Source organism: Actinomadura sp. HBU206391 (assembly GCF_014323665.1).
Taxonomy (GTDB): Bacteria; Actinomycetota; Actinomycetes; order Streptosporangiales; family Streptosporangiaceae; genus Actinomadura_C.
On the sequence record NZ_JABVEB010000030.1, the window covers coordinates 1 to 52,815 of the forward strand.

Annotated in this window: 51 protein-coding genes and 1 riboswitch; of the genes, 8 read left to right on the forward strand and 43 right to left on the reverse strand. The window is 69.9% G+C overall.

Annotated features, from left to right (window positions below):
• Window positions 1-870: 870 nt before the first annotated feature.
• Window positions 871-1,314 carry a hypothetical protein gene (locus HKK72_RS13070; RefSeq protein ID WP_187234599.1) on the forward strand — a complete coding sequence of 148 codons (444 nt, stop codon included), beginning with the start codon at window positions 871-873 and terminating at the stop codon, window positions 1,312-1,314.
• Window positions 1,315-1,350: 36 nt separating this feature from the next.
• On the opposite strand, the gene HKK72_RS13075 is transcribed toward HKK72_RS13070, so the two are convergent.
• The 3 genes from HKK72_RS13075 to HKK72_RS13085 form a co-directional block, all read right to left on the reverse strand.
• Window positions 1,351-1,827 carry a GNAT family N-acetyltransferase gene (locus HKK72_RS13075; RefSeq protein ID WP_187234600.1) on the reverse strand — a complete coding sequence of 159 codons (477 nt, stop codon included), beginning with the start codon at window positions 1,825-1,827 and terminating at the stop codon, window positions 1,351-1,353.
• 45 nt (window positions 1,828-1,872) lie between these two features.
• A complete protein-coding gene (locus HKK72_RS13080; RefSeq protein WP_187234601.1) occupies window positions 1,873-2,439 on the reverse strand; it encodes a DUF6939 family protein in 567 nt (188 codons plus the stop codon).
• 222 nt (window positions 2,440-2,661) lie between these two features.
• Complete coding sequence (locus HKK72_RS13085; RefSeq protein ID WP_187234602.1) at window positions 2,662-3,426, reverse strand: SDR family oxidoreductase; 765 nt, start codon at window positions 3,424-3,426, stop codon at window positions 2,662-2,664.
• Between the two features lie 99 nt (window positions 3,427-3,525).
• Here HKK72_RS13085 and HKK72_RS13090 point away from each other — a divergent pair, with 99 nt between their 5' ends.
• On the forward strand, window positions 3,526-4,485 hold the full coding sequence (locus HKK72_RS13090; protein ID WP_187234603.1) for a LysR family transcriptional regulator: 960 nt from the start codon (window positions 3,526-3,528) through the stop codon (window positions 4,483-4,485).
• A gap of 165 nt (window positions 4,486-4,650) precedes the next feature.
• Here HKK72_RS13090 and HKK72_RS13095 read toward each other — a convergent pair whose 3' ends face one another.
• The 4 genes from HKK72_RS13095 to HKK72_RS13110 all read right to left on the reverse strand — a co-directional run bounded on the left by HKK72_RS13095 (window position 4,651) and on the right by HKK72_RS13110 (window position 8,160).
• Window positions 4,651-5,547: a hypothetical protein gene (locus HKK72_RS13095; RefSeq protein ID WP_187234604.1), complete on the reverse strand. Its 897-nt coding sequence runs from the start codon at window positions 5,545-5,547 to the stop codon at window positions 4,651-4,653.
• 156 nt (window positions 5,548-5,703) lie between these two features.
• Window positions 5,704-6,174, reverse strand: a complete 471-nt coding sequence (locus HKK72_RS13100; RefSeq protein ID WP_187234605.1) for a HEPN domain-containing protein — start codon at window positions 6,172-6,174, stop codon at window positions 5,704-5,706.
• A gap of 22 nt (window positions 6,175-6,196) precedes the next feature.
• Window positions 6,197-6,778, reverse strand: coding sequence for an ArsR family transcriptional regulator (locus HKK72_RS13105; RefSeq protein WP_187234606.1), 582 nt, complete (start codon window positions 6,776-6,778; stop codon window positions 6,197-6,199).
• Between the two features lie 530 nt (window positions 6,779-7,308).
• Window positions 7,309-8,160 (reverse strand): helix-turn-helix transcriptional regulator, encoded by an 852-nt coding sequence (locus HKK72_RS13110; RefSeq protein ID WP_222720648.1) that lies wholly within the window; start codon window positions 8,158-8,160, stop codon window positions 7,309-7,311.
• 171 nt (window positions 8,161-8,331) lie between these two features.
• Between HKK72_RS13110 and HKK72_RS13115 the strand changes: the two genes are divergently transcribed.
• Window positions 8,332-8,724, forward strand: coding sequence for a nuclear transport factor 2 family protein (locus HKK72_RS13115; protein ID WP_187234636.1), 393 nt, complete (start codon window positions 8,332-8,334; stop codon window positions 8,722-8,724).
• A gap of 36 nt (window positions 8,725-8,760) precedes the next feature.
• On the opposite strand, the gene HKK72_RS13120 is transcribed toward HKK72_RS13115, so the two are convergent.
• The 6 genes from HKK72_RS13120 to HKK72_RS13145 all read right to left on the reverse strand — a co-directional run bounded on the left by HKK72_RS13120 (window position 8,761) and on the right by HKK72_RS13145 (window position 14,881).
• Window positions 8,761-9,342, reverse strand: coding sequence for a Uma2 family endonuclease (locus tag HKK72_RS13120; protein WP_187234607.1), 582 nt, complete (start codon window positions 9,340-9,342; stop codon window positions 8,761-8,763).
• Between the two features lie 137 nt (window positions 9,343-9,479).
• Entirely contained in the window at window positions 9,480-12,005 is a 2,526-nt protein-coding gene (locus HKK72_RS13125) for an ATP-dependent Clp protease ATP-binding subunit (protein WP_187234608.1), read from the reverse strand.
• A gap of 329 nt (window positions 12,006-12,334) precedes the next feature.
• A complete protein-coding gene (locus HKK72_RS13130; RefSeq protein ID WP_187234637.1) occupies window positions 12,335-12,655 on the reverse strand; it encodes a histone-like nucleoid-structuring protein Lsr2 in 321 nt (106 codons plus the stop codon).
• 495 nt (window positions 12,656-13,150) lie between these two features.
• On the reverse strand, window positions 13,151-13,648 hold the full coding sequence (locus HKK72_RS13135) for an RDD family protein (protein ID WP_315987217.1): 498 nt from the start codon (window positions 13,646-13,648) through the stop codon (window positions 13,151-13,153).
• Window positions 13,639-14,298, reverse strand: coding sequence for an RDD family protein (locus HKK72_RS13140; RefSeq protein WP_261986776.1), 660 nt, complete (start codon window positions 14,296-14,298; stop codon window positions 13,639-13,641). The genes HKK72_RS13135 and HKK72_RS13140 overlap by 10 nt, the downstream gene beginning before the upstream one ends.
• 64 nt (window positions 14,299-14,362) lie before the next feature.
• The gene (locus tag HKK72_RS13145) at window positions 14,363-14,881 is read right to left on the reverse strand and encodes an amino-acid N-acetyltransferase (RefSeq protein ID WP_410050299.1); all 519 of its coding nucleotides are present in this window, start codon (window positions 14,879-14,881) and stop codon (window positions 14,363-14,365) included.
• Between the two features lie 390 nt (window positions 14,882-15,271).
• Window positions 15,272-15,432, forward strand: a riboswitch (cyclic di-AMP (ydaO/yuaA leader).
• Between the two features lie 105 nt (window positions 15,433-15,537).
• Between HKK72_RS13145 and HKK72_RS13150 the strand changes: the two genes are divergently transcribed.
• Window positions 15,538-16,470 (forward strand): C40 family peptidase, encoded by a 933-nt coding sequence (locus tag HKK72_RS13150; protein WP_187234610.1) that lies wholly within the window; start codon window positions 15,538-15,540, stop codon window positions 16,468-16,470.
• A gap of 227 nt (window positions 16,471-16,697) precedes the next feature.
• Here the strand turns inward: HKK72_RS13150 and HKK72_RS13155 are convergent, their stop codons facing one another.
• Window positions 16,698-16,982, reverse strand: coding sequence for a LuxR family transcriptional regulator (locus HKK72_RS13155; RefSeq protein ID WP_222720650.1), 285 nt, complete (start codon window positions 16,980-16,982; stop codon window positions 16,698-16,700).
• A 474-nt stretch (window positions 16,983-17,456) separates the two neighbouring features.
• Between HKK72_RS13155 and HKK72_RS13160 the strand changes: the two genes are divergently transcribed.
• Window positions 17,457-18,461, forward strand: coding sequence for a LacI family DNA-binding transcriptional regulator (locus HKK72_RS13160; RefSeq protein WP_187234612.1), 1,005 nt, complete (start codon window positions 17,457-17,459; stop codon window positions 18,459-18,461).
• Between the two features lie 54 nt (window positions 18,462-18,515).
• Here the strand turns inward: HKK72_RS13160 and lysX are convergent, their stop codons facing one another.
• From lysX to HKK72_RS13220, 12 genes are all read right to left on the reverse strand, one after another.
• Window positions 18,516-20,042: a bifunctional lysylphosphatidylglycerol synthetase/lysine--tRNA ligase LysX gene (lysX, locus tag HKK72_RS13165; protein WP_187234613.1), complete on the reverse strand. Its 1,527-nt coding sequence runs from the start codon at window positions 20,040-20,042 to the stop codon at window positions 18,516-18,518.
• Window positions 20,043-20,114: 72 nt separating this feature from the next.
• Window positions 20,115-20,903 carry a type III pantothenate kinase gene (locus HKK72_RS13170; protein WP_187234614.1) on the reverse strand — a complete coding sequence of 263 codons (789 nt, stop codon included), beginning with the start codon at window positions 20,901-20,903 and terminating at the stop codon, window positions 20,115-20,117.
• A 132-nt stretch (window positions 20,904-21,035) separates the two neighbouring features.
• Window positions 21,036-22,025, reverse strand: a complete 990-nt coding sequence (nadC, locus tag HKK72_RS13175) for a carboxylating nicotinate-nucleotide diphosphorylase (RefSeq protein ID WP_222720651.1) — start codon at window positions 22,023-22,025, stop codon at window positions 21,036-21,038.
• Window positions 22,022-23,839 carry an L-aspartate oxidase gene (locus HKK72_RS13180; RefSeq protein WP_187234615.1) on the reverse strand — a complete coding sequence of 606 codons (1,818 nt, stop codon included), beginning with the start codon at window positions 23,837-23,839 and terminating at the stop codon, window positions 22,022-22,024. The genes nadC and HKK72_RS13180 overlap by 4 nt, the downstream gene beginning before the upstream one ends.
• Window positions 23,840-23,914: 75 nt before the next feature.
• Window positions 23,915-24,382: an aspartate 1-decarboxylase gene (gene panD, locus HKK72_RS13185; RefSeq protein WP_187234616.1), complete on the reverse strand. Its 468-nt coding sequence runs from the start codon at window positions 24,380-24,382 to the stop codon at window positions 23,915-23,917.
• Complete coding sequence (gene panC / locus HKK72_RS13190; protein WP_187234617.1) at window positions 24,382-25,299, reverse strand: pantoate--beta-alanine ligase; 918 nt, start codon at window positions 25,297-25,299, stop codon at window positions 24,382-24,384. The genes panD and panC overlap by 1 nt, the downstream gene beginning before the upstream one ends.
• 37 nt (window positions 25,300-25,336) lie before the next feature.
• Window positions 25,337-26,260 carry a Rossmann-like and DUF2520 domain-containing protein gene (locus HKK72_RS13195; protein WP_315987218.1) on the reverse strand — a complete coding sequence of 308 codons (924 nt, stop codon included), beginning with the start codon at window positions 26,258-26,260 and terminating at the stop codon, window positions 25,337-25,339.
• 143 nt (window positions 26,261-26,403) lie between these two features.
• The gene (locus tag HKK72_RS13200) at window positions 26,404-28,887 is read right to left on the reverse strand and encodes an ABC transporter permease (protein ID WP_187234618.1); all 2,484 of its coding nucleotides are present in this window, start codon (window positions 28,885-28,887) and stop codon (window positions 26,404-26,406) included.
• The gene (locus HKK72_RS13205) at window positions 28,887-29,585 is read right to left on the reverse strand and encodes an ABC transporter ATP-binding protein (protein ID WP_315987224.1); all 699 of its coding nucleotides are present in this window, start codon (window positions 29,583-29,585) and stop codon (window positions 28,887-28,889) included. Before HKK72_RS13205 ends, HKK72_RS13200 begins: the two co-directional genes overlap by 1 nt.
• A 405-nt stretch (window positions 29,586-29,990) precedes the next feature.
• Complete coding sequence (locus HKK72_RS13210; protein ID WP_187234620.1) at window positions 29,991-30,233, reverse strand: chaplin; 243 nt, start codon at window positions 30,231-30,233, stop codon at window positions 29,991-29,993.
• Window positions 30,234-30,427: 194 nt separating this feature from the next.
• Window positions 30,428-31,144: a response regulator transcription factor gene (locus tag HKK72_RS13215; RefSeq protein ID WP_187234621.1), complete on the reverse strand. Its 717-nt coding sequence runs from the start codon at window positions 31,142-31,144 to the stop codon at window positions 30,428-30,430.
• Window positions 31,141-32,322, reverse strand: a complete 1,182-nt coding sequence (locus HKK72_RS13220; protein ID WP_315987219.1) for a sensor histidine kinase — start codon at window positions 32,320-32,322, stop codon at window positions 31,141-31,143. Before HKK72_RS13220 ends, HKK72_RS13215 begins: the two co-directional genes overlap by 4 nt.
• A gap of 102 nt (window positions 32,323-32,424) precedes the next feature.
• Between HKK72_RS13220 and HKK72_RS13225 the strand changes: the two genes are divergently transcribed.
• Window positions 32,425-33,441 carry an SAM-dependent methyltransferase gene (locus HKK72_RS13225; protein ID WP_315987220.1) on the forward strand — a complete coding sequence of 339 codons (1,017 nt, stop codon included), beginning with the start codon at window positions 32,425-32,427 and terminating at the stop codon, window positions 33,439-33,441.
• A 78-nt stretch (window positions 33,442-33,519) separates the two neighbouring features.
• Here the strand turns inward: HKK72_RS13225 and HKK72_RS42130 are convergent, their stop codons facing one another.
• The 3 genes from HKK72_RS42130 to HKK72_RS13240 form a co-directional block, all read right to left on the reverse strand.
• Window positions 33,520-34,737 (reverse strand): cytochrome P450, encoded by a 1,218-nt coding sequence (locus tag HKK72_RS42130; RefSeq protein WP_315987221.1) that lies wholly within the window; start codon window positions 34,735-34,737, stop codon window positions 33,520-33,522.
• A 135-nt stretch (window positions 34,738-34,872) separates the two neighbouring features.
• The gene (locus tag HKK72_RS13235; RefSeq protein ID WP_315987222.1) at window positions 34,873-36,168 is read right to left on the reverse strand and encodes a PH domain-containing protein; all 1,296 of its coding nucleotides are present in this window, start codon (window positions 36,166-36,168) and stop codon (window positions 34,873-34,875) included.
• Between the two features lie 164 nt (window positions 36,169-36,332).
• The gene (locus HKK72_RS13240) at window positions 36,333-36,824 is read right to left on the reverse strand and encodes a PH domain-containing protein (protein ID WP_315987223.1); all 492 of its coding nucleotides are present in this window, start codon (window positions 36,822-36,824) and stop codon (window positions 36,333-36,335) included.
• Window positions 36,825-37,235: 411 nt separating this feature from the next.
• Between HKK72_RS13240 and HKK72_RS13245 the strand changes: the two genes are divergently transcribed.
• On the forward strand, window positions 37,236-38,324 hold the full coding sequence (locus HKK72_RS13245; protein ID WP_187234646.1) for an NADH-quinone oxidoreductase subunit D: 1,089 nt from the start codon (window positions 37,236-37,238) through the stop codon (window positions 38,322-38,324).
• Window positions 38,325-38,396: 72 nt separating this feature from the next.
• Here the strand turns inward: HKK72_RS13245 and HKK72_RS13250 are convergent, their stop codons facing one another.
• The 12 genes from HKK72_RS13250 to dacB all read right to left on the reverse strand — a co-directional run bounded on the left by HKK72_RS13250 (window position 38,397) and on the right by dacB (window position 50,632).
• Window positions 38,397-38,867 carry a DUF3180 domain-containing protein gene (locus tag HKK72_RS13250; RefSeq protein WP_187234623.1) on the reverse strand — a complete coding sequence of 157 codons (471 nt, stop codon included), beginning with the start codon at window positions 38,865-38,867 and terminating at the stop codon, window positions 38,397-38,399.
• Window positions 38,864-39,439 carry a 2-amino-4-hydroxy-6-hydroxymethyldihydropteridine diphosphokinase gene (gene folK / locus HKK72_RS13255; RefSeq protein WP_187234624.1) on the reverse strand — a complete coding sequence of 192 codons (576 nt, stop codon included), beginning with the start codon at window positions 39,437-39,439 and terminating at the stop codon, window positions 38,864-38,866. Before folK ends, HKK72_RS13250 begins: the two co-directional genes overlap by 4 nt.
• 13 nt (window positions 39,440-39,452) lie before the next feature.
• A complete protein-coding gene (gene folB, locus HKK72_RS13260; RefSeq protein WP_187234625.1) occupies window positions 39,453-39,821 on the reverse strand; it encodes a dihydroneopterin aldolase in 369 nt (122 codons plus the stop codon).
• Between the two features lie 117 nt (window positions 39,822-39,938).
• Window positions 39,939-40,364 carry a nuclear transport factor 2 family protein gene (locus HKK72_RS13265; protein WP_187234626.1) on the reverse strand — a complete coding sequence of 142 codons (426 nt, stop codon included), beginning with the start codon at window positions 40,362-40,364 and terminating at the stop codon, window positions 39,939-39,941.
• Window positions 40,361-41,230, reverse strand: a complete 870-nt coding sequence (gene folP / locus HKK72_RS13270; RefSeq protein ID WP_187234627.1) for a dihydropteroate synthase — start codon at window positions 41,228-41,230, stop codon at window positions 40,361-40,363. The genes HKK72_RS13265 and folP overlap by 4 nt, the downstream gene beginning before the upstream one ends.
• A 60-nt stretch (window positions 41,231-41,290) precedes the next feature.
• On the reverse strand, window positions 41,291-43,066 hold the full coding sequence (locus tag HKK72_RS13275; protein WP_187234628.1) for a phosphatidylglycerol lysyltransferase domain-containing protein: 1,776 nt from the start codon (window positions 43,064-43,066) through the stop codon (window positions 41,291-41,293).
• 134 nt (window positions 43,067-43,200) lie between these two features.
• Window positions 43,201-43,824 carry a GTP cyclohydrolase I FolE gene (folE, locus tag HKK72_RS13280; protein WP_187234629.1) on the reverse strand — a complete coding sequence of 208 codons (624 nt, stop codon included), beginning with the start codon at window positions 43,822-43,824 and terminating at the stop codon, window positions 43,201-43,203.
• A gap of 7 nt (window positions 43,825-43,831) precedes the next feature.
• Window positions 43,832-45,841 (reverse strand): ATP-dependent zinc metalloprotease FtsH, encoded by a 2,010-nt coding sequence (ftsH, locus tag HKK72_RS13285; RefSeq protein WP_187234630.1) that lies wholly within the window; start codon window positions 45,839-45,841, stop codon window positions 43,832-43,834.
• A gap of 182 nt (window positions 45,842-46,023) precedes the next feature.
• Entirely contained in the window at window positions 46,024-46,623 is a 600-nt protein-coding gene (gene hpt / locus HKK72_RS13290) for a hypoxanthine phosphoribosyltransferase (RefSeq protein WP_187234631.1), read from the reverse strand.
• 91 nt (window positions 46,624-46,714) lie between these two features.
• Complete coding sequence (gene tilS, locus HKK72_RS13295) at window positions 46,715-47,962, reverse strand: tRNA lysidine(34) synthetase TilS (RefSeq protein WP_187234632.1); 1,248 nt, start codon at window positions 47,960-47,962, stop codon at window positions 46,715-46,717.
• Window positions 47,940-49,103 carry a zinc-dependent metalloprotease gene (locus tag HKK72_RS13300; RefSeq protein ID WP_187234633.1) on the reverse strand — a complete coding sequence of 388 codons (1,164 nt, stop codon included), beginning with the start codon at window positions 49,101-49,103 and terminating at the stop codon, window positions 47,940-47,942. The genes tilS and HKK72_RS13300 overlap by 23 nt, the downstream gene beginning before the upstream one ends.
• A gap of 176 nt (window positions 49,104-49,279) precedes the next feature.
• Window positions 49,280-50,632: a D-alanyl-D-alanine carboxypeptidase/D-alanyl-D-alanine-endopeptidase gene (dacB, locus tag HKK72_RS13305; protein WP_187234634.1), complete on the reverse strand. Its 1,353-nt coding sequence runs from the start codon at window positions 50,630-50,632 to the stop codon at window positions 49,280-49,282.
• A 121-nt stretch (window positions 50,633-50,753) separates the two neighbouring features.
• Here dacB and HKK72_RS13310 point away from each other — a divergent pair, with 121 nt between their 5' ends.
• Window positions 50,754-51,242 carry an inorganic diphosphatase gene (locus HKK72_RS13310; RefSeq protein WP_187234647.1) on the forward strand — a complete coding sequence of 163 codons (489 nt, stop codon included), beginning with the start codon at window positions 50,754-50,756 and terminating at the stop codon, window positions 51,240-51,242.
• Window positions 51,243-51,389: 147 nt separating this feature from the next.
• Here HKK72_RS13310 and HKK72_RS13315 read toward each other — a convergent pair whose 3' ends face one another.
• Together HKK72_RS13315 and HKK72_RS39835 are read right to left on the reverse strand one after the other, a co-directional pair.
• Complete coding sequence (locus HKK72_RS13315; RefSeq protein WP_187234648.1) at window positions 51,390-52,508, reverse strand: NlpC/P60 family protein; 1,119 nt, start codon at window positions 52,506-52,508, stop codon at window positions 51,390-51,392.
• A 125-nt stretch (window positions 52,509-52,633) separates the two neighbouring features.
• A partial coding sequence (locus HKK72_RS39835) for a hypothetical protein (RefSeq protein WP_222720654.1) occupies window positions 52,634-52,815 on the reverse strand: 182 nt, incomplete at its 5' end.

The window sequence follows — 52,815 nt, forward strand, 5'->3', positions numbered from 1 at the left end:
GGGGCCGCCTTGCGAAGCCGTTCAGTTCAGGATCTTGAGCGCGTCGACGATCGCGACCGACGTCGTCCTGCTCACGATCCTGGTGGTGTGGGTGCCGGCGGCCAGCCCGGTCCTGCGGTAGACCACCTGCTGCGCCTGCCGGTGAACGTGTACTGGGCGACCGCGCCGTTGGTCGTCGTGTGGTGGGTGTCGTCGTTGTAGTCGCCGTATCCACGGTTGGTGGTGGAGTACCAGTTGGCGTCGTAGCTCACCGCGCAGGCCAGACATCGGATGATATGTCGTTCCACGCAAGAGCGCCGGGCGCCGTCCGACGTTCGAAATCCCTGTCGCACCGACCAGCCTCACGAGGGACCGTCGACCGAATCCGCAACCTCCTCGTCATCGTCTGCTCCGAGGACGATACGTCCACTGAGGGCCAGAGAAAAACTCATCCGATGTATTTTGCGACCATGGCCCTCGCTGGCCCGCTTCGCTCATCGTCGGCCGGTGGCTCCCCCTGGACGGATCCGCGATTCAGCGGGATCATGAGGACTCGCCAAAGGCGACCGCGCGGAGGCAGCCGTTAAGACGTCGCAGCGATCGGCGTACGTCGCTCGCTTCCAGCGCACCGCCGCCGTTCTGCAGATCGCCGCCGGGTTCGGTCTGGTCGCCGGCTGCTGGACTCTCGCCCAGGCCGGCCTGTTCCACGGCCACCGTGCGGTCGCGCTGGGCCTGTTCACGCTCGTCGTCGCCCCGGTCACCATCGGGATCGGCGCCACTCGGCTGATCCGCGGACTGACCAGCGACTGGGTCGCACTGGCAGTCGATGCCGACGGGATCTACTTCGGCGCGCAGGCCCGCGAGTCGCCGAGGTGGTTCTCATGGGATGAGGTGAGTGCGCTCGTCCTGTTCGCTCGGCGCGGTGAGTTCATCCGGGGCACGGTCAGATGCGTGGGAGTACGCCTGCACCCCAGCGCCCCCGACTCCCCGGAGCGTTACCTCAGTGACCTCGCCCTGACCCTGGACCGGTCTGACCTATCCGGCCGCCAGCGCGCCGAACTGAACGAGCTCCGCCGGTTCGATCTGGAGGCCGCGGTCAGCTTTCACACCGAGGCCCGGGGCTGGTGGCGTCGGCCGTCCCGGCTACGGGCGGCGATGCGCGCGCATGCCCCCGGAGTGCCCGTCATCAGGGCCCACTACGACGGTTACTACGACCTGGTCGGCTGGCGGGCCGGCCGCGAACGGCTGCGCGAGCTGGCGGCGAGCATGGACTCATCACCACCCTCGCGGAAACGACCGGAACCCGGTTCCGGCTCAGAGTCCGTGGAGCACTGACACAGGCCGTCCGTCGGCCACCAGGCCCGACCACCGTCACCGGGAATCGGAGGCGTCCCCGTCGAGACGACGGTGGAACAGCATCCGGTCAGCCGACGGGCCGTCGTAGCCGGCGATCGGTCCGGTGACGGTGAACCCCATGGCCTCGTGGAACGCTACCGAACCGTGGTTGCTCGGCGAGGTGATCGCCCGGACGACGGATCGTCCATCGGCCCTGGCCAGCTCGAAGAACCGGGTGTAGAGCCTGCGCGCCAACCCGCCGCCCCGGAACCGGGGGGCGATGCCCACGAAGTGGATGTAGGCGCCCGTGTCCGACGACGGCGACAGGATGCCGACCAGGAACCCGGCCAGTTCGTCTCCCTGTTCGGCGACGAGGCTGGTCCGGAAGAAGTGATCGAGGAACAACCGCGGCAGGGCGGCGTTGATCGGCCGTCCCCACCAGTCGTCCACGACCGGGGCGATGCGGTCATAGTCGGCCGGCCGGGCCTGGCGCAGTCGAACGGGCTGGTCCATGCCGCTCAGCATGCCCGGCCGGGTGAGCGGCGCCGCGCCCAGGGTTCAGGTTCCGCCTCGATCCGCCGGCCATCGGTCCTCCACATAGAGGCCGACGAGGGCCGCATGGGAGAGCGGACTGGAGGGGTCGGCGACGTCCCCGTTGGTCGTGTAGTCGAGCAGCACGACGTCGCCGCTGTGGCTCAGCTCCTTCAGGTCGGCGACGAGGTCGGCGGTCCGGTTCTCCAGCATCCACCGGTACGTCGGCAGATAGATCCGCCGCCGCGCCTCCTCGTACGACAAGAGCGTCTCCCCGCGCAGGCCGGCGCGGTGGCCGAGCACGCCGCCGTACTTACGCACGGTGCGCTTCAACCCCTTCATCGACGTGATCTTCAGCTTGGCCTCGTCGACGTCGGCCGTCGCGAAGACCTTGAGCGCCTGCCAGATGCCTTCGACCGACTGCCCGGTCACGCCGGGCGAGAACGGCACCGGGATGTCACCGTGCGGATAGAAGGGGCTGAGACGCACCCACGGGGGCTCGGCGCGCGAGGTGACATCAAGGATCACCGCCCCCGGATGAGCCGCCTCGATCGAGACTCTCGACCGGCGTCGACCGGCGATGTGGATCGGCATGGGCCGCCTGCCCTTCCGCTGTCATGGCTCTCTCGCGAGGGAGCATCTCAGCCGGGTCCGACATCGCCCACCGCCGAACGCCGTGCCCGCGGACGCGGCCGTCCGCCGCTGACCCTTCGTTGACTTGCGGCGTGTCGTTGGTCGGCGCACCCCGTCCACCAACGACACGCCGCAACTCAACGTGCCGTGGCGGGCTCGGCGGTTTGCTCGCCGCGCGTCAGGTCACCACGGCACGATCGCCTCGGCGACATGGCCGTCGTGGACGTACTCGGCACCGGCGAAGGAACCGGTCGGGCCGTCAGACCCCAGCAGCGCCAGCCTGACCGGAACGTCGGCGCCCTGCTCGACGGTCAGCGCACCCCTGTGGTCGTTCAGATCGGTGGCGACATAGCCCGGATTCACCGCGTTGACCAGGATCCCGTCATCGGCCAGCGCTTTCGCATAGACCAAGGTCAGCGCATTCAGCGCGCTCTTGGACGAGCTGTACGCGAGCAGGGCGTGATCGGCGATCATGGACGAGAAATCGCTCAGTAGCCGCAGCGAGCCGAGGGGGCTGGACATGTTGACCACCCGCGCGGCGGGCGACCTCCGGAGCAACGGGACGAAGGCGTGCGTCATCGCCACCACGCCGAACACGTTGACCTCGTACGTCCGGCGGACCTGCGCCGCGGTCACGTCCGGCACCGCGTCCCCCCACTCGACCGCGATCCCCGCGTTGTTGACGAGAGCGTCCAGCCGGCCGAACTCGTCGGCGACGCGCTCAACGGCGACCTCGATCTGCGCCTGATCGGTGACGTCCAGCCGCAGGTACCGGACGTCGCCACCGTCTCGGGACAGCTCCCGCGCGGCGTCCCGCCCGCGGTTCTCATCCCTCGCCCCCAGATAGACGACCATGCCCTCTGCGGCGAGCCGGCGGACGATCTCCCGTCCGATTCCCTTGTTGGCTCCGGTCACGAGGGCGATCTCGCCGGCGTGTGCGTTCACCATGCCTCACCTCTGCTCGTCGTTTCGGTGTCGGCTCCATCCGAGCAGCCGGACCCATGAGCGGGGAAAGACAGAATGGGTGGCCTCTTATACCGTCAAGGTATGGACGATTTCGAAGTGCGCGAACTGCGCTATTTCGTCGCCGTGGCAGAGGAGCTCAACTTCTCGCGCGCCGCCGAACGCCTGGGGATGGCGCAGCCACCACTGTCCAGGGCGATCCGCCAGATGGAGCGGCGGCTCGGGGCCGACCTCTTCGAGCGTGACACCCGCCGAGTCGCCCTCACCTCCACCGGAGCGACCTTGCTCGGAGAGGCGCGGCACGCACTCGATGTCATGGCCGGCCTGTCCCGCCGGACTCGCCGGGCCGCACTTCCCAGGCAGACCCTCGTCGCGACGGCCAAGCCGGGAATGGCGGCCGGGATGCTGCGGCGGATCGTGGACGCCTACACCGCGCTGCCCGGCGCGGCCCAGGTCGAGATCATCGTCAGCGCCTACCGGCAGCAGGCCGAGATGGTGCGCGACGGGCGCGCCGACGTGGCACTGCTGAGCGTGCCCTTCGACCGGCGCGGGCTCGATGCCGAACCACTGACCCTCGAACCGAGGGTGGCCGCACTGCCGAGAGACCATGAACTAGCTCTACGCCCCGAGCTGCACTGCCGTGACCTCACCGGCCTGCCCATGCCGCAGTGGCCGGAGGCGAGCCTGGCCGAACGCCTGCACGCCACTGGCCGGGACGCCCGCGTCGTGCTCGGCACGGTCGCCGGACCGGACGACGTCCCGGCCGGCCCCGTCGTCCTCGACAGCGCCCAGTTGCTCGAAGTGGTCAGCCTCGGGCAAGCGGTCGCCCTGATCCCCCGGTTCCTGGCCACGGACAACCCGCGCCCCGACATCGCCTACCGGCCGGTCATCGACGCCAGCCCGTACACCATCGCGATCGCGTGGCCGGAAGGCGCGAGCGCACCGGCGATCGCGCTCTTCGTCCGAACCGCGATGGACGTCGCGGAACGCGAACCCAGTGTGGGACGCCCCGCGACCGCCGAGGATGTGGTGTTCGCGTCCTGAGCGCCCTGCCGACGTCGCTCACGGAGAACTCCCGCCCGCGGTATCCCACCGAGCCCGATCGCATGCGACCGGTCGCCCGCAGACGCGGCCGACCGGCGCCGCCCCTTCGTTGACTTGCGGCGCGTCGTTGGTCGGCGCGCCCGTCCACCAACGACACGCCGCAACTCAACGGGTGCCGTGGTTGGCGCGGAGGATCGCTACCGCGCGTACGGTGGCCCACCCCCGCCAGTCGAGGGCCCCTGCCGGGGACTGGGAGATCCAGTCCACGATCCAGCCGCCGTCGCTCTGCTGCTCGGACGCGAGCCGGGCGAGCTCGGCGGCGATCACCTCGGGCGCGAACAGGTCACGCAGCGGCCCGACGGGGTGCGGCGAGAAGTCCAGCGGGCGGGTCGCCTCGCCCTCCGCGCCGCCTTCGACCGGCAGCACCCCGGCGGCGGGCAGGAACCGGCCGAGCCGCGCGAGTTCGGCGGCGGCGCCGGGCAGCAGCTCGTGCACCGCGTCGAGGAACCGCAGTACGAAGACGAACTCGATGGCATGGCGCGGTGCGTCCAGTTCGACGATCTTTCGCAGGCAGTAGTCGCTCGCACCCACCAGCCACAGGTGACGGCGGAGTTCCTCGTCGTGCCGGGCCATGCTGTGGGCGGTGGCGGCCAGCATGGCCGTCGCGTGCAGCGACGATTCCAGCGGATCGGCCCCGAGCCACCAGGGGGCGGTGCCGACGACCTCGTCCTCGGGGATCGGAAGGGCGAACGGCAGGCCGCCGTCGGCCAGGGTGATCGAGCCGAGCCAATCGAACAGCCGCCTCGCGTCGTCGGCGCCGGCCGGCCCGACCTCCTCCAGCACCTCGAACGCGTGCAGCGCCGCACCGGGCTGGCTGCCCCGAGCGCGTAGATCAGGTTCCAGTCCCCATCCGTAACCGCCGTCGGCGTTGCGGTAGGCGGCCAGCGCCGACAGCACGTCTTCGGGCCGGCACCGGTCCAGCTTGAGGTCGAACCGGCGACGGTCGAGGAGTCGTGCGTTGGTGGCCATGAAGGCCGACGCGACGGCCAGATAACTCTCCATGCCGCCAATGATGGTGGACCGGTCCCGGCCAGGGCTTGTAGGAATCAGTCATGTCGGCGACCGGCGATCAGAGGCCGCCCGATCAGATCACCCCGATCAGATGGCCCTCGATCGGATGACCACGACTCAGATGACCCCGACTCAGATGACCCCCGATCAGATGACAAAGGGCGACAGGATCGGCAGCGACTTGGCCGCCGCCTCGACCACCGCCTGCGCCTTAGGCAGGTCGTCCATGACCGTGTCCTCGTCGAACCAGGTGCCTTCGGTCGGGTACTCGGCGTCGTGCCGAGCCGTCCGGATCCGGTCCACGGGCCGGAGTATGGCCCCCATCGTGGCGCCGAACTGAGCCTTCACCGCACGCTGTACGGCGAGATGCCCGCCCGTGGTCGTCGCCCGCAGCCCCTGTGTCTGCAGCAGTGCCGCGAGCGCCTTGCGCACAGCGTCATGGAGCGCGGCATAGGCGAGATAGGGGTCGTCGGCGGCCAGGAGCTTCACGCTGCGGAGGTGCTGCCGTGCGGTGGCGAGCAGGCGTTCCGCCAGTTCCGCGTCCGCCACGACCTGCGTGAGCTCGCGCCGGTCGAGCATGCCGAGGATCTCCTCGCGGCCTCTCTCCCAGCTCCCCACCACTACGCCCTCGCCCTGTCCCCTACTCTGCTGCTTCGATCACCGGAACCCGCGGCCGATTCCGCAGTTCCACCAGGAACGCATCATCGTCGCCACGCCATCGCTCAGGGGAGACTACGACAATGTTGATCTCTCGGCCGAGGCGCTCTCTGGCTCGCTGCACCGCGTCGTGCAGATCGTCGCGGTCGGGCCGGCCGACGACGAGAAGGTCGATGTCCACCGGCGACGGCCCTGGCTCGCCGAGTGCGCGCGCCGCCCACGAGCCGAAGACGTCGGCCTGACCGATCCCTTCGACGGAGGCCAGCTCTTCGGCCAGCACGGCCGCCGGGCCCAGCGTGATGGTCACCAGATCCCGCAAGGGGGCGTAGAAGGGCGCGTTCTCGTTGGCCCGGACTAGCTTGGTGCGCCCGACCCTGCGGCTGGCGAGCACGGCGGCCCGCTCCAGCCTGCTGACCTCGCGGGCCATGTTCCCGCGGTTCACCCCCACGGCGGCCGCCAGGTCGACGACCGACTGTTCCCCGCCGCCGACATAGACCCGGACCAGGACCGCCGCGGTGAGCCTGGACCGGAAGAGCGGAAAGACCGCCGGCGCGTGCTGTCGCAAGCAGATCACTCCCCGGCTCGTGCCGTGTGGATGTCACCACCGACTCATGATGCCAATGACACATCTTATGATGCGTTGTTGGCAACACAAGGACGCTCGCACGGTCACGGTCACGGTCGCGGTAGCGGTCGCGGCAATCCTCCCGCGCTTGCGCGGCGTCCCCCGTGATCATGCACTTATTCACCACCACACCACCCCCGGACGGGTTGGCGAGCGCGACTCAACTGCATGATCACGGCTTAGGAAGGCGCAGAGAGCGACGAAGGACGGCAGAGGAAGACCGCGGACCTACCACCCGCGGTTGCGTGGTGTCCCCCGTGATCATGCAGTTAGTCGCTGCCGCAGCACCCCCGGGCGGGCGGGCCAGCGCGACTTAAGTGCATGATCACGGCGGAGGTGGGTGCGGAGAGCGGCCACTACCGCATCGCCTTCTCCACCGCGGCTCCGTGCTCTCCTCGGTGATGACGTCGCCCGGCGACGCGCTGCGGCAGGTCGGTGAACATGTTCAGGGGGGCTCCACGGTGCCTGCACTACGGCACCGGCGGCTTCGTCGCCGACTTCTGGTCCCGCGAATCCTCTCTCGACCGGAGGAGGTCCGCGGTGGCGGAATCGGCGGGGAAGTACGCCTCGATCGCGATCTCGGCGAGGGTGATGTCCAGCGCGGTGCCGAACGTGGTGATCGCGCTGAAGAAGCTCAGCTCCCGGCCGCCGTCACGGATCCGGATCGGCAGGGCCACCTCGTGCTCGCCGGGCGGCACCTGCTCTTCTGGCAGTACCTGCTCGGGCGACGCCGCCCCGGGGCCGTACGACAGGAGTTCGTCGAGCAGCGCGGCCATCCGGGCGTCTCCCGTCATCTGCACCTGTCGGGCCAGCCGGGTGAGCAGGAAGGCGCGCACCTCGGGCAGGTTGATCACGCGGGACGCGAAGCCGCGCGGATGCAGACCGAGCCGCATCATGTTGACCGGAGGCTCCAGCAGCCCGGGATCGACACCGTGCAGGAAGACCTCGGCCGCCGAGTTGGCGAGCACGAGATTCCAGTGGCGGTCCACCGCGAGCGCCGGATAGGGCTCGTGGCCCCGTACGATCCGTTCCACGGCCTGCCGGGCCGCCGCCATGTCGGGGCCGTCGAAGGGGCGCTCCTGGTAGACGGGGGCGTAGCCGGCGGCCACCAGCAGCCGGTTGCGCTCCCTCAAGGGCACTCCCAGGTGCTCGGCCAGGTGCAGCACCATACGGCGGCTGGGGACGGTCCGGCCGGTCTCCACGAAGCTCACGTGCCGCGACGAGACCCCCGCCTCGTTTGCGAGATCGAGCTGGCTCAGCCGCCGCCGGCGACGCCAGTCACGGAACAGCTCGCCGACGGGAGGCGACATGTTCTCGGTCATCCGCCCTCCCGCCACAGACGATCATCCCGCGACGATCACCGCACCGAGACGATCAACTCCCCCGAGACGCTAGCCGCCCGCCGCGCGGCGCCGCCATTACATCCCAGGTAATCGACGCCATGACCCGTGCCTGCGAACGTTGCCGCCATGACAAGCGATACGACGAACGATATGAGCCAGGAGCGGCCCGAGGCCGGGCGGGCCGAGCGGAACAGGCGGCTCGCGCTGCACGCCTTCGCGGAGTTCGCGAAGGGCAACGTGGACATCCTGCGGACGGCGCTGCACGAGGACTTCATCGAGCACAGCCCAGGAAACCCTTCCGGCCGCGACGCCTTCACCGAGTTCATGAAGAACGGCCCGGTGACCGGCGCCCGGCTGGAGCTGAAGCGGGTCATCGCCGACGACGATCACGTCGTGATGCACTACAACATGATCAAGCCTGGCGAGACGCTCGGCACCGCGGTGGTCGACATCTGGCGGATGCGGGACGGGCTCATCACGGAGCACTGGGACGTTCTGCAGCCCGTACCGGATCCGGCCGAGACGCCAAATGGCATGTTCTGAACCGGCGAATCGGCGGCCGGTTCACCCGCCCCGCGCTCAGGTGCGGCGTCGGCCGAGCAGCCCGGACGGGTCGATGTCGACGGGGAACGGTCGCGTGAGGTGGATCGTGCTGTGCGAGACGCCGATCTGGGCGTACGCGCCGTCCTCAAGCCGGAACGCGGTCAGTTTCGGAGCGGGGAGGAGTTCGAGAACCCAGTAGTCCTCGATCCCTACTTCGGCGTACGCCTCGAGCTTCTCCCCGAAGTCCCGGTTGCAACTCTGCCTGCTGCCGCTGATCTCCACGGCCAGGACGACGTCGGCCGCGTCGTACTCCTGTGGCTGGGCGTCGAACGCGTCTCCGGTCACCACGACGACATCGGGAACCTTGAGCCAGTCGGCCCGGCGGCCGGTGGCGGTGTCCACCTCCTGGACAACGCCGAGATCGAGGCCGACCTTCTCGATCGCCTCCTCCAGCAGGTTGGCGATCCGACGCGAGGCGACCTGATGCGCGGATGAAGGGCGGGGGCTCACGATCAGAACCCCATCGTCGATCTCATACCGGTGGAACTCGTCTTCCGGGAGCCTGCGGAGGTCGTCAACGGTCCACGGACCGTGACGTTCCGTCAACGATAGCGACACAGCGTGTCCTCCCTCGCCTGTTCGCGCACACCCAGCGTAGTTCGATTAGCGCCGCCGTAGGGCGGCAAGAGCAACGAGGCCCCGCACTCTCGTGCGGGGCCTCGCCGTCGTGCTCTTGAGCTCGTCGTGCTGCGGGCTCAGTCCTTGTTGAAGTTGATCGTGTCGTCGACCGACGCGCCCACGGTGGGCAGCGCGTCCGGGACGCCGGTCGGCTTGGGCTCACCCCGGAAGGTGAACTTGGCCGTCTCACCGGTGCCCTCGACACCGACGATCACGATCTGGCCGGCCTTGAGCTCGCTGTAGAGGATCTTCTCGGACAGGTTGTCCTCGATCTCCCGCTGGATCGTGCGACGCAGCGGCCGGGCGCCGAGCACCGGGTCGTAACCCCGCTCGGCGAGCAGGTCCTTGGCGTCCTGCTGCAGCTCGAGACCCATGTCGCGGTCCTTGAGCCGCTCGTCGACCTTGGCGATCATCAGATCCACGATCTGGATGATCTCCTTCGGCGTCAGCTGGTGGAACACGACCGTGTCGTCGACGCGGTTGAGGAACTCGGGCCGGAAGTGCTGCTTGAGCTCCTCTTCGACCTTGGACTTCATCCGGTCGTAGTCGCCCTGCTCATCGTTCTGCCGCGCGAACCCCATGGACTGGCCCTTGGAGATGTCCCGGGTGCCCAGGTTCGTCGTCATGATGATGACGGTGTTCTTGAAGTCCACGACCCGGCCCTGAGCGTCGGTCAGCCGACCGTCCTCGAGGATCTGCAGCAGCGAGTTGAAGATGTCCGGGTGGGCCTTCTCGATCTCGTCGAACAGCACGACCGAGAACGGCTTGCGCCGCACCTTCTCGGTGAGCTGGCCGCCCTCTTCGTACCCGACGTAGCCGGGCGGGGAGCCGAACAGCCGCGAGACGGTGTGCTTCTCCATGAACTCGGACATGTCGAGCTGGATGAGGGCGTCCTCGTCACCGAACAGGAACTCGGCCAGCGTCTTGGACAGCTCGGTCTTACCGACACCGGACGGACCGGCGAAGATGAACGAGCCACCCGGACGCTTGGGGTCCTTCAGGCCGGCGCGGGTACGGCGGATCGACTGCGACAGCGCCTTGATCGCATCGTTCTGGCCGATGACGCGCTTGTGCAGCTCCTCCTCCATCCGCAGCAGCCGGGCGGACTCCTCCTCGGTGAGCTTGAAGACGGGGATGCCGGTGGCCGTCGCCAGAACCTCGGCGATCAGCTCCTCACCCACCTCGGCGACGATGTCCATGTCGCCGGCCTTCCACTCCTTCTCCCGCTGCGCCTTCTGACCCAGCAGCTGCTTCTCCTTGTCCCGGAGCGCGGCCGCCTTCTCGAAGTCCTGGGCGTCGATCGCCGATTCCTTCTCCCGGCGAACGTCGGCGATCTTCTCGTCGTACTCACGCAGGTCCGGCGGCGCGGTCATCCGGCGGATGCGCATCCGCGAACCGGCCTCGTCGATGAGGTCGATCGCCTTGTCCGGCAGGAACCGGTCGCTGATGTAGCGGTCGGCGAGCTGCGCGGCCGCGACCAGCGCGCCATCGGTGATCGAGACGCGGTGGTGGGCCTCGTAGCGGTCCCGCAGACCCTTGAGGATCTCGATCGTGTGCGACAGCGACGGCTCGGCAACCTGGATCGGCTGGAAGCGCCGCTCGAGGGCGGCGTCCTTCTCCAGGTGCTTGCGGTACTCGTCGAGCGTCGTCGCACCGATCGTCTGCAGCTCGCCACGGGCCAGCATCGGCTTGAGGATGCTGGCGGCGTCGATCGCGCCCTCGGCGGCGCCCGCACCCACCAGGGTGTGGAGCTCGTCGATGAACAGGATGATGTCGCCGCGGGTGCGGATCTCCTTGAGGACCTTTTTCAGCCGCTCCTCGAAGTCACCCCGGTAGCGCGAACCGGCCACCAGAGCGCCCAGGTCGAGGGTGTAGAGCTGCTTGTCCTTGAGCGTCTCGGGCACCTCGCCCTTGACGATCTTCTGGGCAAGGCCTTCAACGACGGCGGTCTTGCCCACGCCGGGCTCGCCGACCAGCACCGGGTTGTTCTTGGTGCGGCGGCTGAGGACCTGCATGACCCGCTCGATCTCCTTGTCCCGGCCGATGACCGGGTCGAGCTTGCCCTCACGGGCCGCCTGAGTGAGGTTGCGGCCGAACTGGTCGAGAACCAAGGAGGTCGAGGGAGCGGACTCGGACGGGCCGCCAGAGGCAGCGGGCTCCTTGCCCTGGTACCCGTGCAGCAACTGGATCACCTGCTGGCGCACCCGGTTGAGGTCCGCGCCGAGCTTCACCAGCACTTGGGCGGCAACGCCCTCACCCTCTCGGATCAGACCCAAGAGGATGTGCTCAGTGCCGATGTAGTTATGACCAAGCTGCAACGCCTCGCGCAACGACAGCTCAAGAACCTTCTTGGCGCGTGGCGTGAAGGGGATGTGCCCCGACGGCGCCTGCTGCCCCTGACCAATGATCTCTTCGACCTGCTGACGCACGGCCTCAAGACTGATCCCCAGGCTCTCCAGGGCCTTGGCAGCAACACCCTCACCCTCATGGATCAGGCCCAGGAGGATGTGCTCGGTGCCAATGTAGTTGTGGTTGAGCATCCTGGCTTCTTCCTGAGCCAGGACGACAACCCGCCGCGCGCGGTCGGTGAACCTTTCGAACATGTCGTCGCTCCTCACAGAGCGGTCGGACCGGGTCCGGGATGTCCGGCCTTGTCCTTCCGCATGCTAGCCCGCCCCGAGGAGGTCCGCCCGGTGCACTCTCACCGAGAGACGTTCCCCAGCTAAGCTCTGTTCATCCTCATCCAACTACCGCATCGGTGCGTCATGTTCCCGCTACGCCCCAAGCGAACGTCGGTTCCGGCTTGGGGACGCGCCCGGGGGACGCCCCACGCGGCGCCGGCGAGAGACCGGCCATCCCTGACACTCCTCACCACGACCGAACGGCCCGCCTACCTGAACGAGGTGGCGGGCCGTTCGCGGCTGTCAAGCTCTCAGTGAGCGGCCTCGTACTGTTCCACGACGGATGCCGGGATACGACCACGCTCGTTGACCTTGATGCCACGCGACTTCGCCCATGCGCGTATATCCGCGCTGCGCTCACGACTGGACGCACCGCGGGTACGGCGACGCCGGGCGGCGCCAGCCTTCCGCGCATGGTCCACGAACGGCTGCAGTGAATCCCGCAGCCTCTTTGCGTTGGAACCACTGAGATCGATCTCATAGGTGGCGCCATCGAGCGAGAACGACACGGTCTCGTCCGCCTCGCCACCGTCGAGGTCGTCGACGAGAAGCACCTGAACCTTCTGTGCCATGGGGACAGACCTTTCCGCCGGAGCAAACTGCATTCGCATCTCAAAGATATACCGTTGTGCTTGCGGATGACAATTCAGGGTCCCGTACGGAGTTTCCATCCGAGTGCGCGGTAACGCAACGTAATCAGACCAACGAATCCCGTCTTACTCTCCAGGAGACCCGTTCTCACCATGGGACGGGTGATACGTGTTGCCGCTGAACTCGCCCGTAGCCGTCAGAACGCCGCCAGAAGACCAAGGTGCAGAAGAGGTGGTACGCGGTGGGTGCCTCGTAGGCAATTGTCCTGTGCCTCCGCACAAGCGCCGCGATGCCCTGTGAGATCACTCCGAAGCAAGCGATTTCCACCGCCTGCGCAGGAGCGTCACCGGACGGGCGCGGGCCACCGACGCAGTGATTCTCGGGCACCGCAGGCGCAGAAAATACCGGTTCCAACGTCCCCTTAACCGGTGCCCAACATGTCCGCTCGATCCCTATTAAGCCCTACGCGGCAAGGCTTAGCGGCCAGTCCTCACCCGTACGACGAACGTACGGGCGACCCGGTCGTGCAGCGCCTGTCGCCGGGGCCGCTCGAACAGCAGGGCCGCGTTGCCGACCCAGAAGAGCCCGGCCATCACGCCGAGGACCGGCACCGGGCGCGCGGCGATGGGCAGCGCGTAGACGGCCGATCTGAGGACGGCGCGCCCGACGCCCAGCCGGCCCTCCTCGGGCCCCTCGGGGCCGGCGGGGACCACGGCCACGCCGGCCAGCCGTTTGCCGAGCGTCCGGCCCCACCGTGCGAGCTGCACGGATTCGTAGACGAGTAAGAGCCCGGCCAGTCCTACCGAGGCCACGATCTCAGCGGTGACCTGCGGCAACGTGGCCCGCGCGATCAGTACCACCGGCAGGCCGACGACGAGCGTGTCGACGATCCGGGCGAGGAGGCGCTGCCCCGGGTCGGCCATCTCGCCGACCCCTGGGACAGGGCTTCCGGCGGCCGGTCCGGCTACTCCCACTCGACTCGATCGTCGATCACAACGGTCCCGGCGAAACGGTCGTGCACCGATTGGTGCAGCGGCCGGTCCCAGATCGCCCACAGATACGCCACCAGGGTTCCGAGCGACACCAGCAGCAGCCCGTAGGCCGCGAAGTCGAAGACCTTCACCGTCAGGATGAGGAAGAAGAAAAATCCCAATTGGTAGCCGACGTGGTTGATCGCCGGCCGCCAGACGGCGGTGAAGACGTCCAGCGGATCACCCGCCGGGTCCACCTTTACGACACGCAGACCGAACCACCGTTTGCCGAGGGTCTGTCCCCACACGGCGAGCTGGACCGCCTCATACAGGAAGGGCAGAACAGACAGGACCGTGAACAGGACGAAGATGATCGGCCAGGTCCAGACACCGCCCTCGTCCTTGGCCTTGCTGCCCGCACTGTCCAGGCCCAGGGCGCCGATCGCAATCGGGAGAATGAGCGCGAATCCGAAAACAGCGACGAGTGCGTTGTCCATGACCCGCGCGCCGGCGCGGCGGTGAATGGGCGCCAGCGGTAGATCCCCCGCGGGGGAGGGCTCAGCGGGATATGAACCGTACGAGTCGTACGACGCTTCGTGCCCGTAGTGATGCTGCCGCTGGGGCTCACCGTGCGAGGGAGGCTGACCGTACATCGAGGCTCCGTAAGGCGGCCGTCCCGACCGCTGGGGCGAGTGCGGGCGCCCGCCATAAGGGGGTTCACTCATCTTCATCCTCCAAGCGGAGCAACATCCGGGTATTCCCCAACGTATTAGGCTTCACCCGGTCAAGGTCGAGAAACTCCGCCACACCTTCGTCATAAGAACGGAGAAGCTCCTCGTAGACCTCAGGGGAAACCGGGGTCCCGTGGATCGGCTGGAAACCGTGTCGCACGAAGAACCCCACCTGGAACGTCAGGCAGAACACCCGGCGCACGCCTAGTTCACGAGCGGTCTCGAGGAGACGGTTCACGATACGGTGCCCGATCCCCCGACCGCCACAATCCGGATCCACCGCCACCGAACGGACCTCGGCAAGGTCTTTCCACATGACGTGGAGGGCGCCGCAGCCGACCACACCGCGCTCCGCGTCGTCGGCGACCCAGAACTCCTGGACGTCCTCGAAGAGCGTCACGACGCTCTTTCTCAGCATCCGCCGTCCCGAACCGGCATAAAGATCGACGAGCCGGCCGATGGCCGGGACGTCAGAGGTGCGCGCCCGCCGGATCGTGACTTCCACAAGCAGGTGAGGTTAGTGCCCCGGAGCGATCGGCCGGACACGAACCGTCCCGCACCCACGGCGCGGGCGATGCCGCGGGACGGCGGCCGTCCGACGGGCCGCACCCGGGCGACGTCGCCGGTCACCGCCCGTCGTCGCTCGTCAACGCTCTTTTACCGCCCGTCGGCAACTAATTACGTGCGGCGATCGATCGAAGTGACCCTGGTACAAACAGGTGCAGGCAACGCGGTTCAGTTTCACATAGGTGATGAACCTCACATCACAGATGAGCGACAAAGGCCAGAGAGTTCAGTCACCACTCCGCTACCACCTGCGATTTCGCATGTTCCGGTTGGCATTCGCTCCAGACTCCGTTAATCTCCAGCGCTGTCATCAGCAGCCACACGAGTGGCTGCAGACCCGCCGAGTCCACGGAGCGCATCCAGCGCTCCGGGAGCCGGGGACCCACCTCCCCTGGGGTGAATCCATGCATGCCCACACGCGTGCCACTGGTAGGGCTGCTCCGGCCCGAACCCGTCAGCTAACCCGGTAGGCGGCTGAGGAGAGGAGTTTTAGTGGAGCCAGCGCGCCCCAAACGCGTGCACGTCGGTCAGCGCGCATCCCGGTCGGAAGCTGCTGCCCTTGGCCGTACCCGGCCTGGGCCGTTCCGGAACCGGATGGTCGCGATCGCCGGCGCTTTTTTTGCGTTCACCCTCGTCCTCCCCAGCGGCGTCGGACATGCCGAGCCCGAGCCGACGGTCAAGGAGCTCAAGGCCCAGGCCACCAAGCTGGCCAACCAGCTCGAACAGCTCTCCGAGCAGTTCAACGGGCTCAAGGTCCGTTTCCAGCAGGCGCAACGCGCCGCCCAGGTCGCCGCGGAGAACGCGCGTCGCCAGGAAGTGGCGCTGCAGGCCGTACAGCAGAAGGTGGGACGCCTCGCGGCCGACAGCTACATGAAGGGCGGCGTGGACGACACCGTCGCCTTCGCCACCGCGCAGGACCCGCAGGCGATGCTCGACCAGGCCGCCACACTGCACTTCTTCGCCGCCCAGGACGGCACTGAGGTCCAGACCCTCGCCCAGGCCATGCAGGCCACCCAGCGGGCTCGTAAGGCCGCTCAGGACCGTGCCAACCAGGCGCAGAGCCTCAAGTCCGAGATCGAGAAAAAGAAGAAGAAGGTCGAGGCGCTCTACGACAAGGTCCGCGGCAAGCTGATCGACCGGGCGCCCGGGCAGCTCGCCAGCCTCCCGGTCACCGGCAACGGCAAGGCCGCCCAGGCACTGCGGCTCGCCATGAGCAAGATCGGCAGGCCGTACGTCTGGGGCGCCGCCGGGCCGAGCACGTTCGACTGCTCAGGCCTGATCATGTGGGCCTACCAGCAGGTGGGCATCAACCTGCCGCACTACACCGGCAGCCAGTGGACCGCCGGCACCCGCATCGGGCGGGACGAGCTCCAGCCGGGCGACCTGGTGTTCTTCTACGCCGACCTGCACCACGTGGGCATGTACGTGGGCGGCGGCAACATGCTCCACGCACCCCAGACCGGTGATGTGGTGAAGATCAGCCCCATGGGCGGCCGGCCCTTCGCCGGCGGCGTCCGGGTGGCCTGAGCCGCTCATCGGCGGACGAACGCACGCGCAGGCGCGCCGAAGCGCGCACGCAGAACGTCGGCGAAGCCCCGGTGGGGCCGGTCTCCCCAGAGACCGGCCCCACCGCACGCCGGTCGGGCTCCGCTTCCCCCGGAAGCGAATGCCCGCAATGCAAGCCGTTCAGCCCCGAAATCAGACCGTTCAGCAGGTGCAGGTCGTTCAGCAGGACCACCGCAGCGGTCCCACCGCTAGATCAGTTGTCTTCGCGCCGCCCACACAACGGCCTCGATAGGGGTGTTGACCTCGAGACGGTCACAGATCGTCCGCAGCCGTCGCCGCAGAGTCCTCGCGCTCAACTCGAGCTTGCGTGCCGCCACATCCGCCGTGACCCCACTGGCGATCTGCGCGAGCAATCTGAGCTCCTCCTCGTTCAGATGTGTGTCATCTGTGCCACGGCGTGTGAGTGTGGCCTGTTCCACTCCGTCCTCCCTCGTCCGCTGTGTTGACCGCGGGGATGCAGCACGTCGCTGCATAGGCACGGGTAGGCCTTGATCGATGCGCAGTTTTTCGGCGAGCCCAGAGTCGGCTGGCCCCAGGCCGGTCATTGGGTTGCGTAGGTGGCCGGAGTCGGCCGTTCGACCGGTCGCGAGGCGTCGTGGGGGAACTCTGGTTAACGGCTCAGGCGTTGGCCCGGCGAGCAGAGGCGCGACCTCGGGTGCACGAGGAGACGCCCCGGTCACGCCGGTGGCGAGGACGTGATCTCCGGGGTGGGTCGTAGTTGCAGCCTTTTCCACCCGTCCCCTCACGTCCGCCGCCCAGACCGAGACCGTGAATCGTTTCAAGCTACGCTTCGGACCGGAACGCTAGGCGGCCAGATCCGGACCGTCAAGCGCTCAAAGATAACAATGTGCGGGCATAAGACTCTGTACAGTTACATAGCACCGCCGGGTTTGTCCCCGGCACCCGGCTAACCTGCGAAAACTCATCGAGATTCGGCGAGGAGTGCGTTGCCGCAAGCCAGCATCCGCGAGGTCGCGAAGCGTGCCGGAGTTTCAGTTGGGACAGTTTCGAATGTCCTAAACCGGCCAGATCTCGTGGCCGAAGAGACCCGTGTTCGAGTCCTTTCAGCGATCGATGAGCTCGGTTTCGTACGGAATGAGTCGGCCCGCAGGCTCCGGCAGGGGCCGCCGGCGCGGAGCCGCGCGTTCGGCGTCCTGATCGAGGACGTCGCCAACCCGTACTACACCGACGTCGCCCAGGGCGCGGAGTCGGCGTTGAACGCTGAGGGCGTCGACGTGATCTGGTGCACGAGCAACGGCTCCGCGGACAAGGAGCACCGCGCCCTGGAACTCCTCGTCGAGCAGCGGGTGGCCGGGGTGCTCATCACGCCGATCGGCCTCGGTGACGACCGGCTCGCCCGGCTGCACGCCCAGGGCATGGCCGTCGTCGTCCTGGATCGCCATCAGCACCCCGCCGACGTCTGCTCGGCCCGGGTCGATCATGTCGCGGGCGGCGAGATCGCCGTCGACCATCTGCTCAGGCTCGGCCACGACCGCATCGCCTTCGTCACCGGCGGACCCGACTCCGATCCGGCCAGGGAACGGCGGGACGGCGCCGTACGGGCGCTGGCCCGGGCCGGGGGAAGGGAACTGGTCTCGGTGGTGGAGGCCACGATGACCGCCACCGCGGGCCAGCAGGCCGCGCGCCGGCTGCTCGACATGGCGCCCGCGCCCTCCGCCGTGTTCTGCGCCAACGACCTGCTCGCGATCGGGGTGATCAACGAGCTGCTGCGATACGGCGTCAAGGTCCCCGAGGAGATCGCCGTGATCGGCTACGACGACATCGAACTCGCCGCGACGGCGGCGGTGCCGCTGACGACGGTGCGGCAGCCCCGGCATGAACTCGGTCGGGCCGGGGCCAGGCTGGCGCTGGCGGAGGCGCGCGAGGGCGTCGACCACCGGCATCGCCACGTCGTTCTGACGCCCGAGCTAATTATCCGTAATTCCGGTTGAATGTCCTCGGCGTCCGTATTACTGATGCCAGTCCGTATTACCGCAAACAGCGCGCTACTCGGGCTTGACGAGCGGGAAGAGGATCGTCTCGCGGATGTTCTTACCGGTGAAGGCCATAATCATCCGGTCGACACCGGCCCCCATTCCGCCGGTCGGGGGCATCGCGTATTCCAGCGCCCGCAGGAAGTCCTCGTCGAGCTGCATCGCTTCGAGGTCACCGCCGGCCGCGAGAAGGGACTGCTCGGTGAGCCGGCGCCGCTGCTCAATGGGATCGATCAGCTCGGAATAGGCCGTGCCCAGCTCGGTGCCGAAACCGATGAGGTCCCACTTCTCCGTGAGCCGCGGATCGTCGCGGTGCTGGCGCGTGAGCGGAGAGGTCTCCAGCGGATAGTCCATGACGAACGTCGGCTGCACGAGCGTGTGCTCGACGAGCTCCTCGAAGATCTCCTGTACGAGGCGGCCCTGACCCCACTTGGGGTCCCACTTGATCGACCGGGCGTCGGCGTACCGGCGGACCTTCTCCAGCGGCGTGCCGGGGTCGACCTCCTCGCCCAGCGCCTCGGAGACCGATCCGTACAGGGTGATCCGCGGCCATGCCTTCAGACCCAGATCGATCTCGTGCCGCTCGGTCTCGCCCCCGCGGCCGGGCCCCACCGGGGCGTCGTGCTCGACCACCGTCGTGCCCAGCGCCGCGACGACCGCCTTCTGGTACATCCGCTGGGTGAGGTCGGCCATGTCGTTGTAGTCGAGGTAGGTGCCGTAGGCCTCGACCATCGTGAACTCGGGGTTGTGCGTCGAGTCCGCGCCCTCGTTGCGAAAGGTACGGCTGATCTCGAAGACCTTGTCGATGCCGCCCACGACGAGCCGCTTGAGATACAGCTCGATCGCGATCCGCAGGTACAGATCCATGTCGTAGGCGTTGATGTGGGTCTTGAACGGCCGGGCCGTCGCGCCGCCGTGGATCGGCTGGAGCATCGGCGTCTCGACCTCGAGATAGCCCTCGTCGTGCCAGAAGTCGCGTACCGCCCGCACCGTGTCGCTGCGCACCCGGGCCAGCCGGCGCGCCTCGTCGTTGACGATGAGGTCGACGTAGCGAAACCGGACCCGGGCCTCGGGGTCGGTCAGCCCGGCGTGCTTCTCCGGCAGCGGCCGCAGGCACTTGGAGGTGATCGCGAAGCCGTCCGCCATGATCGACAGTTCGCCGCGCCGTGAGGTGATGACCTCGCCCTCGACGCCCACGTGGTCGCCGAGGTCGACGTCCCGCTTCCACGCCTCGAGCACCTCGGTGCCGACGCTCGCCAGCGACAGCATGATCTGGATGTCGCCGCTGCCGTCGCGGATGGTGGCGAAGCACAGTTTCCCGGTGTTGCGCGCGAGGATCACGCGCCCGGCGACGCCGACCTTCTCACCGGTCGCGACGTCCGGCTCCAGGCCTGCGTGCTTGTCGCGGACCTCCGCGATCGTCGTCGTACGCGGGAAGCCGACAGGGTAGGGGTCGACGCCTCTTTCCCTGAGGCGGGCCAGCTTGTCCCTGCGGACCCGCATCTGGTCCGGCAGGTCGTCGTAGGTCTCTTCGCTCACGGCAAGAGGCTATCGAGCCCGTCGCACGGCGGGCGAATCGCTTTCTCCACGACTCGCCCACGACACGGCGGGTCAGGACCCGGTCACGTTCCGCTCGTAGACGAGGCGCAGGCCGATGAGGGTGAGCCAGGGCTCGAAGACGTCGATGCTGCGGGCCTCGCGCAGGACCAGTGGGGCGAGGCCTCCGGTGGCGACGACGGTCACGTCGTCGGGGTTGTCTGAGAGCTCCTCCGACATCCGCTCCACCACTCCGTCGACCTGCCCGGCGAAGCCGTAGATGATCCCCGACTGCAGCGCCTCGACCGTGTTCTTGGCGATCACGCTGCGCGGCCGGATCAGCTCGACCTTGTGCAGCTGGGCGCCTCGGGCCGACAGCGCGTCGACCGAGATCTCGATGCCTGGCGCGATCGCCCCGCCGACGTACTCCCCCTTGGCCGAGACGGCGTCGAACGTCGTCGCCGTGCCGAAGTCCACGACGATCACCGGGCCGCCGTACAGGTGGATCGAGGCGAGTGCGTTGACGATGCGGTCGGACCCGACCTCCTTGGGGTTGTCCATGCGGACCGGGACCCCGGTCTTCACCCCCGGCTCCACGATGACCGCGGGCACGTCGCCGTAGTAGCGGCGGCACATCTCCCGCATCTCGTGGAGTACGGACGGCACGGTCGAGCACAGCGCGATACCGCTGATGTCGGTGCCGGCGAGGAGCGGGCTCTGCTGCACGAGCCCTTGGAGGACCACCGCGATCTCATCGGCGGTACGCCGCTCGTCGGTGTTGATCCTCCAGTGTTCGATCACCTCCTCGCCCTCGAACAGCCCGAGGACGGTGTGGGTATTGCCAACGTCGATCGTGAGCAGCATCAGATCCCCGCCGTGTTCATGGTCGCGTCCTGCGCCCTGCGTTGCTCCGTGGTCTCGTCCGGGCGGCCGACCGAATCCCCGCGCGGCGACCGGTCGCGTGCCCGTGCGCGCCGCCGACCGCCCGCTCCCCCGTCAGCTCCCGCTCCGAGGGACGAAGTCGAGGCCGATGTCGAGAGCGGACGCCGAATGCGTCAACGCGCCCACGGCAAGGTAGTCCACGCCGGTCACGGCCACGTCTCGGGCCCTGTCGACGGTGAGCCCGCCGCTGGCCTCGAGCTCCGCGCGGTTGCCGGCCATGCCCACCGCCTCCGTCATCTGCTCGTCGGTCATATTGTCGAGCAAGATCGCTGTAGCGCCGGCCCCCAGGGCCTCTTCGACCTGTTCGAGCGTGTCGCACTCGACCTGGACCAGCAGATCGGGGAAGCGGGCCCGGATGGCCTCGTAGGCCTTCGTCACCGAGCCGGCCGCGGCGACGTGGTTGTCCTTGACCAGGGCGGCGTCCTGCAGGCCCATCCGGTGATTGACGCCCCCGCCGCACCTGACGGCGTACTTCTGCAGCGACCGGAGCCCGGGCAGGGTCTTGCGCGTATCGCGGATCCGGGCCTTCGTGCCCTCGACCGCGTCCACCCAGCGCCGGGTGGCCGAGGCGATCCCGGACAGGTGGGTGAGCAGGTTCAGCACCGTACGTTCCGCGCGCAGCAGCGCTCGGGTGGGCCCGGTGACGGTGAGCAGCACGTCGCCGGGCGCGACCCGGTCGCCGTCGGCGACCCGGGCCTCGATGCGGAACGGCGCCGCGCCGCGGCCGGAGCCGGCCTCCCCAGCGCCGCTGCCGGAACCGACCTCGCCGCTGCCGGAACCGACCTCGCCGTGGCCGGAGCCGACCTCGCCGGTGCCGGCCCGCTCCGCGAGGACCGCGAAGACCGCTTCGGCGACCGGCAGCCCGGCGACGACACCGTGCTCGCGCGCCGTGAAGTCGCCAGTGGAGATCTCCTCCGAGGTGAAGATCGGCTCACTGGTGACGTCGACCGCACCGTCCTCGGCCAGCGCGATGGAGATCAGGTCGCGCACCGCCTGCGGATCCAGGCCGGCGTCCCGCAGGCGCCCGGCGAGCTCGGGTGTCATCTCGTCTCCTCCAGCCGATCGCCGCCGCGCTCGTCGCCGGCGGCCGTCCTCCCGGCCCGTGCCCGGGCCCGTTCTCCTGCCCGCGGCCGGTCAGCGGCCGTCCCCCCGGGCGATCCATGGACCGCCCGGGGTTCGTACGCGGTGGTCAGACCGGCACCGTCGAGGCGGGTCACGAGGTTGCCCTGCCAGGCGGCGTCGTCGAGGCCGGGAAAGTCCTCGCGCCAGTGGCTGCCGCGGGTCTCCTCGCGCCTGAGGGCGGCCCGTACGATCGCGGTCGCGACGGTGTGCAGGTTCGTGGCCTCCCACGCCGCCACCCCCGGCTCGTCGCAGCGGCGCCCCGCCAGGGCCGTCAGCTCGCGCTCCGCCGTCCGCAGTCCCTCGGCGCTGCGCAGCACGCCGGAGTGATCGGTCATGACGCGCTGTACCTCCGCGCGGACGCCCGGCTCCAGCAGGCCCCCATCCGCCAGCGGTGATCTCGCGGTCGGTCCCGCCACCGGGACCCGCCGGGCGGCGGTGCCGCCCTCCGCCCGCGGTGATCCCTCGGTGGCGCGAGACGCCGACGCCGGATCCGCGGGTTCGCAGCCGAGGGCCGTGCCGATCCGCTCGGCGAAGACCAGTCCTTCGAGCAGCGAGTTGGACGCCAGCCGGTTCGCGCCGTGCACCCCCGTACAGGCCACCTCACCGCAGGCGTACAGCCCGGGCACCGACGTACGGCCCCACAGGTCCGTGCGCACCCCTCCGCTGGCGTAGTGCGCGGCGGGCACCACCGGGATCGGCTCGGTGACCGGGTCGACGCCGTGGTGACGGCAGCTGGCCAGGATCGTGGGGAACCTGCGCTCCCACACCCGCTCGCCGAGATGGCGGCCGTCGAGGAACACGTGCGACGCGCCGGTCTCACGCATGCGGTTCATGATCCCCTTGGCGACGACGTCCCTCGGGGCGAGCTCGGCGAGCTCGTGCCGCCCCACCATGAAGCGCTCCCCGGCGGCGTCGACGAGATGGGCGCCCTCGCCCCGCACCGCCTCGGAGATCAACGGCTGCTGGCCCCGGGCGTGGTCACCGAGCCACAGCACGGTCGGATGGAACTGGACGAACTCCAGATCGGCGGCGTCGGCGCCCGCCCTGAGCGCCAGGGCGACCCCGTCCCCGGTGGACACCTCGGGGTTCGTGGTGGCCGAGAAGACCTGCCCGAGACCGCCGGTGGCGAGCACGACCGCCCGCGCCCGTACGGCGCCGACGCCGTCGCACTGGCCCTCGCCCATCACGTGCAGCGTGACCCCGGCGGCGCGCCCCTCCGACACCATGAGGTCCAGCACGAGCGCGTGCTCGATCACGTCGATGCCGCCGGCCGCTTTGCAGGCGGCGAGCAGGGCCCGGCTGATCTCCGCCCCGGTGGCGTCGCCGCCGGCGTGCGCGATGCGCCGCCGGTGGTGCCCGCCCTCCCGGGTCAGTGCGATGGCGCCGTCGCCCGTACGGTCGAAGTCGGTTCCGAGTTCGATGAGCCGCCGTACGGCCTCGGGCCCCTCGGTCACCAGCGTGCGCACGGCCTCGGGATCGCACAGGCCCACCCCGGCGGTGAGCGTGTCGCGCAGATGCTCTCCCGGGCTGTCGTCGGGGGCGAGCGCTGCGGCGATACCGCCCTGCGCCCAGCGGGTCGAGCCCTCGTCGAGCAGCGCCTTGGTGACGAGCAGCACTCTGCCGTGCGCACGAGCCCGCAACGCGACGATGAGCCCGGCGATGCCCGAGCCGATCACCACGACATCGGCGTCGACGGTCCAGCCTGGGTCGGGAGCGCTCAGCCGACGCGGGATCATTGACCCTCCTCGGGGGGTGACCTTTTTCGTCACTATGACATTAACCCACGAGGGCCACGGGACCCGAGCCCGGGGTCAGCCACCGACCGGCGACCCGTCCGGCACACCCGTCCCAACCCCACGGGCCCCATGCGGGACGGCGTCGCCGCGGATCAGGTCCGTGCCCGGCACCGGCTCGGCCGGGTCGGACCCGAGCTGAATGATCTTGTTCGTACGGTCGACGTGGACCACTCGCGGCTCGAAGGCGCGGGCGTCCGCGTCGCTCATCGACGCGTAGCTGATGATGATCACGAGGTCGCCCGGCTGGACCAGCCTGGCGGCGGCGCCGTTGATGCCGATCACGCCGGTGCCCCGCTCGCCCGCGATGACGTAGGTCTCCAGCCGGGCGCCGTTGTCGATGTCGACGATGTGCACCTGCTCGCCCGGCAGGAGGTCGGCGGCGTCCATGAGGTCCCGGTCGATGGTCACCGAGCCCACGTAGTGCAGGTCGGCCTGGGTAACGGTGGCCCGGTGGATCTTCGACTTGAACATCGTGCGGAACATCAGGAGTCCTTCGTGGAGAAGACGGCACCCCGCGCCGCGCCGGCCGCGTCGGTCACCGCCGCCGGGAGGCTCAGGGGCATGTTGTCGATCAGGTGGGTGGCTCCGACCCGGCCCGCGACGACGAGCACGGCCGGGCCGGCATGGAGGGCGTCGACGTCGGTGAACGTGGCCGGGTCGACGAGCGAGAGATAGTCCAGCGACAGCGGCGGATCGGCCTTGGCGGCCGTGTCCAGCACCGCCTGCGCCGCCCGTACGACCGCCTCGGGGCCTTCGGCGACCGCCTCGGCGCCGGCGCCGAGCGCGGCCGACAGGGACAGCGCGGTGCGCCGCTCGGCCTCGGACAGGTAGCGGTTGCGGCTGGACAGCGCCAGGCCGTCCGGCTCACGCACGGTCGGGCAGCCGACGATCGCCACCGGCAGATCGAGGTCGCGGACCATCCTGCGGATCATGGCGAGCTGCTGCGCGTCCTTGTCGCCGAAGACCGCGTGCGTCGGGCGCACCAGGTTGAACAGCTTGGTGACGACGGTCAGCACGCCGTCGAAGTGACCCGGCCGGTGGATCCCCTCGACGATCTCGCCCATCCGCCCGGAACTGATCCGCACCTCGGGCTCGGACGGGTACATCACCCCGGGCTTGGGAGCGAACACCAGGTCGACCCCCTCGTCCGCGCAGGCCCGCAGGTCGGCGGCCAACGTGCGGGGATAACGATCGAGGTCCTCGCCCGGGCCGAACTGCAGCGGGTTGACGAAGATGCTGACCGCGACCACGTCGGCGATCTCACGGGCCCGGCGGATCAGCGACCGGTGCCCCTCGTGCAGTGCTCCCATGGTCGGCACCAGCGCGAGGGGCCAGTCCCGGATGCCCGCTCGCGCTGCGGCGAGCTCCTCACGGGTCTCGGCGACAAGGGGTTTCACCATCTGCGTCCCTTCCACTGCGTCCCTTCACTTGCGCTCATCAATCCGCCAGCGCCTCGAGGAGGCGCTCGGCGTCCGCAGGCTTGAGCAGCCCGGCGGCCAGCGCCCGATCGGCGGTCAGCCGGGCGAGGGCGACATAGGCCCGTCGCCCCTCAGGAGAGACCTTGGCCAGCTCGGCGATGTGGTCGGCCACGGTCCCCGCGTCGCCGCGGGCCACCGGGCCGGTGAGCCCGTTCATGCCGAGCCGCAGCGCGTTGTCCAGGGCGGCCCCGAGCAGCGGGCCCAGCATCCGCGCCGGGTCCTCGACCCCCGCCCTGCGCAGCAGGTCCATCTGCTCGGCCACGAGGGTGACCAGATGGTTGGCGCCGCCGGCCAGCGCCGCGTGGTAGAGAGATCGGCGATCCTCGGGAATCCACACCGGCTCACCGCCCATCTCCACGACCAGCGCCTCGGCCACCGGCCGCAATGGCTCGGGCGCCGTCACGCCGAAGGCGATACCGGCCAGCCGGTTCACGTCCTCGGAGCGGCCGGTGAACGTCATTGCCGGATGGACGGCCAGCGGCAGCCCGCCGGCCCGCGTGGCCGCCTCGAGCACACCGACGCCGTACCGCCCGCTGGTGTGGACGAGCAGCTTGCCGGCGACCGGGACGTCCGTGGCGATCAGCCCGGCCACGAGCGGCGGCAGCGCCTCGTCTGGCACCGTGAGCAGCACCAGATCGGCGGCCGCGACCACGCCCTGGGGATCGGTCAGGGCCACGCCTGGCAACCGCTCGGCGGCCCGGTGCCGGGACTCCTCCGACACCGCCGACGCGGCCACCACATGGTGGCCGGCGAGCGAGAGGGCCGCCCCCAGCGCCGTGCCGACCCGGCCCGCGCCGATCACACCGACGGCGAGCCTGCCGGGCCGGTCCTCGGGTCGTTCCCCGCCCGCGGGTAGGGGCGAGGGCACATCGAATGCGTTCACTGCGTTCCAGTCCTCTGCCGGGGTACCGGACGTGCGCGAACCAGATTACTTCCTCCCGGGCGCGGCCACTCGGCCGCCCGGTGTCAATCAAGGATCAGGGCGGGTGGAGGTGCCCTGATCCTTGATCGATGCCCGGTGCGTGCTCACTCCGACGACAGGGACTCCACAATGGAGGCCCTCGCGGCTCGGCGGGAGGGGAGGACCGCGGCGATCAGGCCGGCCAGCGCGGCGATGGCCACGAAGGCGACGATCTGCGCGTACGGCAGCCGGAAGAGCGCCCCCTCCAAGATCGCCCGGGTCGCGGCCCAGCCGAACAGTGTGCCGAGCACCACACCCGTGAGGGCCCCGATCAACGCCATGATCATGGATTCCACCGACAACATCCGGCGAAGCTGGCGGCGGGTCAGACCGAGGGCTCTGAGCAGCGCCGACTCCCTGGTCCGCTCCACCACCGACAGCGTCAGCGTGTTGGCGATGCCGAACAGCGCGATCAGGATGGAAAGGCCGAGCATCCCGCCGAAGACCATGAGCATCGTGTCGATCGCCCTGCTGAACTGGTCCTTGATCGAGGTCGCCGAGGCCACATTGACCGCCGGGTGGTCCTTCGTGGCCGCGTCGACGGCCGTCCGCGCCGCGGCCGCGTCGACGCCGTCCTTGACCTTGAGGTAGATCGCGGTGTCGCCGAGGGCGCCGAAGTAGGCGTCGAAGTCCCGCTCCGGCACGAGGATCTCCGGCATCGGGACGTCTCCGGAGAACACCACCGCGATCCTCAGGGTCCTGGGGCCCTGCCGGGTCGTCACCCCGACGGTCTGACCGGCCGAGCGGCCGCCGGCGGCGTTGTGGTGCAGGGCGACGGTGCCCGTCCGCAGGTCGGCGAACGACCCGCTCTCGATCTCCGGCTTGACCACCTTGCCGATGGCCGGCCCGCTGACCGTGCCGATGCTGCGATCGTCACCGTCGAGCCCGCCGTCGGCCCACCGCACCTCCGTCACCGAGCCGATCTCCGGTGCGGCCCGCAGCGTCTCGGCCAGCGCTCGGGGAATGGTCCGGTCGCTGCCGAGCTGGGACCGCAGGGCGTAGTCGACGGGGAACTGCTGCTCGAGCCGGTCCGACGCCGTCGCCTTCACGCTCGCGCCGAGCACCGCGAAGAGGGTGACCAGGCCGACGCCGATGGTCAACGCGATGGTCGTGGTCGCGGTGCGCTTGGGCGCGCGCCGCGAGTTCTCCATCGCCAGCCGGCCGGGCAATCCGACCCGCGCCGGGATCGCGCCGATCACCCGGGCGAGCGGCCGTACCAGGGCGGGCATCAGCGCGATCGCCCCGAGGAACGTGAGCCCTCCGGCGAGTGCCGTCACCGCGAGCGCGCTCTCGCCCACGGGCATGACCAAGGCGCCGAATGCGGCCAGGCCCAATCCGAGACCGCAGAGCAGCACGGTGACCACGATCCGGAACGGGCCGAACCGCAGCCTGCCGGTGCCGGGCTCGGCCTCCGAGCGCAGCGCGGCCACGGGCGCCACCCTGGTGGCCGCCCTGGCCGGGAGCAGGGCGGAGAGCACCGTGACGACGACTCCCGCGACCAGCCCGACCGCCACCGTGCGGAGGCCGAGCGCGAAGGCCCCGGCGGGCAGGTCCGCGCCGAAGAAGCCGATCGCCGCGATGGCCCCCGCCCCCAGCGCGGCTCCGATGGCGAGGCCGAGCAGCGAACCGACCAGGCCGACCGCCGCCGCCTCGACGAGGACGCCGCCGAAGACCTGCCTGCGGGTGGCGCCGACGCAGCGCAGCAGCGCGAGTTCGCGCATGCGCTGGGCGATGAGGATGGCGAAGGTGTTGTAGATGACGATGGCCGACACCAGCAGGGAGACCAGCCCGAACAGCAGCAGGCCGATGCGCAGCACCTTGGTGTCGGCGCCGTTCGCCGTGGCGAGCCGGTCGCCGAGCTGCCGCCCGGTGATCACCTCGTACGGGCCGCCGACGGCCGCGGCCACGGCCTGCGTGGAGACCGGGCCGGCGACGTCGATCTCGGCGTAGCCCTTGGCGCCGGTCATCGCGGTGGCGGTGGCCGGGGTGAAGCCGACCGCGCCCCGGTAGGCCCGGTCGAGGGCGAGCTCGACCGTGCCGACCAGCCGGAAGGTCCGCGGGCCGCCCCGGGGGTCGAGGACCTTGATGGAGTCGCCCGTGCGGTAGCCCGTGGCCTCGGCGGTGGCCTTGTCGAGCACCGCCTCGTCAGCCGCGGCCGGAGCCCTGCCGGTCACGACCTCGTGCCGCTGGAGCGGGCCGGTGGACGGCAGCGAGAACCCCATGGTGGGCATGTCGCCGTACGCACGGCCGTCCTTGCCGAGCAGCGGGGCGTCGCCGCGCACCGTCGCGTGGACGTCGGTGACCCCGGGGACCGCCCGGACCTTCCGCAGAAGTCCCTCGGGCAGCGCCTGGTCGCCCGACCCCTCGGGAAGCACCGCCACCGCGACCTTCCCGGCCGAGGAGCCGAACTTCTGGTCGTAGCCGGCCTGCATGGTGTCGGTGAGCACGAACGTCCCGGTGATGAACGCGACTCCGAGTGCGATGGCGAGCGCGGTGAGCAGCATCCGGAGCCTGCGGGCCCGAAGCCCCGCGAGCGAGGTCTTCAGCATCACGCCCCCAGCCGCTTGAGCTCGTCGAGCACGCGGTCGGGGGTGGGTCCGGCCAGCTCGGACACGACCTCCCCGTCGCGCAGGAAGACCACGCGGTCGGCGTACGACGCGGCCACCGGATCGTGGGTGACCATGATGATCGTCTGCCCCATCTCCCGCACCGAGGCGCGCAGGAATCCGAGCACCTCCGCGCCGGACCGGGAGTCAAGGTTGCCGGTGGGCTCGTCGGCGAAGATGACCTCCGGCCGGGAGACCAGCGCGCGGGCGCAGGCGACCCGCTGCTGCTGCCCTCCGGACAGCTCCGACGGGCGGTGCTTCAGCCGGTCGCGCAGCCCCAGGACCTCGATGACATGGTCGAACCAGGAGCGGTCGACCTTGCCGCCGGCGAGTTCGACGGCGAGCAGGATGTTCTGCTCGGCGGTGAGCGTCGGGAGCAGGTTGAACGCCTGGAAGACGAAGCCGACCCGCTCGCGGCGCAGCAGGGTCAGCCGGCGGTCGTCGAGCCCGGTGATCTCGATGTCCCCGAGGACGACCGAACCCTTGCTGACGACGTCCAGCCCGGCCAGGCAGTGCATGAGCGTCGACTTCCCCGAACCCGACGGCCCCATGATCGCGGTGAACGCGCCGCGGGCGAAGCCCACGGTGACCCCTCTCAGGGCGTGCACCGCGGCGTCGCCCGCCCCGTAGATCTTGCTCACCCCCGAGGCCGAGACGGCGGGGCGCGAATCGGGCCGCGCGGGCCCTCCCGGGGTGAACCCCTCTGCGGGCGCGTTGGTGAAAGTGCCGGTCACGTGGGACTCCTCGCTGGATTCGAGCAACGCGGCCAACACTAGGAATCCGCCGGGCTCCTGCCATCGCCCGCTCGTCTGGCGTTCTCGTGCGATCTTCGGTTACCCGCGAAGCCGCGCGTACGACCTGAGGCTGACGCTCGGGTCGTCCCATGCTCCGACCCGCCGCGAGCCCGCACGGGGACCGCCGTGGAACACCGAAGAGCTCCCGAGACCCGAGTCGCCGAGACACCGGAGCACCGAGAAACGGAGCACCGGGCCGCCGTGCGGCCCGGTGCTCCGGTGCTGGAGCGCGCACGAGGCGCGCTGTGCCCGTCAGTAGCCGTGGTGCCCCTTCACCTTCGCGCCGCCCTTGCATCCCGAGCCCGCGAAGCCGATGACGGCGACCGAGTTGCCGCACACGTTGATCGGGATCGAGATGGGAACGAAGATCTGGTTGCCCCCGAGGATGGAGTGGTCGCCCCGGGTGAAGTTGTCGGCCTGCGCTGGCGTGGCGATCATCATCGCGCCGGCGGCCGCGACCGCCACTACGCCGGTGGCGGCGAGCTTGCTGAGCATGTGAATCCTCCCGTGCGTCTGGGCCGGTACGACCCGGCCCGTTCTGACATTCACGTCCCTGTCGGCTCATGCGTGCTGAGCCGCGCCTGCCGTCAGGGCAAGCGCTACGTAAGGTAGTTATTCGGCTACTCAGCGGTAGGTTGCGGAAACACCCAAGGAAGAACGCGAACAGTCATCAAAAGGTAATGGATGTGTTACTCACCGTGACTGTTATGACCCTGCTTGACCAAGCCTGTCTCGTACGCGTAGACGACCGCCTGCACGCGGTCCCGCAGGTCGAGCTTCGTCAGGATGCGTCCCATATGCGTCTTCACGGTCGCGTCGGAGACGAACAGCCGCTCGGCGATCTCGGCGTTGGACAGGCCCCGGGCGACCAGATGCAGCACCTCGGTCTCGCGGGTCGTCAGCGTGCCGAGCGCGCCGTCGCTCACGACCGGCTCCCCGTCCGGCAGGTGCACCGCGAACCGGTCCAGGAGCCTGCGGGTCGTACTCGGCGCCACCACGGCGTCGCCCGAGTGCACCGCCTTGATCGCCTCGATGAGCTGCGCCGGGCCCGCGTCCTTGAGCATGAAGCCGCTCGCCCCCGCCTTGATCGCCGCGAACGCGTACTCGTCGAGATCGAACGTGGTGAGGATGATGATCTTGGGACCGCCGGCACTGATCAGCCTGGTCGCCTGGATCCCGTCCATGCGCGGCATCCGGACGTCCATGAGAACGACGTCGGCGACGGTCGACCGCACCAGCTCCACGGCGCGCGCCCCGTCGCCCGCCTCGCCGACCACGTCGATGTCCGGCTGCGCGTCCAGGACCATGCGGAATCCCGCCCGCACCAGCTCCTGGTCGTCCACCAGCGCGACCCGGATGGGCGGGCGTCGCTCCAGGTACTCATCGTCGGTCAGGTGCTCGCTCATGTTCTCGCCCCATCTCGCACGGGCAGCCGGGCCACCACTTCCCAGCCGCCGCCCGGTCTCGGCCGCGCCTGTGCGGCGCCCCCGTACATCGCCACGCGTTCACGCATCCCGACCAGCCCGTGCCCCTGGCCGTCGTCGAGCGCGGCGGCGCCACGCCCGTCGTCGCAGATCCGTACCTCGACGGCCTCGTCACCGTAGTGCAGGTTCACTTCCGCGGTCGCTCCCGTCCCGGCGTGCTTGAGCGTGTTCGTCAGAGCCTCCTGGACGATCCGGAAGACGGTCAGCTGCAGGCCCTGCGACAGTTCTCGCGGCACCCCGTCGATCTCGAACCGAAGGGGCAGGCCCGAGGCGCGGATCTGGTCGACCAGGTCGGTCAACTGCTCCACGCCCGGCTGAGGAACGTAGGAGCCCGCGTCGTCGCTCTCTCGCAGCACCCCGAGCAGCCGTCGCATCTCAGCGAGCGCCGTGCGCCCGGTCGCCGAGATCGCCTCGAGCGCCTGCTTCGCCCGATCCCTGTCGGTCTCGATGGCGAAGCCCGCGCCGTCCGCCTGTACGACGATCACGCTCACGTTGTGCGCCACGACGTCGTGCAGTTCCCTGGCGATCCGCGCCCGCTCGGCGGCCATCGCGACCTGGACCCGGGTGTCGCGCTCCCGCTCCAGCCGGGCCGCCCGCTCCTCGAGCGAGCGCAGGTAGGCCCGGCGGGTGTTCATGTACACCCCGAGGATCCACACCCCGCCCACCACGACGCTGAGGAACAGCAGCGGGCCCCGCATCTCGCGCCAGGGGCCGGTCCACTGCTGGGTGACCTCCATGAACGCGCCGATCTCGGCAACGACCGCGGCGGCCACGCCCCAGCGGAACGGGCACCACGCGGCGACGGTGTAGAGCACGATGAGGATGGCGATGTTGGCCGGCAGTGCTGCGATGTGCGCGAGCCACTGCACACCGCAGACCGCGGCCACGATGACGAACACCGCGCGCGGCCACCGGCGCCGCCAGATCAGCGGCAGGCACAGCGCGAGCGTCAGCACGACGTACCAGGCCTCGCCGTAGTCTCGGCCGACGGGGGGCGCAGCGCCGAACACCAACGCCGACCACGCCAGAACGGGCAGCATTATGGCGAAGTCCACGAGCACCGTCCTACGGCGCCACCAGGCCCAAGCACGCGCGATCACGGCTTCAGCGTACGTTCGGCATGGTCAGCCGACATCCCCCTGCGGTCGGACCTCCGTACGACCACAGAATGGCGAACGCCCCGTCCGCGATACCGTCACGCTGTGGGATGGGTCACGTGGCGTGCGGGCATGCAGGGCGCCCTGTACGGCGAGGAGGGGTTCTACCGGCGCGGAGAGCGTCCCACGGCGCATTTCCGCACCTCGGTGCACGCCTCGACGCGCTTCGCCGGCGCCCTGGCCCGGCTGCTGACCGAGATCGACGCGTCGCTCGGCCACCCGCCGCGGGTCGACCTCGTCGACGTGGGCGCCGGCTGTGGCCGGCTGCCCCTGCAGATCATGGCCGCGGTGACCCCCGGCCTGGCCGCCCGGATCGTCCCGACGGCGGTCGAGGTCGCCCCCCGGCCGGACGAGCTGCCCGCGGGGGTCGCCTGGCGGGCGGAGCCGCCGGCCGAGATCACCGGCATGGTGGTGGCGAACGAGTGGCTGGACAACGTGCCGCTCGACGTGGTGGAGCTGACACCGCGCGGGCCGCGGGTCATGCTCGTCGATCCCGCCACCGGCGCCGAACGGCCGGGCCAGCGGCCCGCCGACGACGACCGCGAGTGGCTGGACCGCTGGTGGCCGCTGCGCGAGCCCGGAGACCGCGCCGAGGTGGGACTGCCGCGTTGCCTCGCCTGGGGCTCGGTGGTCGGGCGCATGCGCCGCGGCGTGGCGGTGGCCGTCGACTACGCCCACTCGCGCGGGTCACGGCCTGCGACCGGGACCCTCACCGGCTACCGGGACGGTCATGTGGTGCCGCCGGTGCCGGACGGCTCCTGTGACATCACCGCGCACGTGGCGCTGGACGCCTGCGCCGCGCACGGCGTGAAGGCCGGCGCCGACGCGACGCTGCTGACCACGCAACGGTCCGCGCTGCGTGCTCTCGGGGTGACCGGCGCCAAGCCGCCGATCGAACTCGCCCACCAGGACCCGCAGGCCTACGTCGCCGCGCTGTGCGCCGCCGGAGAGGAGGCCGAGCTGATCGACCCGCTGGGCCTCGGTGGATTCGGGTGGCTGGCGCAGGCGGTGGGCACCGCGCTGCCGGAGTCGTTGACCGGCGCGCACCCCGCCGAGGCCTGAGACAGGCCCCGGATCGACACGGACCGGCCCTGAGGCGGGCCCGTCCCAGAGACGGGCCCAGCCCCTGAACCGGTCTCCTCACGACGACGGGACGGCCACGTGAAGCGCCGTCAGCCCCCGCAGGACGAACCCCGGCTTCCACTTCGGCTCGGCCGTGAGCTCCAGACCCGGGGCGAGGCGGAGCAGCGCGCCGAACGACTCGGTGAGTTCGATGCGCGCCAGCGGCGCACCGAGGCAGAAGTGGATCCCCAGTCCGAAGGAGATGTGCGGGTTGGGCTCACGGGCCAGGTCGAGCCGGTCCGGCTCGGCGAACACCGACGGATCGCGGTTGGCCGAGGCGAACTGCAGCGCCACCTCGGCGCCCCGCGGGATGTCCACGCCCGCGACCGAGATGTCCTCCAGTACCCATCGCTCGAACATCGGGGCGGCCGTGTCGTAGCGGAGGATCTCCTCCACCGCGCTCGGGATCAGCGAGTGGTCGGCGCTCAGCCGGTCGAGCTCGGCCGGATTGCGCAGCAGCGACCACCAGCCGTTGCCGGTGGAGTTGACCGTGGCCTCGTGGCCCGCGTTGAGCAGCAGCACGCACGTGCCGATGAGCTCGTCCTCGGTGAGCCGGTCGCCCTCGTCGACCACCTGGGCGAGGGCGCTGATCAGGTCCTCGCGCGGGGCCCGGCTGCGCTCTCTGGCCAGCCCGCGCAAGTACTCGGAGAACTCCGTGGCCGCGCGCACCGCCGTCTGCTGCGTGTCCTGCGACGGGTTCAGCTCGTACATGCCGCAGATGTCGGCCGACCACGGCCGCAGCAGACGGCGGTCGGCCGCCGGCACGCCGAGCATCTCCGCGATCACGGTCACCGGCAGCGGCTCGGCGACCTCGGCGAGCAGATCGCCGCCGCCCCTCTCGACGAGCCCGCCGGCGAGCTCCTCGGCCAGCCGCCGGACCATCGGGCGCAGCCCCTCGACCATCCGCGGGGTGAACGCCTTGGCGACCAGTCGCCGCAGGCGGGTATGGGTCGGGGGCTCCACATCGAGCATGCCGGCCCGGATCAGGTCCCAGAACGGCCGCAGGAACTCCGGCTCGGCGAGCTGCCCGAACTCCTCGTGCGACGCCGTGTGCAGGTAGGAGCGGCCGACGCTGCGACTGCGCAGCAGCGCGCTGACGTCCTCGTACCGGCTGATCACCCACTGCCGGGTGGGTTCGTGGAAGAAGACCGGAGCCTCCTCCCGGAGTGCCGAGTACACCGGATAGGGATCCGCCACGAAATCGGGCGACCAAGGGTCATAAGCCACATCTGTCACCCCGCCACGCTAGGCCAGTCGGCCCGGTGCCCGCACGCACGAACCTCACCCGTGATCTAGGAGAACCCACGCGAGCGGCCACCCGAGCACGACACGCGACCACCGGGCCGCGACGGCCGAACCCCGACGTGAGGGTCAGCGCGCCCAGCGGGTACGGTCGGCGCCTCGGGCGCGAGCGACGCGCGCCCGTTCCGCCGTCGACTCGATGATGATCCGCGCCTCCTCGAGGTCGCGATTGACCGCGGCCACCTGCACCGGGCCGGCCGGAGCGTCGATATGGACGGTACCGAGGCCCAGCAGCCGCTGCAGCGGTCCGGCGCTCAGCCGCACGCTCTGCGCCCGCGCATGTGCGATCACGTCCGTGCTACGGCAGAACAGCCCCCGGCGGGACACGAACACCACGTCGTCGGCGCCCGCCGCGGCGTGCCGGTCCAGCGACCAGGACCGGCCGGACGCGGGCATCAGCCGCAGGGCGTTGATGTCGGTGCCCGGGAACACCTCGGCCACGAGATGGTAGGCGACGTCCCGCGGCGCCACCGGCACCAGCACCGACGAGAACACCTGCCGCTCCCCCGAGTAACCCGCCACCGTGACGTCGACACGGGCCCAGCCGCTGGATCGCCAGATCGACGGCTCCACGATCCGGATCGCCTGCACGCGTCCCGGCGGCACCGTCTGCATCCGCGTCTCGAGCAGGCCGTACCGCAGCCGCAGCCCGTCCGGCGACATCGCCACGGTGAAGTTGGTGTAGATCACCAGTGGTGCGACCACGGCCCGCAGCAGGCCGAGCAGCGCCGGCACGGCACCCCCGAGCACCCCGAGCTCGGAGTACAAGAACCCCGCCGACAGCAGCGCCACGAACAGCGCGAAGGTGCCGAAGACCGGCACCTTGAGGACGAGCGAGGCCAGCAGGGCGCCGAACCGCACCCGCCAGATCAGCCGTTCGGGCGCCTCCGGGGTGTGCCCGGGCAGGCCGGCCGCACGCGCGAGCAGTTCCGCGCGCAGCTGCTGTGCGGCGGCCCGGCCGAGGAATCGCAGCGAGATCTCGCCCTGGTCACCGCCCGCCAGCTCCACCCGCACCTCGGCCAGGCGCAGGGCCCGGGTCACGAGCGGCCGTACGACGTCGACGGCCTGCACGCGCGAGAGCGAGATGCGCCGCTTGCGCTTGCGCAGGACGCCGGTCTCGACGACCAGATCGTCCCCGCCGATCCAGAACCGCAGCGACAACCAGACCCAGACGCCCACGATGATCGCGATCAGGAGGAACGGCGCACTCACCATGAGGAGCAGTCCGAGCTCACTTGGACTGACGCCCGAGCCCGGGCTGACCACCACCGGGCCCGCCATCACGAGGTAGATGACGAACACCGTCATCGCGCGGATCAGCGCGGTCGCCCAGTGCAGGCGGTGCACTCCATGGGAGAAGTGCACCGGCGGAGGCTGCGCGGGCGGGCCGTAGCCCGTTCCGAACCCCGGTGGCGGGTACGGAGGGTGCCCGGGATGCACATGGCCGAGGCCGCCCGGTTCAGGTCCCCTCGGCCGGCCGTACCCACCGGGTGCGCCATGGCCGCCACCGCCGGGAGCGCCATACCCCATCACAGCCCCATCGTCCTGGCCTCGCCCTTCTGGGCGAGCCGGTCGCGCAGAAGGGCGGCGTCGGCGGCGGGCAGGGCCGGGATGCGCGCGTCAGTGGCCGCCGCAGCGGTGTTCAGCCGTACGGTGGCGATGCCCATCCACTGCTCCAGCAGCCCCGCCGTCACGTCGACGAACTGCATACGCCCGTACGGCACCACGACCAGCCGTTTGACGAACACGCCATGGACGACGAGAAGGTCGTCGGCGCGCTCAGCGAAACCCCACGACCGGTAGGCCAGCTCGGCGACGATCCAGCCGAGGGCACACCAGATGAGCACCGCCAGCACCCAGAGCAGCGCACCCATGGTGCCGGCGATCGTGGCGACCATCAGGCCCCCGACGGCCGCTACCGGCACGGCCGTCAGCAGGACGGTGATCCGCCGGTGCCAGGTGAAGCGGGGCGACACGCGCGCCCAGGGCAGGCCGCCCGGGGGCGCGAACGCACGCTCCACCGGCTTTCCCCTCGGCGGCTCGGCGAGCGGCCCTCCCGGCATTCCATGAGCACTAGGAGCGCCGGGGACGCCGGGCCTGCCGGGCGGCGGCAGGGGCGCCCCTCCCGGGCCGCCGCGCGGGGTCTGGGCGTGCCCTGGCGGACCTGCCGCGGACGGCCGGCCCTGAGCCGGCGGTCCAAAGGCAGGCGGATGCGGCTGATCCCCTTGGCTCGCGTTCACCGGCCCTAGTCAACCGGAAGCGCCCGAGACGCGCGAGATCCCGTCATGCAACGATGAAGCGTGACCGCATACGACGAGGGAAGCCAGCGCCTCGAAGCGCCCCGAGCCGCCGGTCGGAGCGAGGCCGGCCGACACGGCACCGAACGCACTGTGGGGATCGGGGCGGGGGCCAAGGAACTCGCCACCGAGGACATGGTGCTGAACATCGGCCCCCAGCACCCGTCGACGCATGGTGTGCTCCGGCTGCGGATCACCCTGGACGGCGAGCGCATCTCCGCCGCCGAGCCGATCATCGGCTATATGCACCGGGGCGCGGAGAAGCTGTTCGAGGTGCGTGACTTCCGCCAGATCATCGTTCTGGCCAACCGGCACGACTGGCTGTCGGCGTTCGCCAACGAGCTCGGCGTGGTGCTCGCAGCCGAACGGATGCTCGGCATGGAGGTGCCAGAGCGTGCCGTCTGGGCCCGCACCCTGTTGGCCGAGCTCAACCGGGTGCTCAACCATCTGATGTTCCTCGGGAGCTATCCCCTGGAGGTCGGCGCGATCACCCCGATCTTCTACGCGTTCCGCGAGCGCGAACAGCTGCAGCGGGTCATGGAGGAGATCTCCGGCGGCCGGATGCACTACATGTTCAACCGGGTCGGCGGGCTGAAGGAGGATCTGCCGGCCGGCTGGCTCGGCCGGGCGCGCACCGCGATCGCCGAGGTCCGCAGCGGCACCGCCGACATCGCCGACCTCATCGCCGGTAACGAGATCTTCCGTGCCCGCACCCGTGGCGTGGGGGTGCTGACCCGCGAGCAGATCCTGCAGTACGGCGTGTCCGGCCCCATCGCGCGGGCCGCCGGGGTCGACTTCGACCTGCGCCGCGACGAGCCCTATCTGGCCTACAAGGACCTGGACGTACCGGTCGTCACCCGGACCGAGGGCGACTGCCTGGCCCGGTTCGAATGCCTGCTGCATCAGGTCTACGCCTCACTCGACCTCGCGGACGCCTGCCTGGACCGGCTGGCCGACCTGCCGCCCGGCCCCATCAACGTCCGGTTGCCGAAGGTGCTGAAGGTGCCGGAGGGCCACACGTACGCCTGGACCGAGAACCCTCTCGGCATCAACGGGTACTACCTGGTGTCCAGGGGCGAGAAGACCCCGTGGCGGCTGAAGCTGCGCTCGGCGTCGTACAACAATCTCCAGGTGCTCTCGGAGTTGCTGCCGGGCAACCTGGTCGCCGACATGATCGCCATCCTCGGCTCCATGTTCTTCGTCGTCGGCGACGTCGACAAGTGACCGCCCGCGACGGAGAGCGACCTCCACCCCCGACGGCGCGAAGGCGCGTGGGAACGCGGGTGGTCCTTGGGGTCAGGAGCGCGAGGCGCCGCCCTCGCGTTCGTTGTCCGGATCTCTCGGCACCCGGCAGGCGTACTCCATGAACAGCGCGGCGCCGACCAGCACGATGGCGGCGAGGAACGTACCGCCGCTGACGAAGAAGTCGTGCCGGGGCGTCGCCTTGTCCAAGGACGCCGACAGATAGAGCAGGAATCCGCCGAAGACGCCGGCGAGCACCGCGGCCGCGTGGGAACTCGCCTTCGCCAGCGCGGCCATCCGGGCGACGACGAGTGGCTCCACCGGCCTGGTGTCCGGCTTGTGGTTGATCCTCGCCCGGACATTGACGCCGGTGAAGGCCTCGCCCAGGCCCAGCAGCAGCAGCGTCGGCACGGCCGTCCACGGCAGCGGCGGCAGTGTCACGTACGTGAAGCGGAGCACCACCCATGTGATCACGGCGATGCCGGCGACGAGACCGACGAGGAGCGCCGGGCGGGTCGCCCTCACGCCGGTGGCTGCAAGGTCAGATCGTCGCGGCGGATGACCCCCGACGTACCGATCGCGGCGGCGAGATCGCCCACTCGGCCGTGTCCGGGCAGCAGCGTGTCCGGCTCGACGTCGGCCCACGGCACCAGTACGAACGCGCGCTCGTGCGCCCGCGGGTGCGGCAGTGTCAGGCCCGGATCGGACGAGGAGACGTCACCGAACACGACGATGTCGATGTCCAGGGTGCGGGGTCCCCAGCGGAGCTCGCGGATTCGCTCCATGGAGTTCTCGATGTTGAGCAACCGCTCCAGCAGCGTCTCGGGCGTCAGCCGCGTGTCGGCGACCAACACGATGTTGAGGAAGTCGCCCTGCTCGGGAATCGACTCGCCCGGGGCGGCGAAGGGCGCGGTCTCGTAGACCGGGGACAGCGCGACGAAGGTCAGGCCCGGCGCGTCGAACAGCGTGTCGACAGCGTCCTGCAGGTTCTCCAGCCGATCACCGAGGTTGCTGCCGAGCGACAGCACCGTACGGTGCTGGACCAGCATGTGACTACCGGTGTGAGTGCGATCAGGCGCCGGATTGGGCACGGTCATGGGCGGCTCCCGTTCATCGTCGCGCGGTTCGGAAGATCTTCACGGACACGTCGTCGAAGGGATGGGGCACGGGGGCACTGGGCTTGTGCACCGTGACCTCCACCTCCTCGACCCTCTCGTCGTCCAGGCACACGGCGGCCAGGCGTTCGGCAAGTGTCTCGAGGAGGTTCACCGGCTCTCCTCCGACGACGTCGACCAACCGACCTGCCAGCGTGCCATAGTCGACCGTACGGGACAGATCGTCGTCTACTGCGGCCGGGTGGACGTCCAGGCCGAGGGACACGTCGACGATGAACTCCTGCCCGAGCTCCCGCTCCGCAGGTAGGCACCCGTGGCGCCCTCTGGCCCGCAGCCCGCGCAGCTCGATGCGATCTTTGCTCATTTCGCTCTCATTCTGCTCGCTCGGCTCGGGCGGCTCATTCTGCCTCGCCCCATTCGGCGGCCCGTTCTGCCGCGCTCCCTGCGCTCCTCAGTCCGGACAGCGCCGCGCTCCTCGCGCTCACTCTTCGCCGTCCCCGATCCGATTGAGCACCGGGGAGCCGTGGTGCAGCCAGAGCCGCCACTGCCCTTCGGTCCGTACGAACATGTTGGTGGTCACCACGCTGCCGCCGGCGGCGAAGCCCACGTCGGTGTCGTCGTCGGCGGTCAGGATGTTCTCCGAGCAGGTGACGACGGCGTACTCATCGCGGATCTCGGTCCGCAGGTCGGTGAGCACGAACTGGATGAACGGCGTGTTCGCCATGATCAGGGCCCATGACCGCAGTACCTCGCCGCGCCCGCGCAGCAAGGGCCACCCCGGGTGCACGCAGGACACGCTCTCGGCGTACGGCCCGTCGGCCCAGACCGCCGACATGCGGTCCAGGTCCACCGCCTCGAACGCGGCGTAGAACTCGGCGTTGGCCGCGTCGACCGTGATGAGGCTCATCGCATCGAGTCCACGGCCCCGCCCTGTGCCACGGCGGCCACGACCCGTACGGCGTCCGCGTTGGGCCGTACCTCGTGCACGCGCACGCACCACGCCCCGGCGGCCGCGACCAGCGCCGTGACCGCCAGCGTGGCGTCGTCGCAGTCGAGGAAGGGGCGGGGAGCGCCGTCGGGCGTCGCGAGCAGCCTGCCGAGGAAACGCTTGCGCGACGCGCCGACGAGGACGGGCGGGCCGAAGCGGAGCAGCTCGTCCAGGTGGGCGAGCAGCGCCCAGTTGTGCTCGGGCCGTTTGGCGAAGCCCAGTCCGGGATCAAGGATGATCAGGGACGGATCGACGCCCTCCCTGATGACCGCGTCGGCCCGCCGCCGCAGCTCGTCGCCGACCTCCCTGACCACGTCGTCATAGACCGAGCGGGTCTGCATGTCATGGCTGTGCCCGCGCCAGTGCATGACGACATAGGGGACGCCGGCCTTGCCGACGACCCGTGGCATCGCGGGGTCGGCGAGGCCGCCGCTCACGTCGTTGACCAGCCGAGCGCCGGCCGTGATGGCCGCCTCGGCCACCTCGGCCCGCATGGTGTCGACGCTCACGTGCACGCCCTCGGCGCTGAGCGCGGCCACGACCGGGACGACCCGGCGCAGTTCTTCGGTGCTCGACACCCGCTGGGCGCCCGGCCTGGTGGACTCTCCGCCCACGTCCACGATGTCGGCGCCTTCGGCGACCAACCGCAGGCCGTGCGCGATGGCGGCGTCGTGGTCGAACCACGCGCCGCCGTCGGAGAAGGAGTCGGGCGTGACGTTCACCACGCCCATCACCAGACAATGCCCCGGATCCGGCAAGCCCGGCACGGCGTGGTTCGTGGTCATACTGATCAGCCTATTCCTTGCTCAGAACACCTGGCGCTGCCTGCGCCGGAACCTACCGGATCAGCGCCGCGCGGACTTCGGCGGGCGTTTGAGCAGGCCCGGAATCCGCAGCCGCGGCCAGACGATGAAGGCCTCGGCCTCCAGGGCGGCCAGCGCGATGCGAGGGGCGTCGTTGAGGCTGGGGTAGACGAAGAAGCGCGGCTGCCAGACCGGATCGAACTTGGCGTTGAACTTGTACAGCGACTCGATCTGGAACCAACGGGACAGGAACACCAGCAGACCCCGCCAGGCGCGGAGCACCGGCCCGGCGCCGATGCGCTCGCCCCGCGCGAGCACTGACCGGAAGACCGCGAAGTTCAGCGACAGCCGCTTGATGCCGAGCTCGGGCGCGGCCTTGATCGCCTCGACGATGAGGTAGTCGTTGAGACCCGGCTGGGTGCTGCGGTCACGCCGCATGAGGTCGAGGGACAGCCCGTCGATGCCCCACGGCACGAAGTGCAGGAAGGCGTGCAGCTCCCCGTCCTTGATCGCGGTGGCGATCGCGCACTCGCCGTCGCCCTCCTCGCCGACGCGGCCGAGCGCCATGGAGAAGCCTCGCTCGGTGTCGGTACCCCGCCACGCGTCGGCCTGGGCCCACAGGGATTCGAGCTCCTCGGCGGAGAACTCCCGCTCCCGGCGGATCTCCGCTTTGTAGCCCTGCCGGGCCACCCGGTTCACCATCTGCCGCACATTGCGCATGGAGCGGCCGTCCAGGCCGAACTCGTCGATGTTGATGAACGCCTCGTCACCGATCTCCAGGGCGTCGAGCTGCCCTTCGCGGCACCAGACCTCGGCGCCCACCTCACTGCAGCCCATCACCGCGGGCACCCAGGCGTGCTGGTCGGCCTCGTCCATGAACGCCCTGATCGCCCCGGGCCAGGCCTCGGGATCACCGAGCGGATCGCCTCCGGCCAGCATCACGCCGGAGACGACCCGGTAGGTGATGCACGCCTTGCCGGTGGGCGACCAGATGACGCTCTTGTCACGGCGCAGGGAGAAGTAACCGAGGGAGTCCCGGGCCCCTTGCCTGGTCAGCAGCTCGCGGATGCGATCCTCGTCGTCGGCCGACAGCGAAGGTGACGGCTCGGCGGGGCGCAGGAACAGGTAGACGGTCACCACACCGGTGAACAGGCCGAGCCCGGACAGGATGTACTGGAGCAACTCGCCACGGCGGCCCGGGATGAAGTCGACCGGGCCGTTGAGGCCGATCAGGCCGACCAGGACGTGTTCGAGCCGCTCGGCGTAGGAGTTGTCGCCGACGAGCAGCCGGGCGTTGAGCGACATGAACAGCATGCCGATGAGCACACTGCCGGCGACCAGCCCCAGCCCGACGTACATGGCCCGCCAGCGGGTCCGGGAGTCGCCGATGGCGTAGAACTCGTTGCGGTAGTGCGTCAGCGCGCCGAGCATCAGGGCCGGGATCAGCAGCTCCCCGGGGCCGAAGTCACGGGCCACCCGGAAGATGATGCTGACCGCCAGCAGGACCACGACGGCCTGCCACGCCCGTCTCTTCCGCCGGCGGAGCGCGTGGGAGAGCAGCAGGAGCAGCAGGCCGGTGATGACGGTCGCCGCCCGGGCCACGTTGGTGAGCACGCCGGGAACGATGTCGGTCATCCGGATGATGCGCGGGTCCCAGTCGGGGGCCACCGCGCCGATCACATCGTGGACGCCGATGAGGAAGCACAGCCAGCCCGCCGTGACCGGCACCCAGCGGCGCTGCCGCCGCCGGTCCGGAGATCGGTGGACCGCGCTCTCGCCCTTACTCTGGAGAGCGGACTTCTCACGCTCTGTCTCCACTGTTACGGCCCCAAAGCTTGGCATCCATTACCGCCGAAAGCGAGACATTCGGTCAGCGTAGATGCCGACTGCCTGCCTGGCCCAAATACCCGCAGCCCCAGCTGAGAAACGACGCGACTCGGAGACGACGCGACTCAGAAGCGGCGGAGGATGAGGCTCATGGCCTCCGCACGGGTCTTCTCGGAGTCCCGGAAGTCTCCTCGTACGGCCGAGGTCACGGTCTTCGCGCCAGGCTTACGGACGCCGCGCATCGTCATGCAGAGATGCTCGGCCTCGATCACTACGATAGCGCCACGCGGCTCCAGCACCTTCATCAGCGCGTCGGCGATCTGACTGGTCATCCGCTCTTGCACCTGGGGCCTACGGGCATAGATGTCGACCAATCGGGCCAGTTTGGACAGCCCGGTGATGTGCCCCTTCTCGTTGGGCGTGTAGCCGACATGAGCGACGCCGTGGAAGGGCACGAGGTGGTGCTCACAGATGGAGTAGACCTCGATGTCCTTGACCAGGACCATCTCGTCATGATCGGCGTCGAACATGGCGCTCATGACGTCCTCGGGGCGCTGACGCAACCCCGCGAACTGCTCGGCGTACGCCCGCGCGACCCGAGCGGGCGTGTCGAGGAGCCCATCGCGATCGGGGTCCTCCCCGATCGCGATGAGGATCTCTCGCACCGCCCGCTCGATGCGCGCGTGGTCGAACTCGGGTAGCGGCGGGGTCAGATCCCCGCCGGGGAACTCGTCTTCAGGTCGCGCCAACGCAGGCTCAGCTCTTCTCCTGATCGCCCACTGCGGGCTCACCGATCCCGCCGGCCTGCCCGTTGCCCGACGTCAGATCCTGTACGTCCTTGGGGCCCATGAGAGCGAGCTCCTTGGGCGTCAGCACCGGCGGCCGGTCGGACGGCACCCGCTTGCCGTAACCCGTGTAGGACTTCTGGAACGGCCGCTTGTTCACCGGCGAGAAGACGTCGAGGACCTCGTTCTTGGACAGGGTCTCCTTGTCCATGAGCCTCAGCACCAGGTCGTCGAGCACGTCGCGGTACTCGACCAGGATCTCCCAGGCGACGTCGTGCGCAGACTCGATGTAGCGCCGCACCTCGTCGTCGATCGCCGAGGCGATGTCCTCGGAGTAGTCGCGCTCGTGGCCCACGTCACGGCCGAGGAAGACCTCACCGGCGCCGGTGCCGAACCGGCGGGCGCCGAGACGCTCGCTCATGCCGTACTCGGTCACCATGTTGCGGGCGATCGAGGTGGCCTTCTCGATGTCGTTGGACGCACCGGTCGTGGGCTCGTGGAACACGAGCTCCTCGGCGGTACGGCCGCCCAGCAGCATGGCCAGCTGGTCGGTCATCTCCGAGCGCGTGGTGAGGAACTTGTCCTCCATCGGCAGGGTCATGGTGTAACCCAGGGCCCGGCCGCGCGGCAGGATCGTGACCTTGTGCACGGGGTCGGCGTTCGGCAGCGCGTGCGCCACCAGAGCGTGACCGCCCTCGTGATAGGCGATGATCTTCTTCTCGGACTCGGACATGACCCGGGTCTTGCGCTCCGGACCGGCCATCACGCGGTCGATCGCCTCTTCGAGCGTGGCCATGTCGATCTGCTTACGGTCGAAGCGCGCGGTGAGCAGCGCCGCCTCGTTGATGACGTTGGCCAGGTCGGCACCGGTGAAACCGGGCGTACGCCGCGCGATGACGTCCAGCTCCACGTCATCGGTGAACGGCTTGCCCCGGCCGTGCACGCGGAGGATGCCCTTGCGGCCCTCGAGGTCGGGACGGTCGATGACGACCTGCCGGTCGAAGCGGCCGGGACGCAGCAGCGCCGGGTCGAGGATGTCGGGACGGTTGGTCGCGGCGATCAGGATGACGCCGCCCTTCACGTCGAAGCCGTCCATCTCGACCAGCAGCTGGTTGAGGGTCTGCTCGCGCTCGTCGTGACCGCCGCCGAGCCCGGCACCACGGTGCCGGCCGACCGCGTCGATCTCGTCGATGAAGATGATCGCGGGGGCGTTGGTCTTGGCCTGCTCGAACAGGTCGCGGACCCGGGAGGCGCCGACACCGACGAACATCTCCACGAAGTCGGAACCCGAGATCGAGTAGAACGGCACCCCGGCCTCACCGGCGACGGCCCGGGCGAGCAGCGTCTTACCGGTACCGGGCGGGCCGTACAGCAGCACACCCTTGGGGATCTTGGCCCCGATGGCCTGGAACTTGGCGGGGTTCTGCAGGAAGTCCTTGATCTCCTGCAGTTCCTCGATCGCCTCGTCCGCACCGGCCACGTCGGAGAACGTGGTCTTGGGCGTGTCCTTGGTGATGAGCTTGGCCTTGGACTTGCCGAAGTTCATCACGCGAGAGCCGCCGCCCTGCATCTGGTTCATGATGAACAGGAAGATCAACACGACCACGACGATCGGCAGCAGGCTGAACAGCAGGCTCACGATGAAGCTCTGCTTGGGCACCTCGACGTTGTAGCCGCCCTTGAGCTGCCCAGCGTCGTACTTCTGCTGGAGCAGTTCCTGCAGCTTCACGCCCTGGCCGTCGACCCAGGAGGCCTGCTGCTGCTTCTTGGTCTTGTCGACCAGGGTGACCTCGATGCGCTGATCCTTGTCAACGATCTTGGCTGACTGGACCTTGCCCTGTTGGATCTCCTGTATCACCCTGGCGGTGTCGGCCTTCTCGTAGGAGCCGCTGGGGTTGACCCCCCACATGACAAGGGCCACCAGAAGACCGAACAACAGGACCCACAGCAGCGGCCCGCGAAAGTAGCGCTTCACGTCCATGAATTCGGCAACCCCGTAAGGGGCCCGTCCCTCCTGACCAACATCTGCGAACTCACCGGACCATGCCGGCCCGCCGAGACGGTCTCCCCCAGTGGTTACCCGGTTTGCCGCCGGGATACTGAAGGTACACCGATGACAGCGGGGCTGCAGCCGGTGATCACCACGTACCCACTTCCAGAGTGTTAACGATGCCCCTGGTCTTCTTGTTCCCCAGGCGTGGGCTCAGTGGCTCCACCGTATACATGCGGTGCCAGGGTGCCGACGAACGGAAGGTTCCGGTACTGCTCCGAGTAGTCGAGCCCGTAGCCGATGACGAACTCGTTGGGGATGTCGAAACCGATGTACTTCACGTCGACCTCGGTCTTGACCGCGTCGGGCTTGCGCAGCAGGGCGCAGATCTCCAGGGACGCGGGTCCCCGTGAGCGAAGGTTGCTGACCAGCCACGACAAGGTGAGGCCGGAGTCGACGATGTCCTCGACGATCAGCACGTGCCGGCCCATGATGTCGGCGTCTAGGTCCTTGAGGATCCGCACGACCCCCGAGGACTTGGTCCCCGAGCCGTACGACGACACCGCCATCCAGTCCATCGCCAGCGGCGAGTGCAGGGCCCGCGCGAGATCGGCCATCACCATGACCGCGCCCTTGAGCACGCCCACGAGAAGCAGATCCCGCTCGGCGTAGTCGGCGTCGATCTTCCCCGCCAGCTCCTGGATCTTGGCCTGCAGCCGGTCCTCGGAGATCAGCACATTCGCGAGATCCGCGCCCAGATCCTTCTCGTCCACCCCGACACACCTTCCACACTCGAGCCACGATCAACGGCCGCCGGCCCGTTCGACTCCGCCGATCTGGAGAGGACCAGACGGTTTGTCGTGATCAACCGGATTCGGATCGGCCGAATAGCAGCCTCCCATACCGGCGAAAGCCACGTACGCCCCCGGGCAGGTCAACGTGCCTTTGACCGCGCCAGCCGGTGACCAGCAGGTCGAGTGCGTCGACGTGCACCGCCGCGAGAGTGCCGGGCGGGCTGCCCGCCGCGATCGCGGCCTGCCGCAGCACCCTGGTCCGTACGGCCCGCGGAAGCCTCTCCAGCGCCGCCACGTCCAGCCCCCCCGTGTCCGGGCCGGTGTCCAGGCCACCGGTGTCCAGGCCACCGGTGTCCAGACGGTCGGTCTCCGCACCGGCGGTGTCCACACCGGCCGGGCCGGCCCGCCGGGCATCGGCCAGCGCGCGCTCGGCCCAGGTGTCCAGGGCCTCGGCGTCTTCGCGGAGCAGCCGGGCGGTACGCGCCAGCGCCTCGGTCACGCCGGGCCCGAGGGCCTTCTCCAGCACGGGCAGCGCGTCGTGGCGGACCCGGACGCGGGTGAAGGCGGGGTCCTCGTTGTGCGGGTCGTCCCACGGGTCGAGACCCATGGCGAGACAGGCCGTCCGAGTGGTGGCGCGATCCAGCTCCAGCAGCGGCCGGACGTAACGGATCTCACCACGGTCGAAGACGGGTGGCATGCCGGCCAGCGACCGGGCCCCGGACCCCCGCGCCAGCCCCAGCAGCACCGTCTCGGCCTGATCGTTGCGGGTGTGGCCGAGCAGGACCACTGCGCCGAGCCGCCGGGCGGTGTCGTCGAGCACCTCGTAGCGGGCGGTGCGAGCCGCCGCCTCGGGGCCGCCGTCACCGCCCACGGAGACCTTTACCGGCTCGACCGGATCGAGGCCGAGACCGCGCAGCACGCCGGCCACCTCGATCGCACGACCGGCCGATCCGTCCTGCAGCCCGTGATCGACGGTGACGGCGCCCGCCCGCCGCCCGGCCTTGGGCGCCTCGAAGGCCAGCGCGCCGGCCAGCGCCAGCGAGTCGGCGCCGCCGCTGCACGCCGCGAGGACCGGCCGCGCCGGCTCGAGATCGCGCAGGGCCACGCGGACGGCCAGGCGCACCGCCGCGACCGCGGGCTCCAGCCGTGGCCGTGCTGAATTGCGCTCGCTCCGCTCGCGCGGCTCGGGGCGCCTTGAGGCGGCGGCTTCCCTCGTCGCTCCCGAGCGCTCGTTCCTCGCACTCGCTCGCTCCTCAGTCCAGCCACCGCCGCGCCCCTCGCGTGGCGGCTCGTCGTCAGGCGGAGCGGTCGGTGTCATCGGCGGCGTCGGGTTTCGGGCCGGTGCCGTTCGTGCTCGGCGCCGCGCCGGGAGCCGTGATGGCCGGCGTGCCGGCCACCCGGGCGATCCAGCTCGCCGGCTCCTTGAGCTCATCGTGGCTCGGCAGGGTCTCGGGCGAGGTCCACACCTGGTTGAAGCCGTCCATGCCGACCTCGGCGACGACCCGCCGCACGAACCGCGACCCTTCGGCGTACTGCTTCATCTTCATGTCGATGCCGAGCAGGCGGCGGATGGTCTTGTCCATCCGGGAACCGCCCTCGCGGCGGCCCTGGAAACGCGAGCGGATCTCGGCGACCGACGGAACGACCTGCGGGCCGACGGCGTCCATGACGTAGTCGCCGTGCCCCTCCACGAGGGTCATCACCGCGGTGAGCCGGTCGAGGATCTTGCGCTGCTCGGGCGACTGGATGGCGTCGATGAGGCTGGAGTCGCCGCCCCGCACCGCATCGACCACCGCGTCGGCGGCTTCGCGCAGACGGTTCAGCATGGCGGCGGGGTCGAGGTCGGAGGCGAGCAGGAACTCCGTCATCTGCTCCTGCACATAGGGGCGCAGCCAGTCCACCCCGGTGAACTGGGTCCGGTGGGTCTCCTCGTGCAGGCACACCCAGAGCCGGAAGTCATGGGAGTCGACGCCGAGCTCGTTCTCGACGTGCACGATGTTGGGCGCGACGAGCGTGAGCCGACCGGTCGGGGCTCGGCCGGAGGGATCGGGCGGCAGGAAGAGCTCGTACTGGCCGAGGACCCGGCTCGCCATGTAGGCGAGGATCGCTCCGACCTGCATGCCGGTGACGCGGGAGCCGACGGCCTGGAAGACCGCGCCCGCCGGGCCGCCGCTCAGCCCGCCCGAGCCGCGGTTCTCGGCGAGCCGCTCCATGAGCGGTTCGAGCACGACCCGGAATCCGTCGACGTTGGCACGGATCCAGCCCGGCCGGTCCACGACCGTGGCGGGAGCGGGGTTCTGCTCACCATCTATACCGGTGAATTTCCGGACATGCCCCTGTGCGGTCCGGGAGAGGACGCGGAGTTCCTCGACGACCTCACGCGCCTCGGCCTGGCTCACCTGAGGGCCCGGGCGGACAAGGCGGGTTCCCGTCTGAACAGCGACATTCCAGTCGATCATTGTGCTCAATGCTCGCTCCGCTCATACCGGCCCGCGTTAGCGCGCCTCCGGCTCACGACCTGCCGCGGCAACTCGCGTTATTACTCCACCGTACGTTCCCTCCCGGTGCCGTAGCACCATTACCTCGCCTCCCGTTCGCCGAACCCGGGTCGCGATGGTCATCTTCCCTGGTCATGTCAACGGCATCCGCACATCGCGACGATCGACGCGAGCTGGTCGAGCACCTCGCTGTTGGTGCTGCCGGCCATGAACGCGAACGCCAGCAGCCGCCCGTCCGCGTCGCTGGTGATCCCCGCGAGCGTGCTGACGTTCGCGAGCGTCCCGGTCTTGGCCCGTACGACACCCGCGCCCGGGAGGGCCACGGTCGTGTAGCGGTCCGCGAGGGTGCCGGAGAATCCGGCGACGGGCAGACCGGTGATCATCGCGCGGAGCTCGGGCCGCTTGCCGGAGGCGGCGAGCGAGATGATCCGGGCCAGCGCCATCGGCGTGATCCGGTTGCTGGTCGACAGGCCGCTGCCGTCGGCGAGCCGGACGCCTTCGCCGACGCCGAGCTGGGCCAGCGTCTCCTGGACGGCCTGCGCCCCTCCCGCGAAGGTGGGCGGACGCTTCCGCTTGATCGCCACCTGCCGGATCATGGCCTCGGCCAGATCGTTGTCGCTGTCGGTCATGAGGCGCTCGACCAGCACCGACACCGGCGGCGACTGCACCGCGGCGAGCTGCGCGGCCTTCGGCGCGGCCTGCGTACGGGTGCCGGCCCTGGCGCTGATCCCGTTCTGCCGGAGCAGTCCGGCGAAGGCCTGCGTGGCCGCGCCCGGCGGATCGGCGACCCGGCTCCTGTTCCCCGGCGCCACCCGGCCCTCATCGACCATGAGCGCGGTGACCGGGGCGACCTCGCCGTCGGGCATGTAGTTGGGCTTCCAGCCGGGCGCAGTGCGGGAGCCCTGGTAGAGCGAGGCGTCATAGTCCACGCGCACCCGGGTGGTGCCCGCCGCCTTGAGCGCCGCCGCCGTGCGCTTGGCCAGGTCGGGCAGCGAGGCGTACGTCGGATAACCCCGTGGCGGTCCGGCGGTCAACGTGGGGTCGCCGCCGCCGACGAGCACGATGCCGCCGCCCGCTCCCTTCACCACCTTGGTGGTCAGGCGATACTCGGAGCCGAGCACGGCGAGGGCGGCGGCCGACGTCACGACCTTGGTGGTCGAGGCGGGCACCGCCGCGACCTTGGCCCGCTGGTCGAACAGCGTGCGCCGGGTCGTGGCGTCGACGACGACCGCGTTGATGGCCCCCGCCTGTCCGCCCAGCAGGCCGAGCAGTTCGATGCCCAGACCGCTGCCCGGCATCGGTGCCGACGCGTCCGAGGGGATCACCGACGACCCGGAGGCCCGTACGATGGCGCGCGTCGCGACGCTCGGCGGCTCCAGTTGCAGGCTGCTCTGGGGCGTGAGCTTCACCACCGCGACGCCCGCGCCCAGAGTGAAGACGTTGAGCAGCGACAGTGTGACCATGGCCACGATGCGATCCCGCCTCAGCACGTGACCACCCCTCCGCTCACCTGGCACTCAGCGACGTGCGACATCCTTATATACGGCAAGACCTCATTAGACACGTATCTACCGCGCGGGGGAGCGGAGGATCACTATGGAAAGGAACAAGGTGGAATTCGACGTCACCATCGAGATCCCCAAGGGCCAGCGCAACAAGTATGAGATGGATCATGAAACCGGCCGCATCCGGCTGGACCGGATGTTGTTCACCTCCACTCAGTATCCGGCCGACTACGGGTTCATCGAGGGCACGCTCGGCGAGGACGGCGACCCCTTGGACGCCTTGGTGCTGCTCCAGGAACCGACGTTCCCCGGTTGTCTGATCCGCTGCCGCGCCGTGGGCATGTTCCGCATGCAGGATGAGGCGGGCGGCGACGACAAGGTCCTGTGCGTACCGTCCACCGACCCGCGCAGCGAGCACCTACGCGACATTCACCACGTTCCGGAGTTCGACCGGCTGGAGATCCAGCACTTCTTCGAGGTCTACAAGGACCTCGAGCCGGGCAAGTCGGTCGAGGGCGCCAGTTGGGTCGGCCGCACCGAGGCCGAGATCGAGATCGAGCAGTCCCGCAAGAGGCTGTCCGAGCAGGGCCATTAAGAGCGGTCGGCGATGCGACGGGGCGCGGAGTGCACCGGCCTCTATGCGGCCTCCCGCCGGATGACCGGGCATCTCGCAGCGCGGGCGTCAAAGCGCCCGCGCGCCGCCGCGCCGCAGGCGCGGCCCGTCAACAGCGTGCTTCATCGATCATCCGGCGGGACGGGTGGCGCCGATCAGGCCGGCCCGCCAGATGCTGGAGACCCGCACCCGCCCCCCGGTGTAGGGCGCCTCGACCATGAGCCCGCGGCCGATGTAGATGCCCACATGGTGGATCGTGCTGGGATCGCTCGCGTCGTTGGCGAAGAACACCAGGTCGCCCGGACGCAGCCGTCCCGTGGGCACGTGCGGTCCCGAGGTCCACTGCGTGCCGGTCCAGTGATCGAGCCTGACGCCGGCCTTGTTCCAGGCGTGCAACGCGAGCCCCGAGCAGTCGAACCCACGTATGTTCGCCCCGTGGGCGACGCCGTAGCTCGGGCCGGTGACGGTGCCGCCGCCCCATGAGTAGGGCGTCCCGAGCCATTTCAACGCGGCCCGCACGACGATCGACCCGCGGCCGACGCCCCCGTGGAAGCCGGCCGACCGTGCCTGCTCCCGCGCCTGCTGCACCTCGGCGGCATGGGCCCGGGCCCTGCCGAGCCGGGCGACGAGGATGGTCTTTCGGGCCTTGATCCGCTTCAACTCCTCGCGCTGTGCGGCGAGGAGCCGCTCGGCGGCGCTCTTGGCCGACTCGGCCCGCTCGGTGGCGACCTGGCGGTCCTGCAGCGCGGTGCGCGTCTGGCGGCGGAACATGTCGGCGATGATCCTGGCGGCTCGGACGCGTTCGACCATGCCCGCCTGCCGGTGCCCCAGCACCTCCATGAGCGCGGCGCGGTCCATGAAGTTCTGCGGCCCGGTGCGCCCGGCGACCGTGGCGGCCCACTGGTTGACGCCGGTGCCGGCGCGGTAGGCGGCGGCGGCGAAGACCGCCGCCTCGTCCCGGATCTGCCGGTAGCGCTGCTCGGCCTCACCCAGCCGGCGCTGGGAGTTCTCGTAGGCCTGGCGGGCGTGCTCGAGCTTCACCAGCTCGCCGTTGTAGCGCTCCATGGCGAGCGCGGCCGCAGCGGAGATCCGCTCCAGCTCACCGGTGGCCTGCGCGAGCCTGGCCTTGACCCGGCCGACGGCCGCGGCGCGTTCGCGTACGGCCTTCTTGCTCTCGGTCACCTCACGGTCGCTGGGCCCCGGCTCGGCCGCGGCGGTGCCGGTGCCGGTCGTGAGGGCGATCGCCATGCTCACGGAGAGGGCTGTGCGGCGGATGGTCCGGCGTGCGCGGTGCGGTGGCGGCGACACGGTCTGACCCCCTGATCCACTGTGTGTGAACAGTCGCTCGCCAACAGTAATGAAGAGGGGGCTCGTCATCGCAAGTCCGCCACGCCGGGAATCGCCGGTCCGACGGGAAGCCGCGACACCCGCGCACGCGCCGTCATCGGCCCTTCGGAGCATGCCGAGGCCGGCCGTCCGGGTGCGATGGCGGCAGGGAGGTCGGCCGCCGGCCCTGCCGCGCCGATGACGGCGGCGCGGGCGGCGGCACCGTGGT

Excerpts from the sequence above, each read along its gene's own strand:
- HKK72_RS13315 (WP_187234648.1), bottom strand. The coding sequence starts at position 52,508 with ATGGCGATCGCCCTCACGACCGGCACCGGCACCGCCGCGGCCGAGCCG.
- HKK72_RS13095 (WP_187234604.1), bottom strand. The coding sequence starts at position 5,547 with ATGGAGAGTTATCTGGCCGTCGCGTCGGCCTTCATGGCCACCAACGCA.
- HKK72_RS13075 (WP_187234600.1), bottom strand. The coding sequence starts at position 1,827 with ATGGACCAGCCCGTTCGACTGCGCCAGGCCCGGCCGGCCGACTATGAC.
- HKK72_RS13090 (WP_187234603.1), top strand. The coding sequence starts at position 3,526 with ATGGACGATTTCGAAGTGCGCGAACTGCGCTATTTCGTCGCCGTGGCA.
- HKK72_RS13110 (WP_222720648.1), bottom strand. The coding sequence starts at position 8,160 with ATGACCGAGAACATGTCGCCTCCCGTCGGCGAGCTGTTCCGTGACTGG.
- HKK72_RS13200 (WP_187234618.1), bottom strand. The coding sequence starts at position 28,887 with ATGCTGAAGACCTCGCTCGCGGGGCTTCGGGCCCGCAGGCTCCGGATG.
- panC (WP_187234617.1), bottom strand. The coding sequence starts at position 25,299 with ATGGTGAAACCCCTTGTCGCCGAGACCCGTGAGGAGCTCGCCGCAGCG.
- HKK72_RS13130 (WP_187234637.1), bottom strand. The coding sequence starts at position 12,655 with ATGGCACAGAAGGTTCAGGTGCTTCTCGTCGACGACCTCGACGGTGGC.
- tilS (WP_187234632.1), bottom strand. The coding sequence starts at position 47,962 with ATGACACCGACCGCTCCGCCTGACGACGAGCCGCCACGCGAGGGGCGC.
- HKK72_RS13140 (WP_261986776.1), bottom strand. The coding sequence starts at position 14,298 with ATGTACGGTCAGCCTCCCTCGCACGGTGAGCCCCAGCGGCAGCATCAC.
- HKK72_RS13170 (WP_187234614.1), bottom strand. The coding sequence starts at position 20,903 with ATGCTGCTCACGATCGACGTTGGCAATACCCACACCGTCCTCGGGCTG.
- HKK72_RS13155 (WP_222720650.1), bottom strand. The coding sequence starts at position 16,982 with ATGCAGCGACGTGCTGCATCCCCGCGGTCAACACAGCGGACGAGGGAG.
- panD (WP_187234616.1), bottom strand. The coding sequence starts at position 24,382 with ATGTTCCGCACGATGTTCAAGTCGAAGATCCACCGGGCCACCGTTACC.
- HKK72_RS13125 (WP_187234608.1), bottom strand. The coding sequence starts at position 12,005 with ATGTTCGAAAGGTTCACCGACCGCGCGCGGCGGGTTGTCGTCCTGGCT.
- HKK72_RS13300 (WP_187234633.1), bottom strand. The coding sequence starts at position 49,103 with ATGATCGACTGGAATGTCGCTGTTCAGACGGGAACCCGCCTTGTCCGC.
- HKK72_RS13215 (WP_187234621.1), bottom strand. The coding sequence starts at position 31,144 with ATGAGCGAGCACCTGACCGACGATGAGTACCTGGAGCGACGCCCGCCC.
- nadC (WP_222720651.1), bottom strand. The coding sequence starts at position 22,025 with ATGACACCCGAGCTCGCCGGGCGCCTGCGGGACGCCGGCCTGGATCCG.
- folB (WP_187234625.1), bottom strand. The coding sequence starts at position 39,821 with ATGAGCAAAGATCGCATCGAGCTGCGCGGGCTGCGGGCCAGAGGGCGC.
- HKK72_RS13150 (WP_187234610.1), top strand. The coding sequence starts at position 15,538 with ATGGTCGCGATCGCCGGCGCTTTTTTTGCGTTCACCCTCGTCCTCCCC.
- HKK72_RS13085 (WP_187234602.1), bottom strand. The coding sequence starts at position 3,426 with ATGGTGAACGCACACGCCGGCGAGATCGCCCTCGTGACCGGAGCCAAC.
- HKK72_RS13080 (WP_187234601.1), bottom strand. The coding sequence starts at position 2,439 with ATGCCGATCCACATCGCCGGTCGACGCCGGTCGAGAGTCTCGATCGAG.
- HKK72_RS13115 (WP_187234636.1), top strand. The coding sequence starts at position 8,332 with ATGAGCCAGGAGCGGCCCGAGGCCGGGCGGGCCGAGCGGAACAGGCGG.
- HKK72_RS13180 (WP_187234615.1), bottom strand. The coding sequence starts at position 23,839 with ATGATCCCGCGTCGGCTGAGCGCTCCCGACCCAGGCTGGACCGTCGAC.
- folP (WP_187234627.1), bottom strand. The coding sequence starts at position 41,230 with ATGACCACGAACCACGCCGTGCCGGGCTTGCCGGATCCGGGGCATTGT.
- ftsH (WP_187234630.1), bottom strand. The coding sequence starts at position 45,841 with ATGGACGTGAAGCGCTACTTTCGCGGGCCGCTGCTGTGGGTCCTGTTG.
- folK (WP_187234624.1), bottom strand. The coding sequence starts at position 39,439 with ATGACCGTGCCCAATCCGGCGCCTGATCGCACTCACACCGGTAGTCAC.
- HKK72_RS13210 (WP_187234620.1), bottom strand. The coding sequence starts at position 30,233 with ATGCTCAGCAAGCTCGCCGCCACCGGCGTAGTGGCGGTCGCGGCCGCC.
- HKK72_RS13265 (WP_187234626.1), bottom strand. The coding sequence starts at position 40,364 with ATGAGCCTCATCACGGTCGACGCGGCCAACGCCGAGTTCTACGCCGCG.
- HKK72_RS13245 (WP_187234646.1), top strand. The coding sequence starts at position 37,236 with ATGGTGCTGAACATCGGCCCCCAGCACCCGTCGACGCATGGTGTGCTC.